This is a genomic window from Ruegeria sp. HKCCA5839 (assembly GCF_013035585.1).
Taxonomy (GTDB): domain Bacteria; phylum Pseudomonadota; class Alphaproteobacteria; order Rhodobacterales; family Rhodobacteraceae; genus Ruegeria.
Genome location: NZ_WQIE01000005.1, coordinates 223,791 through 279,648, shown reverse-complemented (window position 1 = coordinate 279,648; position 55,858 = coordinate 223,791). Strand labels below are relative to the sequence as shown.

The 55,858-nt window shown below is 57.8% G+C and carries 56 protein-coding genes and 1 riboswitch (2 of these 57 only partly in view); of the genes, 33 read left to right on the top strand and 23 right to left on the bottom strand.

Going from position 1 to position 55,858, the window contains the following annotated elements; genetic code table 11:
- From GOV38_RS15340 to GOV38_RS15310, 7 genes are all read left to right on the top strand, one after another.
- Nucleotides 1-207: the end of a class I SAM-dependent methyltransferase gene (locus GOV38_RS15340; protein ID WP_171131662.1), read on the top strand. It extends 291 nt beyond the left edge of the window; the window shows 207 of its 498 coding nt (coding positions 292-498); its start codon lies beyond the left edge, outside the window; it ends in the stop codon at nt 205-207.
- A gap of 75 nt (nt 208-282) precedes the next feature.
- Nucleotides 283-912: a glutathione S-transferase family protein gene (locus GOV38_RS15335; RefSeq protein ID WP_171209421.1), complete on the top strand. Its 630-nt coding sequence runs from the start codon at nt 283-285 to the stop codon at nt 910-912.
- A 107-nt stretch (nt 913-1,019) separates the two neighbouring features.
- Nucleotides 1,020-3,422 carry an FAD-dependent oxidoreductase gene (locus tag GOV38_RS15330; RefSeq protein ID WP_171209422.1) on the top strand — a complete coding sequence of 801 codons (2,403 nt, stop codon included), beginning with the start codon at nt 1,020-1,022 and terminating at the stop codon, nt 3,420-3,422.
- Nucleotides 3,422-4,975: a trimethylamine methyltransferase family protein gene (locus GOV38_RS15325; protein WP_171209423.1), complete on the top strand. Its 1,554-nt coding sequence runs from the start codon at nt 3,422-3,424 to the stop codon at nt 4,973-4,975. Before GOV38_RS15330 ends, GOV38_RS15325 begins: the two co-directional genes overlap by 1 nt.
- Nucleotides 4,976-5,650: a TetR/AcrR family transcriptional regulator gene (locus GOV38_RS15320; protein WP_171209424.1), complete on the top strand. Its 675-nt coding sequence runs from the start codon at nt 4,976-4,978 to the stop codon at nt 5,648-5,650.
- Entirely contained in the window at nt 5,647-6,951 is a 1,305-nt protein-coding gene (locus GOV38_RS15315; protein ID WP_171209425.1) for an FAD-binding oxidoreductase, read from the top strand. The genes GOV38_RS15320 and GOV38_RS15315 overlap by 4 nt, the downstream gene beginning before the upstream one ends.
- Nucleotides 6,952-7,003: 52 nt before the next feature.
- Nucleotides 7,004-7,735 carry a hypothetical protein gene (locus GOV38_RS15310; RefSeq protein WP_171209426.1) on the top strand — a complete coding sequence of 244 codons (732 nt, stop codon included), beginning with the start codon at nt 7,004-7,006 and terminating at the stop codon, nt 7,733-7,735.
- Here the strand turns inward: GOV38_RS15310 and GOV38_RS15305 are convergent.
- The gene (locus tag GOV38_RS15305; RefSeq protein WP_171209427.1) at nt 7,702-11,145 is read right to left on the bottom strand and encodes an indolepyruvate ferredoxin oxidoreductase family protein; all 3,444 of its coding nucleotides are present in this window, start codon (nt 11,143-11,145) and stop codon (nt 7,702-7,704) included. The two genes, GOV38_RS15310 and GOV38_RS15305, sit on opposite strands and share 34 nt — an antisense overlap.
- 140 nt (nt 11,146-11,285) lie before the next feature.
- On the opposite strand from GOV38_RS15305, the gene GOV38_RS15300 reads away from it, so the two are divergent.
- Nucleotides 11,286-11,747: an Lrp/AsnC family transcriptional regulator gene (locus GOV38_RS15300; protein ID WP_171209428.1), complete on the top strand. Its 462-nt coding sequence runs from the start codon at nt 11,286-11,288 to the stop codon at nt 11,745-11,747.
- Here the strand turns inward: GOV38_RS15300 and GOV38_RS15295 are convergent.
- Nucleotides 11,744-12,139 (bottom strand): DUF3307 domain-containing protein, encoded by a 396-nt coding sequence (locus tag GOV38_RS15295; RefSeq protein ID WP_171131648.1) that lies wholly within the window; start codon nt 12,137-12,139, stop codon nt 11,744-11,746. The genes GOV38_RS15300 and GOV38_RS15295 overlap by 4 nt on opposite strands.
- Before the next feature lie 213 nt (nt 12,140-12,352).
- Here GOV38_RS15295 and GOV38_RS15290 point away from each other — a divergent pair, with 213 nt between their 5' ends.
- Nucleotides 12,353-15,349 carry an ABC transporter transmembrane domain-containing protein gene (locus GOV38_RS15290; RefSeq protein ID WP_171209618.1) on the top strand — a complete coding sequence of 999 codons (2,997 nt, stop codon included), beginning with the start codon at nt 12,353-12,355 and terminating at the stop codon, nt 15,347-15,349.
- Nucleotides 15,350-15,355: 6 nt separating this feature from the next.
- On the opposite strand, the gene GOV38_RS15285 is transcribed toward GOV38_RS15290, so the two are convergent.
- The 9 genes from GOV38_RS15285 to GOV38_RS15245 form a co-directional block, all read right to left on the bottom strand.
- Nucleotides 15,356-15,643 (bottom strand): helix-turn-helix transcriptional regulator, encoded by a 288-nt coding sequence (locus tag GOV38_RS15285; protein ID WP_171100721.1) that lies wholly within the window; start codon nt 15,641-15,643, stop codon nt 15,356-15,358.
- A 106-nt stretch (nt 15,644-15,749) separates the two neighbouring features.
- Nucleotides 15,750-16,982: a mandelate racemase/muconate lactonizing enzyme family protein gene (locus tag GOV38_RS15280; RefSeq protein WP_171209429.1), complete on the bottom strand. Its 1,233-nt coding sequence runs from the start codon at nt 16,980-16,982 to the stop codon at nt 15,750-15,752.
- A 17-nt stretch (nt 16,983-16,999) separates the two neighbouring features.
- A complete protein-coding gene (locus GOV38_RS15275; RefSeq protein ID WP_171209430.1) occupies nt 17,000-18,094 on the bottom strand; it encodes a Zn-dependent alcohol dehydrogenase in 1,095 nt (364 codons plus the stop codon).
- Between the two features lie 81 nt (nt 18,095-18,175).
- Complete coding sequence (locus GOV38_RS15270; protein ID WP_171209431.1) at nt 18,176-19,375, bottom strand: TCR/Tet family MFS transporter; 1,200 nt, start codon at nt 19,373-19,375, stop codon at nt 18,176-18,178.
- A gap of 75 nt (nt 19,376-19,450) precedes the next feature.
- Nucleotides 19,451-20,164, bottom strand: coding sequence for an alpha/beta fold hydrolase (locus tag GOV38_RS15265; RefSeq protein WP_171209432.1), 714 nt, complete (start codon nt 20,162-20,164; stop codon nt 19,451-19,453).
- 12 nt (nt 20,165-20,176) lie between these two features.
- On the bottom strand, nt 20,177-20,965 hold the full coding sequence (pcaD, locus tag GOV38_RS15260) for a 3-oxoadipate enol-lactonase (RefSeq protein WP_171209433.1): 789 nt from the start codon (nt 20,963-20,965) through the stop codon (nt 20,177-20,179).
- A 70-nt stretch (nt 20,966-21,035) separates the two neighbouring features.
- Nucleotides 21,036-22,010, bottom strand: coding sequence for a threonine/serine dehydratase (locus GOV38_RS15255; RefSeq protein WP_171209434.1), 975 nt, complete (start codon nt 22,008-22,010; stop codon nt 21,036-21,038).
- A complete protein-coding gene (locus tag GOV38_RS15250) occupies nt 22,007-22,834 on the bottom strand; it encodes an alpha/beta fold hydrolase (protein ID WP_171209435.1) in 828 nt (275 codons plus the stop codon). Before GOV38_RS15250 ends, GOV38_RS15255 begins: the two co-directional genes overlap by 4 nt.
- Entirely contained in the window at nt 22,834-23,520 is a 687-nt protein-coding gene (locus GOV38_RS15245; protein WP_171209436.1) for a haloacid dehalogenase type II, read from the bottom strand. The genes GOV38_RS15250 and GOV38_RS15245 overlap by 1 nt, the downstream gene beginning before the upstream one ends.
- A gap of 122 nt (nt 23,521-23,642) precedes the next feature.
- Between GOV38_RS15245 and GOV38_RS15240 the strand changes: the two genes are divergently transcribed.
- Nucleotides 23,643-24,071, top strand: coding sequence for a peptidylprolyl isomerase (locus GOV38_RS15240; RefSeq protein WP_171209437.1), 429 nt, complete (start codon nt 23,643-23,645; stop codon nt 24,069-24,071).
- A gap of 10 nt (nt 24,072-24,081) precedes the next feature.
- On the opposite strand, the gene GOV38_RS15235 is transcribed toward GOV38_RS15240, so the two are convergent.
- From GOV38_RS15235 to fabA, 4 genes are read right to left on the bottom strand one after another with little or no spacing between them, the layout of a single operon-like run.
- Entirely contained in the window at nt 24,082-24,273 is a 192-nt protein-coding gene (locus GOV38_RS15235) for a hypothetical protein (RefSeq protein WP_171209438.1), read from the bottom strand.
- A gap of 59 nt (nt 24,274-24,332) precedes the next feature.
- A complete protein-coding gene (locus GOV38_RS15230) occupies nt 24,333-25,124 on the bottom strand; it encodes an enoyl-ACP reductase (RefSeq protein ID WP_171100570.1) in 792 nt (263 codons plus the stop codon).
- 5 nt (nt 25,125-25,129) lie between these two features.
- Nucleotides 25,130-26,359 carry a beta-ketoacyl-ACP synthase I gene (fabB, locus tag GOV38_RS15225; RefSeq protein WP_171100568.1) on the bottom strand — a complete coding sequence of 410 codons (1,230 nt, stop codon included), beginning with the start codon at nt 26,357-26,359 and terminating at the stop codon, nt 25,130-25,132.
- Between the two features lie 31 nt (nt 26,360-26,390).
- Nucleotides 26,391-26,900 carry a bifunctional 3-hydroxydecanoyl-ACP dehydratase/trans-2-decenoyl-ACP isomerase gene (gene fabA / locus GOV38_RS15220; RefSeq protein WP_171100566.1) on the bottom strand — a complete coding sequence of 170 codons (510 nt, stop codon included), beginning with the start codon at nt 26,898-26,900 and terminating at the stop codon, nt 26,391-26,393.
- A 191-nt stretch (nt 26,901-27,091) separates the two neighbouring features.
- On the opposite strand from fabA, the gene irrA reads away from it, so the two are divergent.
- Both irrA and GOV38_RS15210 read left to right on the top strand, forming a co-directional pair.
- Nucleotides 27,092-27,511, top strand: a complete 420-nt coding sequence (irrA, locus tag GOV38_RS15215) for an iron response transcriptional regulator IrrA (protein ID WP_171100564.1) — start codon at nt 27,092-27,094, stop codon at nt 27,509-27,511.
- Nucleotides 27,512-27,690: 179 nt separating this feature from the next.
- Complete coding sequence (locus GOV38_RS15210) at nt 27,691-28,488, top strand: phytanoyl-CoA dioxygenase family protein (RefSeq protein ID WP_171209439.1); 798 nt, start codon at nt 27,691-27,693, stop codon at nt 28,486-28,488.
- Nucleotides 28,489-28,504: 16 nt separating this feature from the next.
- Here the strand turns inward: GOV38_RS15210 and GOV38_RS15205 are convergent, their stop codons facing one another.
- Nucleotides 28,505-29,365, bottom strand: coding sequence for a glycosyltransferase family 2 protein (locus GOV38_RS15205; RefSeq protein ID WP_171209440.1), 861 nt, complete (start codon nt 29,363-29,365; stop codon nt 28,505-28,507).
- Between the two features lie 122 nt (nt 29,366-29,487).
- Between GOV38_RS15205 and miaB the strand changes: the two genes are divergently transcribed.
- The 19 genes from miaB (at nt 29,488) to GOV38_RS15110 (ending at nt 47,761) form a co-directional block, all read left to right on the top strand.
- On the top strand, nt 29,488-30,807 hold the full coding sequence (miaB, locus tag GOV38_RS15200) for a tRNA (N6-isopentenyl adenosine(37)-C2)-methylthiotransferase MiaB (RefSeq protein WP_171209441.1): 1,320 nt from the start codon (nt 29,488-29,490) through the stop codon (nt 30,805-30,807).
- A gap of 235 nt (nt 30,808-31,042) precedes the next feature.
- Nucleotides 31,043-31,732 (top strand): outer membrane protein, encoded by a 690-nt coding sequence (locus tag GOV38_RS15195; protein ID WP_171209442.1) that lies wholly within the window; start codon nt 31,043-31,045, stop codon nt 31,730-31,732.
- A 122-nt stretch (nt 31,733-31,854) separates the two neighbouring features.
- A complete protein-coding gene (locus tag GOV38_RS15190) occupies nt 31,855-32,877 on the top strand; it encodes a PhoH family protein (RefSeq protein WP_171131619.1) in 1,023 nt (340 codons plus the stop codon).
- Between the two features lie 33 nt (nt 32,878-32,910).
- The gene (ybeY, locus tag GOV38_RS15185; protein ID WP_171209443.1) at nt 32,911-33,405 is read left to right on the top strand and encodes an rRNA maturation RNase YbeY; all 495 of its coding nucleotides are present in this window, start codon (nt 32,911-32,913) and stop codon (nt 33,403-33,405) included.
- A 35-nt stretch (nt 33,406-33,440) separates the two neighbouring features.
- On the top strand, nt 33,441-34,316 hold the full coding sequence (locus tag GOV38_RS15180) for a hemolysin family protein (protein ID WP_171209444.1): 876 nt from the start codon (nt 33,441-33,443) through the stop codon (nt 34,314-34,316).
- Nucleotides 34,313-35,818, top strand: coding sequence for an apolipoprotein N-acyltransferase (gene lnt / locus GOV38_RS15175; protein WP_171209445.1), 1,506 nt, complete (start codon nt 34,313-34,315; stop codon nt 35,816-35,818). The genes GOV38_RS15180 and lnt overlap by 4 nt, the downstream gene beginning before the upstream one ends.
- A gap of 42 nt (nt 35,819-35,860) precedes the next feature.
- Nucleotides 35,861-35,909: riboswitch (SAM-SAH riboswitch) on the top strand.
- 5 nt (nt 35,910-35,914) lie between these two features.
- A complete protein-coding gene (gene metK / locus GOV38_RS15170; protein WP_171209446.1) occupies nt 35,915-37,096 on the top strand; it encodes a methionine adenosyltransferase in 1,182 nt (393 codons plus the stop codon).
- 141 nt (nt 37,097-37,237) lie between these two features.
- Entirely contained in the window at nt 37,238-37,948 is a 711-nt protein-coding gene (gene trmB, locus GOV38_RS15165) for a tRNA (guanosine(46)-N7)-methyltransferase TrmB (RefSeq protein ID WP_171100546.1), read from the top strand.
- A gap of 183 nt (nt 37,949-38,131) precedes the next feature.
- On the top strand, nt 38,132-39,106 hold the full coding sequence (locus GOV38_RS15160) for an amidohydrolase family protein (protein WP_171209447.1): 975 nt from the start codon (nt 38,132-38,134) through the stop codon (nt 39,104-39,106).
- Nucleotides 39,107-39,203: 97 nt separating this feature from the next.
- Nucleotides 39,204-40,562, top strand: a complete 1,359-nt coding sequence (gene aroA, locus GOV38_RS15155; protein WP_171209448.1) for a 3-phosphoshikimate 1-carboxyvinyltransferase — start codon at nt 39,204-39,206, stop codon at nt 40,560-40,562.
- Nucleotides 40,562-41,188, top strand: coding sequence for a (d)CMP kinase (cmk, locus tag GOV38_RS15150; RefSeq protein ID WP_171209449.1), 627 nt, complete (start codon nt 40,562-40,564; stop codon nt 41,186-41,188). Before aroA ends, cmk begins: the two co-directional genes overlap by 1 nt.
- Nucleotides 41,189-41,315: 127 nt before the next feature.
- Nucleotides 41,316-41,852, top strand: a complete 537-nt coding sequence (locus GOV38_RS15145) for a hypothetical protein (RefSeq protein ID WP_171209450.1) — start codon at nt 41,316-41,318, stop codon at nt 41,850-41,852.
- A 104-nt stretch (nt 41,853-41,956) separates the two neighbouring features.
- Complete coding sequence (locus GOV38_RS15140) at nt 41,957-42,283, top strand: DUF6525 family protein (protein ID WP_256368672.1); 327 nt, start codon at nt 41,957-41,959, stop codon at nt 42,281-42,283.
- Nucleotides 42,284-42,512: 229 nt separating this feature from the next.
- Nucleotides 42,513-44,189 (top strand): 30S ribosomal protein S1, encoded by a 1,677-nt coding sequence (gene rpsA, locus GOV38_RS15135; protein WP_171131594.1) that lies wholly within the window; start codon nt 42,513-42,515, stop codon nt 44,187-44,189.
- A gap of 269 nt (nt 44,190-44,458) precedes the next feature.
- Nucleotides 44,459-44,743 (top strand): integration host factor subunit beta, encoded by a 285-nt coding sequence (gene ihfB, locus GOV38_RS15130; RefSeq protein ID WP_050603110.1) that lies wholly within the window; start codon nt 44,459-44,461, stop codon nt 44,741-44,743.
- Between the two features lie 7 nt (nt 44,744-44,750).
- Nucleotides 44,751-45,101, top strand: a complete 351-nt coding sequence (locus tag GOV38_RS15125; protein WP_171100531.1) for a lipopolysaccharide assembly protein LapA domain-containing protein — start codon at nt 44,751-44,753, stop codon at nt 45,099-45,101.
- An 8-nt stretch (nt 45,102-45,109) separates the two neighbouring features.
- On the top strand, nt 45,110-45,754 hold the full coding sequence (locus GOV38_RS15120) for a phosphoribosylanthranilate isomerase (protein WP_171209452.1): 645 nt from the start codon (nt 45,110-45,112) through the stop codon (nt 45,752-45,754).
- Nucleotides 45,755-45,842: 88 nt separating this feature from the next.
- A complete protein-coding gene (gene trpB, locus GOV38_RS15115; protein WP_171100527.1) occupies nt 45,843-47,090 on the top strand; it encodes a tryptophan synthase subunit beta in 1,248 nt (415 codons plus the stop codon).
- Nucleotides 47,091-47,128: 38 nt separating this feature from the next.
- Complete coding sequence (locus GOV38_RS15110) at nt 47,129-47,761, top strand: class I SAM-dependent methyltransferase (RefSeq protein ID WP_254430587.1); 633 nt, start codon at nt 47,129-47,131, stop codon at nt 47,759-47,761.
- Nucleotides 47,762-47,767: 6 nt separating this feature from the next.
- On the opposite strand, the gene GOV38_RS15105 is transcribed toward GOV38_RS15110, so the two are convergent.
- The 7 genes from GOV38_RS15105 to GOV38_RS15075 form a co-directional block, all read right to left on the bottom strand.
- The gene (locus GOV38_RS15105; RefSeq protein ID WP_171209453.1) at nt 47,768-48,142 is read right to left on the bottom strand and encodes a DUF2237 family protein; all 375 of its coding nucleotides are present in this window, start codon (nt 48,140-48,142) and stop codon (nt 47,768-47,770) included.
- 9 nt (nt 48,143-48,151) lie between these two features.
- Nucleotides 48,152-49,315 (bottom strand): serine hydrolase, encoded by a 1,164-nt coding sequence (locus tag GOV38_RS15100; protein ID WP_171209454.1) that lies wholly within the window; start codon nt 49,313-49,315, stop codon nt 48,152-48,154.
- An 82-nt stretch (nt 49,316-49,397) separates the two neighbouring features.
- Nucleotides 49,398-50,081, bottom strand: coding sequence for an aminoacyl-tRNA hydrolase (gene pth / locus GOV38_RS15095; protein ID WP_171209455.1), 684 nt, complete (start codon nt 50,079-50,081; stop codon nt 49,398-49,400).
- A gap of 131 nt (nt 50,082-50,212) precedes the next feature.
- Nucleotides 50,213-50,860, bottom strand: a complete 648-nt coding sequence (locus tag GOV38_RS15090; RefSeq protein WP_171209456.1) for a 50S ribosomal protein L25/general stress protein Ctc — start codon at nt 50,858-50,860, stop codon at nt 50,213-50,215.
- A 242-nt stretch (nt 50,861-51,102) separates the two neighbouring features.
- On the bottom strand, nt 51,103-52,272 hold the full coding sequence (locus tag GOV38_RS15085) for an alpha-hydroxy acid oxidase (RefSeq protein ID WP_171209457.1): 1,170 nt from the start codon (nt 52,270-52,272) through the stop codon (nt 51,103-51,105).
- Nucleotides 52,273-52,444: 172 nt separating this feature from the next.
- Nucleotides 52,445-53,236 (bottom strand): tryptophan synthase subunit alpha, encoded by a 792-nt coding sequence (gene trpA / locus GOV38_RS15080; protein ID WP_171131582.1) that lies wholly within the window; start codon nt 53,234-53,236, stop codon nt 52,445-52,447.
- 78 nt (nt 53,237-53,314) lie between these two features.
- A complete protein-coding gene (locus tag GOV38_RS15075) occupies nt 53,315-53,800 on the bottom strand; it encodes an acyloxyacyl hydrolase (RefSeq protein WP_171131580.1) in 486 nt (161 codons plus the stop codon).
- A gap of 193 nt (nt 53,801-53,993) precedes the next feature.
- Here GOV38_RS15075 and ychF point away from each other — a divergent pair, with 193 nt between their 5' ends.
- Together ychF and GOV38_RS15065 are read left to right on the top strand one after the other, a co-directional pair.
- Nucleotides 53,994-55,091, top strand: a complete 1,098-nt coding sequence (ychF, locus tag GOV38_RS15070; protein WP_171209458.1) for a redox-regulated ATPase YchF — start codon at nt 53,994-53,996, stop codon at nt 55,089-55,091.
- A 368-nt stretch (nt 55,092-55,459) separates the two neighbouring features.
- On the top strand, nt 55,460-55,858 hold the 5' portion of the coding sequence (locus GOV38_RS15065) for an FkbM family methyltransferase (RefSeq protein ID WP_217352095.1). The gene runs 300 nt beyond the window's last position; only the first 399 of its 699 coding nucleotides appear in the window; it begins with the start codon at nt 55,460-55,462; its stop codon lies beyond the right edge, outside the window.

Sequence of the window (55,858 nt, the reverse complement as noted above, 5' to 3'; positions counted from 1 at the left end):
TCGGCAAGTTTGATCCATGCGGATCTGGGTGGGCACAACCGGGAAAAGAACGACAAGTTCGCGCGGTTTGTCTCACCCCTGATCGAGCCGTTGCTTGCGCCTGGTGGGATGATGGTGTCCAGCGACCGGATGTATTTCGATGGCCTGACCGAGCTGCCTCTGCCGCAAGGTGCGGTCGAAGGACGTTGCTTTGTCTATCAGCGTTGATCGTCAAAAGGGCTCGCCGTAGCACGCTGACGCGGTCTAACCTTTGAGCGATTCAAAGGACAAGAGATCGCGCAGATGCTGTTTTATGACTGTTCCACCGCCCCCAATCCGCGTCGGGCACGCATGTTTATCGCCGAGAAAGGGCTGCAAATCGAAACCCATGAGGTCTCGATCGCGAAGGGGGAGCAGCTGCAAGAGGATTTCCGCGCTGTGAACCCGCGCGCAACTCTGCCGGTACTTGTCACGGATGAAGGGACGGTCCTCACCGAAAACCTTGGCATCGCAGCTTATCTTGAAGCTCGCTTCCCCAAGCCGCCCTTGATGGGGCACAGCGCGGATGAGCAGGGTTTGGTATTGATGTGGAACGCGATCGCCGAGCAGCAGGGCGGCGCACCGATCGCAGATGTTTTGCGCAACACGCATCCGGCCTTCGAGAACCGTGCCATTCCCGGGCCCATCGACTATGCGCAGGTTCCCGAAATCGCCGAGCGCGGGCGCGCACGTGTTGCGGCTTTTTTTGATCTGCTGGAAACGCGTTTGCAGGAGTGCCCGTATCTGGCCGGTGATCGCTTTACGCTGGCCGATATCACGACATTTGTCTTTGTCGACTTTGCGCGGGTCATCAAGATGCGCCCGGAGGCGCGGCATGGGGCAACGTTGACGTGGCTCGACAAGATCAAGGCACGTCCAAGCGCCCAGCTCTAGGCTAAATTCACTTGAGTTGGTCTTGAGTGGTCAACTGTACAGAAATGTCTAGACAGAAGTGATCAGTGCTTTTAGCGTCCCCCGCAGGTCATTCAGCGGAGGTCGGAATGAAATCGCAGTATCGCGTTGTTGTCATCGGTGGCGGCGTTGTGGGCGCCTCGGTTCTGTATCACCTGGCCAAGTTCGGCTGGTCGGATGTGGTTATGCTGGAGCGTCGGCGTCTGGCCTCGGGATCGTCCTGGCACGCGGCGGGCGGCATCCACGCGCTGAACGCGGACCCCAACATGGCATCGCTTCAGGCCTATACAATCGACCTGCTGAGCGAGATCGAAAAGGAATCGGGTCAGAACATCGGCCTGCACATGACCGGTGGTCTGACACTGGCCGGCACGCCCGAACGGTGGGAATGGTTGCAGGCCAACTACCGTATCTTCCAATCCATCGGCATTGATGATTGCGAGTTACTGACCCCGGAAGAGGCGCAGAAACGTTGCCCGATTATGTCGACCGACGGCGTGTTAGGCGCGATGTGGGCGGATCGCGAAGGCTATATCGACACGACCGGAACGGTTCAGGCCTATGCCACCGCTGCCAAAAAGCGCGGCGCAGAATATTACGAAGAGACCAAGGTCGAAAGCCTGACGCAGACAGCAGAGGGCTGGCAAGTGGTGACCGACAAGGGCACAATCATCTGCGAGCATGTGGTCAACGCGGCGGGCCTCTGGGCCAAGCAAGTGGGCCGAATGGCGGGCGTTGAACTGCCGGTCTCGCCGCTCAAGCACCATTATCTGATCACTGACACTGTGCCCGAGGTTGCAGCTGCGGATTTTGAGATGCCGATGACCGTGGACCTCGAAGGTTTCACCTATATGCGGCAGGACCAAAAGGGCGTTTTGGTTGGCATCTATGAGGTCGATCACGAACACTGGGCGATGGACGGCGCACCGTGGAATTATGGCGAAGAGCTGTTTCAAGAGCAGCTGGATCGCATCGAGAATGAACTGACGCTTGGGTTCGAGCGTTATCCGTCGATTCAGAACGTGGGCATCAAGACATGGGTGAACGGGGCGTTCACCTTCTCGCCTGATGGCAATCCGTTGGTCGGGCCGGTTCCGGGCAAGCGCGGCTATTGGTCGGCCTGTGCCGTGATGGCCGGATTCCTGCAAGGCGGTGGCGTTGGCAAAACACTGGCCGAATGGATGATCCACGGCGAGCCCGAGGCTGACGCCTGGCCGATGGACGTGGCGCGTTACGGCGATTTCGCTCAGAACAAACGTTACATCCGCGAAACCACCGGCCAGTTCTATTCGCGCCGCTTCGTGATGACCTATCCGAACGAACAGCTGCCGGCGGGTCGCCCGCTGAAAATGGCTCCGGCCCATGACGCAATGACCGAAGCAGGGTGCAAATGGGGCGCGAGCTGGGATCTGGAAGTACCGCTCTATTTCGCGCCGAAAGGGTTTGAGGAAACACCCACGCTCAAACGCTCGAATGCCCATGACATCGTGGCCGAGGAATGCAAGGTGATCCGTGAAGGCGCGGGCCTGCTGGATATCACCGGCTTTTCCCGGTTCGAGGTCAGCGGTCCGAATGCCGAGGCCTGGCTGGACAAGGTGATGGCCTCAAAGCTGCCCGCGCCGGGCCGTGCCAAGCTGGCCCCGATGCTGGGCGAGAACGGGCGGCTCAAGGGTGATCTGACTGTTCTGAACTGGGGTGACGGCACGTGGTGGATCATGGGGAGCTATTACCTGCGCGCCTGGCATATGCGCTGGTTCGATGACCATATGATCGAAGGCGTCGCTGTCCGCGATCTGGGGGAGGAATATTGCGGCTTTGCTGTGGTTGGCCCGAAATCGCAGGCTGTGGTCGAAAAGCTGGCGGAACAGGACATTTCAGCCCTGAAATTCATGGGTTGCGGCGAATTCGATATCGGACTGGTCCGAGCGCGTGTAGCGCGCATGTCGGTGACCGGTGAGAAAGGTTATGAGATCAATTGTCGTTATGGCGACCATATTACCCTGCGCCGTATGTTGCTGGAGGCCGGTGCGGCCGAGGGCATCCGGGAGTGCGGGTTCAATGCGATGCTGTCGACCCGGCTAGAGAAAAGCTTTGGCATCTGGTCGGCTGAGTTCACGCAGCTTTACACGCCCGGTATGACCGGCATGGATCGCTGGATCGACTGGAACAAAGACTTTGTCGGTAAGGACGCTGCTCTTGCCGAACGGGATGGCAACGGTCCGGCGCAGGTGCAAGTGACGCTTGAGGTGGATGCTCTGGACGCAGACGCGAGCGGCTATGAGCCCATCTGGGCCGGGGAGGAGCGCGTGGGCTTCGTCACCTCCGGGGGCTATGGCCACTATACTGGTAAATCGCTTGCCATGGCGTTGGTCAACCGCGACATGGCCGAGCCCGGGACCGATTTGTCGGTGCATGTGGTGGGTGTTGAACGCCCGGCACGGGTTATTGCCCCATCGCCCTATGATCCACAAGGCAAGGCGATGAGGGGCTGATGGCTGAGGCTCAGACCGGGGGGCGCGGGCGTCGGCGTCGGGGCAGAGGAGCAGACAGTGCGCCCGCGCCCAGCCGCGATGTCAATTACCGCCAATTGCGCAACCCCTTCCCGCTGATGGAGGTGTTTCCGGCCGACCAGATCGCCGACATGCACGAAACAGCGCTGCGTCTATTGCAGGAGCTCGGCATCAAGGTTTTGCTGCCCGAGGCCCGCAAGATCTATGCCAAAGGCGGGGCCGGTGTGGATGAAGACAGCGAAATGGTCTTTATCGGGCGCGATATGGTCGAGGCTGCGGTGGCTTCGGCTCCGAAATCCATCGACTGTCGTGCAGGCGCACGGCGGCGGGATTTCACGCTTGAGCTGGGGTCATTGGTCTTTCAGCCCGGCGCAGGGGCGCCCAACGCCACCGATCTGGAACGCGGCCGACGACCTGCAACAGGGCAGGATTATCTGGAGTTTCTAAAGCTTACACATCACTTTGATGTCTTCCAGATGATCTCACCCCAGGTCGAGCCGCAGGATGTGCCAACAAATGTCCGGCACTATTTCACCACGCAGGCGCAGATGGAACTGACGGACAAGTTCCCCTTCTTCTTCTCGCGCGGAACGCCGCAGGTGATGGACTGTTTCGAGATATTGTCCATTGCACGCGGACTGGATGACGACGAATTCAAAGCAGCGCCCCACTGCTATACGATCATCAACACCAACAGCCCGCGAACCTTGGATATCCCCATGGCCCAAGGTTTGATCGATTTCGCGCGCCATGGGCAAATGTCGATCATTACGCCCTTTACGCTGATGGGGGCGATGGCGCCGATCACCGTGGCCGGGGCGATTACACTGTCCCATGCCGAGGCACTGGCCGCATTGACTCTGACTCAGTTGACCAAGCCCGGGGCGCCGGTCTGCTATGGAACCTTCACCAGCAATGTGGACATGAAATCGGGCGCGCCTGCGTTTGGGACGCCCTCACACTTTCAGGCCTCACTGGCTGCGGGCCAGCTGGCGCGTCATGTCGGACTGCCCTGGCGCTCGGCGGCGGGCTCGGCGGCGAATACCAATGATGTTCAGGCGGCCAACGAAAACCAGTTTGGCCTTTGGGGGTGCCTCATGGCCGGGGCGACGGTGATCATTCACTCGGCAGGCTGGCTTGAGGGCGGGCTGACCGTGTCTTTCGAAAAGATGATTTGTGACGCCGAGGTGCTGAACATGGTGGCCGAGCTGTGTGCCGGTGCGCAGGCCGGACCTGCCGAGATCGGATTTGACACCGCGCTGAAGGAAGTTGACCCCAGCGGGCATTTCTTTGCCACCAGCCAGACGATGGAGCGGTATAACACTGCATTCTACGAGCCGCATCTGCATGACTATGCCAATTTCGGAACCTGGGCCGAGCGGGGTGCAGTCGATGCCAATGCACGTGCCACCGGTGTCTGGAAGGATATCCTGACCAATTTCAAAGCCCCGCCATCCGATCTGGACCGTATTGGCGCGCTGAAAGACTTTATCGCGCGTCGCAAAGAACAGGGCGGCGCACCGCCGGAGAGTTAAATGAACACCAAACCCATCCTCCACCGTGACGACCCAATGGCGGAACCCCTGATCGGCAACATCAAGGTCACGCGCGACGATTGGCTGAATGTGGCCATGGATGTGCTGATCTCGGACGGGGTTGATCAGATCAAGGTAATGAATCTGGCCGAGCGGATGGCGGTCTCGCGCTCGTCTTTCTATTGGTATTTCAAATCCAAGCAGGAGCTTTTTGATGCGCTTTTGGCCAAATGGCAGGCGCTCAATACCGCTGGGCTGATTGCGCAGGCCGAGCTTGCGGCCCCAACGATCACGGCGGCGGTGTGCAATGTGCACCGCTGTGTGGTGAACGCCGAGCTTTTTGATACCGCATTGGATTTTGCCGTGCGCGACTGGGCGCGCAAATCGGGCAAGGTGCGGCGTATGCTGGATCAATCCGACGCGCGTCGCCTTGCGGCCCTACGTGCGATGTTTGCCCGCTATGGCTATGACGAGACCGAGGCCGAGACCCGCGCGCGCGTGCTCTACTACATGCAGATCGGATACGATTTGGCACAGCTGAACGAGCCGCTGGCCGCACGTCTGTCGATGGTGCCGCATTATCTTTTTGTCTTCACCGGTGTTGAGCCCCGCGAGGAAGAGATCGAGGAATTCAGCGCCTATGCAAAACACTATTGGGAAGGAGCAGGGTCATGAGCCAGCCTGACGCAATCATTATCGGCACCGGCGTGATCGGCGCGGCCATCGCGTTCGAGATGTCAAAGGCCGGATGGAAGACCCTGTCGCTGGATCGCAACGCTCAGGTGGGGCATGGATCGACCGCCGGGTCCTGCGCGATCATTCGGATGCATTATTCAACGCTCGATGGCACGGCCTTCGCCTGGGAGGGCTATCACTATTGGCGCGATTGGGCCGGGTATCTTGGCTTGCCCGACGGCGCAGATCTGGCCCAGTTCAAAGAGACCGGGTGTCTGGTGATGAAGACCGAGGCGAATGGTCATTTGGACAAGCACATGACCTATAGCGCCGAACTGGATTGCCCGTTCGAGGAATGGACACCCCAGCAGATCATGGATCGTTTGCCGATCTACAATCTGGACAGTTTCGCCCCGGCGCGCCGGATGGATGATCCGGGGTTCGGGCAGCCCAACGGTGCGCAGCTGCAGGGCGCTGTGTTCTGGCCCAAGGCGGGATATGTCACGGATCCGGCCTTGTCGGCGCAAAACCTGATGGCAGCGGCCAAGCAGCGCGGGGCCGAGGTGAGAACCGGTGCCGAGGTGGTCGAGATCCTGCAAAGTGGTGGCCGTGTCACGGGGGTCAAACTGGCTTCGGGCGAAGAAATTCATGCCAGTGTGGTGGTGAACGTTGCGGGCCCGGGCTCGGCCAATATCAACGGGATGGCCGGTGTGCTGGAGGATATGACGATCGAAACCCGGCCCTTACGGCAAGAGGTGGTGCATGTTCCCGCACCCGAGGGCTTTGATTTCGAGACGCAGGGCACAATCGTGTCGGACAGTGACATTGCGCTCTATTGCAGGCCCGAACATGGCAACCATATTCTGATCGGGTCAGAAGACCCGGATTGCGATCCGCATCAATGGTGCGCCGATGACACCTCGTACGATCACGACTTCACCGATCAATGGACCACGCAAGCCATGCGTTATGCGCAACGGGTGCCCAGCCTTGGCATTCCGTCAAAAACGCGCGGGGTGGTGGATTTGTACGACGCGTCGACCGATTGGATTCCGATCTACGACAAATCCAACCTACCGGGGTTCTACATGGCCTGTGGCACCAGCGGGAACCAATACAAGAACGCGCCCATTGCCGGAAAGATGATGGCCGCCTTGATAGACTATGTCGAAGGCGGGGCCGATCATGACACACAGCCCTTGCATTTCAAGCTGCCCTATATCGGGCGCAGCATCGATGTGGGCTTCTATTCCCGCAAGCGACCGATCAATACAGACAGCAGTTTTTCCGTTCTGGGCTAGACGCAACGGTGTTTCGGCCTAACTTGGGGTCTGAGAACCTGAGGGGTGCGCCATGGCTGATAATCGACCAAACGTTCTGATCCTTGGCAGTGCCCCATCCGCGATTGCGGCGCGCGACTGGTCTCGGCAGGGCTTTAGCCATATCGTTGCGATCAACAACGCTTGGCGTATTCGGTCGGATTGGGACTATCTGATCCATCCTGAGGATTTTCCGGTTGAGAACCGTCCGACAGATTTGCGACCCGGCCAGCGTATCATCACCGCTGAGGATTACGTGCCGTTACAAAACCAATTTGGCGGCTTTGTCTATGCGGGTGGCACCATGGCCTTTACGGCAGGTTATTGGGCGCTGGCCGCCTTGCGACCCGCAGTCATCGCCTTTTTCGGTTGCGATATGGTCTACGCCAATAAAGGCCAAACGCATTTCTACGGAAAAGGCAAGGCAGACCCTTTGCGCCGCGATGTCACCCTGCGTTCGCTCGAGGCCAAGTCAGCCCGGCTGGCGCTGTTTGGGGCCGAGCAGAACTGTCGCGTTGTGCGGCTGTCTGCCGGGGAAAGCCGATTGGTTTTGCCCAGCGTTCCAGTGGAAGATCTTTCCAGCGCCGCCATGCCCTGCACGAATGCGATGCATCTACCGTTGGCGCGTGAGGCCGAGTGCGGGTATTTCGAACCATCAGGTCGGTATTGGGAGGTTGAACACAAATTTGACCCCGCCCGGATAGATGCCATCGACAGGTTGTGGCTGGACGCTTACGACCGCTCGGGCATGGCCCGCGTGGCCTGATCCGGGGTTCGGATCTTTGCAACCGACAACTTGGCGGCGTCAAACGCATCCGCGCGTACCGGGCCATAGCCTCGGATCTCGTCCGCGCAAGAGAGTGCCTTGAACCATGTTTCCGCATTTGCATCGCTGTAGTCCTGGACCAATTGGTCCAGCAGAACGCGGTACCAATCGAGGATGCTATGGTGCAGCCGGGCCTCGCTGTGATAGCCGAACGGGTTCAATTTGCTTCCACGCAGGTTTTTCATGCGCGATAGCACGCCTAAAACGGGTTGCATCCAGGGTCCAAACGACTGTTTGCGCGGGCGGCCTTTGTCGTCGTTGCTCCAGCTGAAAACAGGCGGTGCCATATGGTAGGATATGGTTGGGTTCCCTTCGAATTGATCTTCCAATTCACGCGCGAAATCTGCGTGCGTCATAAGACGGGCCACTTCAAATTCGTCCTTGTAGGCCATGAAACGAAACAGATTTCGGGCGACAGATCTTAGCAGAGCATCGCTTGCATTCGAGAGCGCGCGCCGTATTTGCTCCAGCCGACCCGTATAAACCTGCGCATAATCCGCGTTCTGGTAGTCGGTCAGAAACGCCGCGCGGCGATCAATCATCTGTTGCAACGTTTCTTCTGAAGGCACCGGCGCGGTGAATTGCGTCACCCGGTCTGGCGCTGCGGCCATCGCGCGACCGATCGCAAAGGCCAGACGGTTCTTTTCGATGGCAACACCATTCAGCTCAATCGCTTGTGCCAGGGCCACGTCCGAGACTGGAACCAACCCTTTTTGCCAGGCCGTACCCAACAGGATGACATTGGCAAATACCGTATCCCCAAGCACCTGTTCGGCCACCGCGTTGGCATCATAGCCCCAAAGGTTTTCTGTGCCCACAACGGAACGGATCGCCTGTTCGCAGTCATCGCAATGCAATTGCGCGTCGCGTCGCAAAACCAGATCCCCGGTTGGCATTTCGGCGCGGTTCAGAACAACTTGTGTCCCTACGCGATAATGAGCGGATGCTTTCGGGGCCGAGCTGACCACGATATCGCACCCGATCACCGCGTCAGCGGCGCTTTGGTCTATGCGCACTTGATTCAGCGCCTCGGGCGATGCGCCCAGCCGGATATAGCTGAGAACCGTGCCGAATTTTTGCGCGAAACCGGTGAAATCCAGAACGGATGCGCCTTTGCCTTCCAGATGCGCGGCCATGGTGATCAGCGCGCCAACGGTGACAACGCCCGTACCGCCAACACCTGTGACCAGCAGGTCAAATGGCGTCTCAAGAGTAGCCAGATCAGGGTGCGGCAGGTCAGCCTCAAGCTGTTCCACGTCAAGATCAATACCCCGCTTTTTTCGGGTTGCACCTTTTACGGTGACAAAGCTGGGACAGAAGCCGTTCAGACAGGAAAAATCTTTGTTGCAAGAGCTCAGATTGATCTTGCGCTTGCGGCCCAGCGGAGTGTCCTTGGGCTCGACGCTCAGGCAGTTCGACGCAACCGAACAATCGCCGCAGCCTTCGCAGACCAGATCGTTGATCCAGACAAAACGATCCGGGTCCTCCATCGTGCCGCGCTTGCGACGACGACGCTTTTCCGTGGCGCAGGTCTGTTCATAGATCAGGACAGTCACTCCGGGGATGTCCCGAAGCTCGCGTTGCAGACTGTCCAGATCCGCGCGGTCGTGAAAGCTGGTTCGTGCCGGAAAGTCCGCGCTCTGGAATTTAGAGATGTCGTCAGACACCAACGCGATGCGTTCGACCCCTTCTGCCCGGCAGGTTTGCGCAATCCCGGCGACGCTGACCGGGCCATCGACCGGCTGCCCACCGGTCATGGCGACCGCATCGTTGTAGAGGATCTTGTAGGTGATATTTGTCCCCGCAGCGACAGCTTGCCGGATCGCAAGTGACCCGGAATGGTACCATGTGCCTTCGCCCAGATTCTGGAAAATATGCTTGCCACCGTTGAATTGCGAGGCGACCACATGCGGTACCCCTTCGCCACCCATCTGTGCATACCCCACGGTTTGACGATCCATCCAGGACGCCATGACATGGCAGCCAATTCCACTGGCGGCTGTCGAGCCTTCGGGCACTTTGGTCGAGCTGTTATGCGGGCAACCCGAGCAGAAATAGGGCGTCCGCGTTGCACCCGGAACGGAAATCAGCCGCGGTGGTGCGTCCGTCAGGGCCCTGGCCTTGGCGGGCAGGTTTTCCTCGGGGAAAAACGCGTTCAACCGCGCCGCCACTATGGGGGCCAGCATCAGAGGGCTCAGTTCACCTGTCCAGGGGATGAGTGGCTCACCATGGCTGTCATATTTGCCGACCATCTTGTGCGGCTTGTCGCCGGGCCAGTCGTAGAAATATTCCTTGAACTGACTTTCAATGATCCCGCGTTTTTCTTCGACAACCAACACCTCGGCCTTGCCCTTCACAAAGCGCAGCGCATTGCGCCGGGCCAGGGGCCAGACCATGCCGACCTTGTAGATATCGATGCCCAGACGACGACAGGCAGCCTCATCCAACCCCAGCAGACGCAGCGCCTCCATCAGGTCCAGATGGCCCTTGCCTGTGGTGACAAAGCCGAACTTGGCCTGTTCGATGTTATAGATCCGACGGTCGATCGGGTTGGCTTCGGCAAAGGCGCGCACCGCGCGCAGCTTGTGCTGAATGCGTGTCTCAATCTCGACCGAAGGCAGATCGGCACTGCGGACATGCAGACCGTTAGGGGGCAATTCAATCTGTGGCAGGGTAAAACGACGATCCGGCTGCAGCTCGACCGAGCGTGCGCTTTCGACGGTTTCCGAGATCGCCTTGAACCCGACCCAGGTGCCCGAGAAACGGGACAGCGCAAACCCGTATTCGCCGAAGGCGAGGTATTCATCGACCGAGGCCGGGTTGAGCGTTGGCATGAACCAGGACATGAACGCCACATCCGACTGATGCGGCATCGACGAGCTGACACAGCCATGATCGTCACCCGCAACCACGAGCACGCCGCCTTTCAGGGCCGAGCCGTAAGCGTTGCCATGTTTGAGAGCGTCTCCAGACCGATCTACGCCCGGGCCTTTCCCGTACCACATCGAGAATATGCCCTCGACCTCACAGTGCGGGTCCAGTGTTGCTTGCTGCGCCCCCAGCACTGCGGTGGCGCCCAGGTCTTCGTTGACGGCGGGCATAAAGGTGATGCGATCTGCGCGCAGCCGGTCTTTGGCACGCCACAGTTCCAGATCCAATCCGCCCAAGGGTGAGCCACGATAGCCAGATACAAATCCCGCTGTATTCAAGCCTGCCTGCCTGTCACGTCGAGCCTGATCCATCATGATGCGCGCCAGCGCTTGTGTGCCGGTCAGAAACACGCGCCCTTTGGTCAGATCATAACGATCCTGCAATTGGTATTTGCGGTGGTTCGGGCCATGAAAGCTCATGCGATTCACTCATTGGCTGCAACTGGGTGCGTAAGTCTAACGCCTGTCGCGCGAAGAGATTTGCCAAAATCACCAAGATTTTCTAAAATGCGCGGACAGATTATTCGAAATATATCCCTTGAAAGGGTAATTTTACCCAAATGCTGGATTTACGTGACAAAGACCGCCGTATCATCGACCTCTTGCAGCGCGACAGTCGCATGTCGAATGCAGACCTTGCCGAAGCTGTCGGAATGTCCGCATCGGCGCTGTGGAGGCGTGTGAAGGCGTTGGAAGACGCAGGTATCGTCGAACGCTATGGTGCCGTCGTCGACCCAGCCGCAATGGGCCTGAGTTTCGAAGCGATTGTGCATGTGCACCTGACACGGCATGACCCGGAACGGATCAAGGATTTCATGCGCTCGATCGACATCAGCCCAGAGGTGCAGGAATGCTATGCCACAACGGGGCAGGCCGACTATCATCTGCGTGTGCTGTGCAGGGATTTGGCGGCTTACAATGATTTTCTGGAAGACTTTCTGTTCCGACTACCTGCGGTTGCCAGCGCCCAGACAAATGTTGTCTTGCGCACCATCAAGCGAAATCGCCCAATTGTGCCTTAGGGGTGCACCACAAAGGTCACCCAGGCCCAGGCCATCGCGATATATGTCAGGTTGTGCATGCATTGATCCAATCCCGCAGCGCGCCAAAACGCGGCCTGATTGGGTTGAAGCTGTTTTTTGTCCGAATAACTGGCTTTGAAAAAATCGATATGGAAATGAACAACCCATTCAAGCGCCGCGATGACAACGATGAACTCGATCGGTGCGCGCATGATGGCAAAAACAATAACAGAGCCCACAACGTGCACAGCCGCATGTTGCGCTCGCCCGATATGGAAATATACACCGCGCCCTGAAAGCATCTTGGGCGTCTGCAAATAGTAGTCGGCGAACATGTGTTTTACGTGCAGAAGAGCCAGCAGTAAAAGCACGGTGCCAAATGTGGCAGGCAAACGGATCCTCCCAATGTCATCCCGAATCGAAGACTAGGGCGGAATGAACAGATGCGCAAATGAACTTGTTCACACGGGCAAAAATGGACTTGTTATGCGTTTTTATTTGCGTCGCGCGATACGATTACGATAGATTCGAACTGTTGTATTCGCGTCGAAATCAGTGAGTTATACGACGAAGCAATTGCAGGGGCCGGCGCCATAGAACGCACGATCTTTCGGTTCATCTGGAAATACTCGAAGCGCGACCAGCTTATTCTTCTGGCCGTTACGTCGACGCTGTTTCCTTTGCTTTACCTGACGCTTGAGCTGCCCAAGCGGATCATCAACGACGCCATCGGTGCGTCCAGTTCGATCGTCAACGTTTGGGGCTATAGCCTGCCACAGACCACCTTTCTGGTGATCCTTTGCTTTGCCTTTCTGCTGGCTGTTCTTGCCCACGGCATCATGAAGATGCGCATCAACACCATGAAAGGGGTGTTGAGCGAACGTATGCTGCGCCGGTTTCGGTATCAGTTGACCAGCCGCGCCTTGCGATTTCCGCAGCCTTATTTTGAACGGGTCAGCCAGGGCGAAATGGTGTCGATGATCACCGCCGAAAGTGAACCGATGGGCGGGTTGATGGGCGACGCGATCAGCCAGCCGGTGCTGCAAGCTGGGCAGATGATCACGATCCTGTCATTTCTGTTCTTGCAAAGCTTCTGGTTCGGATTGGCTGCGGTTGCGCTGATCCCGCTGCAAGCCTGGCTGATCCCCAAGCTTCAACGACAGATCAATCTGCTCAACAAGAAGCGCATTCAGGAAGTGCGTGTTCTGGCCGCGCAGATCGGTGAGAACGCCGCAGGCGCCGCGACCTTGCGGGCCAATGGCGGTTGGCGTTATCGCCGCGCCATGATCTCGGATCAGCTGGGGCGTCTGTTCGCCATCCGGTTCGAGATCTACCAGAAAAAGTTCTTTATGAAGTTCATCAACAACTTCATCTCGCAACTGACACCTTTCATGTTTTATCTGGTTGGCGGTCTGCTGGTGCTGCAGGGCTCGGTCTCGCTGGGTGCGCTTGTGGCTGCGCTGGCGGCCTACAAGGATCTCAGCTCACCGTGGAAAGAGCTGTTGGCCTATTACAACCAGACACAGGATATGGCGCTGCGCTGGGACGTGGTGATTGAGCGGTTTGCGCCCCCTGGTATGCAGGACGAAGCGTTGTTCGAAGGTGAGCCCGAAAACCGACCGCATTTGCGGGGGGACATTCATCTCAACAATGTCTCGGTGCGGGACATGGATGGCAATCAGGTTCTGGACGATCTGAACCTGACCTTCCCGGGTGGCAAGACAATAGGTATCGCCGCGCCCAGCGAGGAAGATCGCCGCGCGGTTGCCGAGCTGCTGACCCGCGAGATTCTGCCGGGGTCTGGCAGCGTAACGATCGGTGATGTGAACCTGTCTGGCTTGCATCAGGCTGTGGTTGCAGCCCGCATCGGCTATGCGACGTCCCGACCGGTGATGTTTCAGGGTTCGTTGGGTGACAATGTCATGATGCCGATGCGGTTTCGACCGCAAGACAACACATCGAATAATCCGGACTTTGCCGAAACTCTGCGTGCAGGCAATAGCAGTGATCCGTTTGAAGCCGAATGGCTGGATCCGTCGCTGGCCCATGTCGAATCAGAAAAAGAGCTGCGGGATTGGTGGTTGCAGCTGATTGATGGCATGGGGTCGGGGGCGGCCCTGTTTCAACGCGGTGCCGAACAGATGTTCGACGCCGAAGCGCGCCCCGCATTGGCCCAAAAACTGGTCGAGTTGCGGCCAAAGGTGCAGAGCGCGGTACGTGAAGCAGGTTTGGAACAGCAGGCGTTGGTCTTTGACCAGAACACCTATAACTCTGCTTTGCCCGTGGCCGAGAACCTTCTGTTTGCCACACCTCGCGTTCCGGTCACGCAAGAGATGTTGGCCAAACAAACTGTCTTTTTGGGCCAATTGCGCGAGTTGGGTCTGGATGAAACCCTGATTGATCTGACCCGCGACGTAATCGAGATGCTGCGTCAGATCTTCGGGTTGGACGGTACAGATCACCCCTTGTTCCGAAAGTTGGGGCTTGAGGCGCAGACATATGAAACTGCCGTGGACCTGATTGACCGTACGCGCAACGAAGGTGCTGCGGGTCTCGACAATGAGCAACTGGCGAACCTGTTGGCCGTACCATTTGCGATTTCGGCGGAACAGATTGGCCCCGCCTTTACGGATGAGTTGAAGACGCGAATTCTTGAATTGCGCGCAAGCCACTCGGAAGAGCTGTTGCAACCGTTGCTGGATGTCTTTGTACCGCTCGACCCGGAAAAGTCCGCGCCCGGCTTGACCGTGATGGAAAACGCGCTGTTCGGTAAAATCAGTCAAATCGGCGGCTCACGCTCGGACGAGGTGCGCAAATTGATTGTGGATGTGTTGTCGGAAAATGGCGCGCGCCCGCTTGTGATCGAGTTGATCTTTGATGTGCCGGTTGCTTTGGGTGGTCAGAACCTGCCAGCCTTGTTCGCTGAGCCGCTGGCCTTTACCCGTGCGACGATCAAGAAACCCGATATTCTGATCCTCGACAACGCACTGGCCAGCTATGACATGCAGACACAGGTCGCTGTCTACAAGAACTTGCGCGCTTTGTTGCCCGAAACAACTGTCATATACTTGAACGATCAATTCCAGAATCCTCAGGCATTCGACATGTTTGTCGAAATCCGACAGGGTCGTGTTGTGACGGATGAGGGGCCAGGCGACGTGGAGGAAGACAGCGCATCAGCAGCCGATTTGGCGCGTAAGCTACGCGCGTTGGAGCAAACGCCTCTGTTTTCGAGCCTTGATCGCAGGCAGCTGCGGCTACTTGCCTTTGGCGCGCAATGGTTCAACGCCAAGGCCGGAGAGGTGGTGTTTCTTAAGGATGATCAACCCACCGACGGTGCTTATGTCGTTCTGGAAGGCGAAGCAGGGCTATACCTGCCGCAACCGGACGGGCCGGATCAGTTGATCATGACAGCGGATGCCGGGTCTTTGGTCGGTGAATTGGGCCTTATCCGCAAAGAGCCGCGCGCGCTGAGCATGATCGCCGAAACCGATTTGTCCTGCCTGCGGATCGGGGAAGAGGAATTCATGGCCGTGGTCGAAAACGACTCAGCGACAGCGTTCAAACTGCTGCAGGTCATCGCGGGCTATGTTTCGAATTGAACTAGCTCAGGCGTCTGGCGCACAAAACAGATCATAAAGAACTCCGATGACCTTTTTGGTCTTTTCGTCGCTCAGAGTGTAGTAGATCGTCTTGCCTTCACGCCGGGTCGATACAAGTTGTTCTTCGCGAAGACGCGCAAGCATCTGGCTCACAGCTGCCTGCCGCATTTGCAACAAATCTTCAAGCTGGCCAACCGAACGTTCGCCGGTGATGAGATGGCACAAGATCATCAGCCGCCCTTCATGGGCCAAAGCCTTTAAATAGGCAGAGGCCTTCTGAGCGTTTTCCTTCATGTCCACGGCAGTGGCTGACGCTTGAGGGTTCAGGTCCAATGAGGCCACGTGTTTTCCGGCTGGTTGTTCATATTTGGGGCAATATGCCTCAATTCAAAGGGCAATGTCACCCCTCTGTCGCAGGAGCACCGCCTTGGAACGCGTTGCCGTCGACGTAATTGCAAGGCTCTTCCTGCATCTCAAGATGCAGCCCACTGCCGGAATAGGGGTGGGCGCGGGCAAGCTCTTCGTCCAAGTCGATCCCGAGACCAGGCGCCGTTGGCGGGGTAACAAAGCCGTTTTCCACTCGGATTGACCCCTTGATCAACCGGTCGTGGAACGGTGTTTCGATTGTCTCAAGCAGCAGCAGATTGGGGATCGAGGCCGCAAGATGGATGTTGGCCGCCCATTCGACGGGACCGGCATAAAGATGCGGTGCCATTTGCGCGTTGAACATTTCGGCCATGGCTGCGACCTTCTTCATCTCCCAGATCCCACCTGCGCGACCCAGGGCTGGCTGCAGGATCTCTGCCGCGCCAGCCCGAAGAACAGCGCCAAATTCGGCTTTGGTGGTCATGCGCTCACCAGTGGCAACTGGGATGCGAACATTGCGCGCCACGCGGGCCATGTCTTCGATCATGTCGGGTGGGGTCGGCTCTTCGAACCAAAGGGGCGAAAAGGGTTCCAGTGCCTGCCCCAAACGGATGGCGCCCGCGGTGTTGAACTGCCCATGGGTGCCAAAGAGCAGATCGGCCTTGTCACCTACGGCTTCGCGAATGGCTTTGCAGAAGGCCACCGACATCGAAATATCGCTCATCGCAGGCATGTGCCCGCCACGGATGGTATAGGGGCCAGCCGGGTCGAACTTGACGGCGGTATAGCCGCGCTGAACCGCGTCGGCGGCGGCCTCACCAGCTTGATCCGGTGACGTCCAGAAATCGGTCAGGTTATGCTGTGGTAGGGGGTAGAGATAAGTGTAGGCGCGGATACGGTCGTTCACGCGCCCGCCCAACAGTGCATAAACCGGTCTGTCGCGATCCTTGCCCAGAATGTCCCAACAGGCGATCTCGAGCCCTGAAAAAGCGCCCATCACGGTCAGATCAGGACGCTGGGTAAACCCGCTGGAATAGGCGCGGCGGAACATCAGTTCGATGTTTTCGGGGTTCTCTCCGGCCATGTGGCGTTGAAACACGTCATGGATCACATGGGTCATCGCCTCGGGCCCGACCGATGAGGCGTAGCACTCGCCCCATCCCGTGATCCCAGTGTCGGTGGTCACCTTGACCAATATCCAATAGCGCCCGCCCCAGCCAGGGGCCGGAGGAGCGGTGACGATAACGTCGAGATCCTGCAGTTTCATCGCGTCTCCTTTCGGGTTCAGCTTTTGTCGAAGAGGATGACGTTCCGCTTGGCCGAGCCGGATTTGGTGTCTTCGATCGCGTCGTTGATCTGATCCAGCCGCCACCGACCCGAGATCAGCTCATCCAGCTTCAATCGCCCCTGTTCATACAGATCGATCATCCATGGGATATCGCGCTGAATGACCACGTCACCCATTTTCGAACCGATCAGGCCCTGGCCAACAGCCGCAAGGATGACCGGCTCGTAAGAGGCTTCGGCCCCGGTATGTGGCATCCCGATCATGATCGCCCGGCCTCCGCGCCCAAGATATCGGGGGGCCTGTTCATATGCGGGGATGGCACCGACGGTGATCAGCACCGCATCGGCTCCGCGCCCGCCAAGCGCCTTGTAGGCCGCTTTCCAAGGGGCCTCCAAGGTTGCTAAAACACCATGTGTTGCACCGAACTCCTTGGCGATCTCCAGCTTGTCTTCGGTCATGTCCACAGCCACGATCCGGCGGGCCCCGGCAAGATGCGCGCCCTGAATGGCGTTGAGGCCAACGCCGCCTGTTCCAATGACAACCACATCCTGCCCGGGACGCACCTGTGCTGCGTTCACCGCAGCACCGACACCGGTGATGACCCCGCAAGACAAGAGACTGGCGACATCCTTGGGCATGGAAGCTGGGATCTTGACGATCTGGCGGTGGCTGACCACGACTTTTTCAGCAAAGGCTCCGCAGGCCATCGCCTGTTCCAGCGGATCGCCCTTTGCCGTGCGCAAAGGCCCTTTGACGGTGTTGTAAGGCGTTTCGCAGATCGTCGGTTTGCCACCCGCACAAGAGGGGCATGATCCACAGGCGCGGATCAGTGTGACAACCACGCTGTCACCGAGTGCAAATTCCGAGACACCATCGCCAACGGCAGTCACCACACCAGCGGCCTCGTGGCCATAGACGGCGGGCAAGAATCCTCCCCAGGCCCCGCTCGCATACGAGATGTCAGAGTGGCAAATCGCCACTGCGTCCAACGTCACCTCGACCTCGCCCATGCCCGGTGGGGCCAGTTGGACGTCTTCGATCACCAATGGCGCGTCAAACGCATGGCATACTGCTGCTTTGATTGTTTGCATGAGCCTCCCCGCTTTGCTTTCAGCCACGGTGGACTGGCATGTGTCGGCCTGCAAGTCCGTTTCCGTCAGGAAAAGGTCGCTTTACGTGCGGGCATGCGCCGGTCGCATGAACAGCGCCAGACCCAGACCCATCAACACCAGCGCCAACAAGAAGGGTGCGCCGGGCAGATAGAAAGGCGTATCAGGACCAATGAAGTAAGCAAATACACCGGTCATGACCAATGGCGAGACGATCATGGACAAGGCATGAAGCGCAGCCAAAACGCCCTGCAGTTCGCCTTGTTGAGAATCAGGTGTTGCGCGCGACATCATCGCTTGCAGCGCCGGGGTCACCACCGCACCAAGCGCCGTTATGGGGATCAAAAGCAAGACGATCAGACCGTTGGTCAGAAAGGCCAATAGCACATAGCTGAAGATCTCGAACGCCATACCGACGATGATCGTAACCCGTTCGCCCAGAATACGTGTCGCGGGCCGGATCAAACCGCCTTGTACCGCCGCCATGGCAAGCCCGTACACACCAAGTGACAGGCCGATCATCTGTGGCGACCACCCGAACCGCTCAAGCGTGAAATAGGCCCAGATGGCAGGGTAGACATAGATTGACACGGAATAGAGGAAATAGACCCACAGCAAGGGGCGAATACCGGGTAGTTCCGCTATGGCCTGCAAAGCGCGGGCCGGGTGTGCGCGGCGCCACCGAAAGGGTCTGCGGTTTTCGTCTTTGACGGTTTCGGGCATGACCAGAAAACCCAACAGGCAGCCCAAGGCTGAAAGCCCCGCTGCCGCCCAAAACGGTGCGCGGGTTCCGAATTCGGCGAGTATGCCACCCAGAATGGGGCCCAGCACAAACCCCAAGCCAAACGCCGCACCAAGCAGGCCGAAATTTGCGGCCTTTTCATGGGGTTTCGACACATCGGCCATGAAAGCCGCAGCGGTTGAATGGGTGGCTGCGGTGATGCCGCCCACAAGCCGCCCGATCAGCAACAGCCAGATACTGCCTGCGACCGCCATGACTATATAGTCCAGCGCCATCACAAACAGCGACACCAGCATCACCCGCCTGCGCCCATACGCGTCCGAGAGGTTGCCCAGAATCGGGCCAAACAGGAATTGCATCGCAGCAAAAGCGGTGCTGAGTACGCCGCCCCAGATCGCGGCATTTGCCAAAGATCCGCCCTGAACCTCGACGATCAGTTGCGGCATGATCGGCAGAACCAGACCGATGCCCATCGCGTCGATCATCACGGTTCCGAGGATGAACACAAAAGGCAGGCGCATTCGTTTCCAGCGTTTAAGGGTTGGCGAACCCTAACTGATCAGACGCATAGCGCAATCCGGCATCTGCCTAAGCCATCACAATTCCTTGGCGATATCGTCGATGAGACCGGCAAGCTGCGCGGGGTGGGAAAAGAAGGGGGAATGCCCGCTGTCGATTGTCTTGCGCAGTTCGGGCGGCGCGCAATGGCTCATGGTTTCCTGATATTCGGTCGGAACCGTGCGGTCATCCGTGGTGCGGATATAGGCCTTGGGCACGCGATCAAAACTTTCGTCCAAAGTCAGTGGAGTATCCTGAGGCCGGATCGCCTGGGGGCAGAGGCGCCCGAGCGCATAGGCGAGGATTTCGTCCGGGCAATCATGGTAAAACAGGCCTTTTACCCGATCCGGTTTCACGTAATAGGACAGCCCGTCTGCGGATTTCATGACCGCATCGCCGATCAATTGGCGTGGTGCGCGTTTGCGCATTTCGATCATCGAAAGACCCGATTGCGGGACATAGGCGCAGAGATAAACCAATCCGCGCATCGCATTTGGTGCGGCCTGGGCGGCGGCGCTGGTCGGGTAGCCACCCCAGGAATGGCCAATCACGATCGTATCGGGGCGGCAGGCCGCCAGTACCGCGTCACGGCAGCCCTCCAATGTAACGTCGGACACGGGGGTCGGGTCAGAGCCGTGGCTGGGCATGTCGATTGCGCTTGCCCTATGTCCCAGCCCGGTCAGTTTGGGAATAAGATCGCGCCAGCACCATGCCCCGTGGCACGAACCGTGGACCAACAAGAAATTTGCCATCGCTTTACTCCCTTAGATGTGGCCGATTTCCTTGAGAAATCCGGTCAGTAGGGTTGCGTATTCTTCAGGGCGTTCGACGCAGGGCAGATGACCAGCGCGGCGCATCAGTTCGAAACGCGATCCGGGGATCAGATCAATGGTTTCGCGCACCAGATCCGGTGGGGTCGATCCATCCTCTGAACCGGCGATTCCCAATGTCGGCAGCCGCAAGCCACTGGTTGGGGTATAAAAATCTGTGCCCGAAATCGCAGCGCAGCATCCCAGATACCCCTCGAGCGGCTGTCGGATCATCATGTTTCGCCAAAGCTCCAACTGTGGCGTACTGCGAAACTCTTTGGTGAACCAACGCTCCATTGTGCCATCCGCCAAGGCTTCGATCCCGCCTTCGCGGGCAGCGTCAATGCGGGTTTGCCAAATCGCCGGAGTGGCGATCTTCGCCGCAGTATTCGAAAGCACCATCGCGCGTATCAGGTCCAACCGCTTGACGGCCAGGCCCTGTGCAATCATCCCGCCTATGGACAGCCCGACAAAGACGCAATCCTTGACGTCGAGCAAATCCAAAAGCCGTTCGGTATCTCGTACCAACGCACCCATTGCATAGGGGCCTTTGGGTAGGCTGGACAATCCGTGCCCGCGCTTGTCGAACCGAATGAGGCGCAGGTTGTCGGGAAGGTAAGGCAGGATCGGGTCCCATAGCCGCAGATCCGTGCCCAAAGAGTTGGCAAAGACGACGGTTGGTCCGTCCGAAGGGCCGTCCACCCGATAATGGAGACTGACGTCTCCGAGAGCAGCGAGTTGCATTGGAAAATCTCCTACTCAAATGAGTCATTGTAACCTGCACAGGTCTTTCCCGCCATAGGCTCGGCGGGGATCAGGAAAGGTAGGTCAACGCCTTGGCGAAAACGGCCGGGTCTACATTTCCACCCGATGCGACGACTATCACAGCATCGCCTTCGATCTCATCCTTGCGAAACAGCGCCGACGCCAACGATACCGCTCCCCCGGGTTCAAGCACGATCTTGAGCCGCAGAAAGGCCAAGGCCATGGCGCGCAGGGCCTCGTCTTCGCCGACCGAAAGCCCGGGACCGCAGAGGCGGTTGATGATTGGAAAGGTGATCTCGCCGGGTTGCGGCGTCAGGATCGCGTCGCAGATATTGCCGGATGTGGCGGCGTTGCGTTGAACCTGCCCCGAGGCCAGCGAGCGTTTCACGTCGTCAAACCCCTCAGGCTCGCAAGTGCGTGGCCGCAATCCGGGCGCATGACCCTCCAATGCCAAAGCTATACCCGCGCTGAGGCCACCTCCGCCGCAGCAGATCAGAACATCTGCCTGTGTCACACCCAGGGTTTGTGCCTGCCGGGCAATCTCAAGCCCCGTTGTGCCTTGCCCGGCAATCACGAGCGGTTCGTCATAAGGACGGATCAGCGTCAACCCGCGCTTTTGTGCCAGCGCCTCGCCGATGTCCTCTCGGCTTTCCGAGGCCCGATCATAGAGCACTACTTCGGCCCCCAGAGACCGGGTATTATCGATCTTGAGTTGCGGTGCGTCCGAGGGCATCACGATCACCGACGCAATCCCGTGCTGAGATGCAGCATAGGCCACACCTTGCGCGTGATTTCCAGAAGAATAGGCAATCACCCCGTTCATGCGCACCTGCGGATCCAGCGCGGAAATCGCCGACCACGCGCCCCGAAACTTGAAGCTGCCGGTATGCTGCAGGCATTCCGGCTTGACCAGCACACGACGACCGGCGATTTCATCGAGAAACGGAGAGGTCAGGATCGGGGTTTCGCGCACATGGCCTTCAAGTCGCTCTGCGGCGGCTTCGATCATTTCAAGCGTGCTCATGACGTCTCCAAAATGGCGTGAATCAGGTCGACTGCCTGCGGTTCGTCCAGAAACGGCACATGGCCGCGATCTGGTATCTCGACCGACCGCAGGCCGGGATGTCTTTGGTGCATTTCGACCAGAGTGTCTGGGCTCAGCAGGTCTGAGTTCTGCCCCCGTATCAGCCCGGTGGGGACGTCGCGCAGCGCCGCGAACAGCGGCCACAGATCCGGGGCCGGGCCAGCGGCAGATTGATCAATCAGCGCATCACGCAGTTTGGGATCATATCGCAATTGCAGCCCGTCTGGCGTTTCCAGATACTGATTTTCGGCCTGCGTGCGCCAGCGCTCAAGTGACACGCCGGGAAACCGCGCCTCCATCACCGATTGCAGGCCCGCAGCCGCCTCGTCATAGGTTTTTGCGGCAGGGCGTTTGCCCACATAGGTCATGATCAGGGCAAGGCCATTCGGATCAATCACCGGGCCGACATCGTTCAGGATGACGCGCGACAGGCGGGCAGGGTGGCTGGCCGCCAGCGCCATCGCGATCAATCCGCCGCGCGAGGTGCCGAGGATATTCACCTGTTCCAGTCCCAGATGATCCAGCAGCTCGATGACGTCCTGAGATTCACGCAGAATGTTGTAGTTCGAATAATCCGTATCGAAATCCGATTGACCCCGCCCGCGATAATCCATCGCGATCATCCGGTATTGGGCCAGATGCGGCGCGACAAAATCGAAATCGCGTACCGTGCGGGTCAGCCCAGCAAGACACAGAACCGGCAGGCCTGTGCCCGCGTCCTCAAAATAAATCCGCATATTGTCGGATGTGGTGAAGTGCGGCATCAGAGGCCTGCAAGCTGGGGGATCGTCGTGAGATCCGACAAAACATGTGCAGGCTTCCAGGGCAAGCGGTCCATCGGCTCGCCGGAGCGATTGACCCAGGCAGTTACAAACCCATAGCCACTGGCACCTGCGGCGTCCCAGCCGTTTGAGCTGACAAACAGCACCTCATCCCGGTTGCATTCGAACCGTTCCTGAACAAGGTCATAGACCCGCACATGTGGTTTGAAGACACCAACAGTTTCCACCGACAGCACATCATCAAGCACTTCGCCGATCCCCGCCGATTGCACAGCGCCCTCCAACATCGGAGGTGAGCCATTGGACAGGATCGCCGTATTCAGACCGCCCGCTTTCAGGGCTGATAGCATAGTGGGCACTTCAGGATAGGCCTGAAGCTCCCAATAGAGATCCAGAAGGCGTTGGCGCAGGGCATCGTCGCCCTCTAGCCCGGTCGCCTCAAGCGCCCAGTCCAGACCATCCTGCGTGACGTCCCAGAAGTCGGCATGGGCGTCGGCAACCGCCCGCAACCATGTGTATTGCAACTGTTTCAGGCGCCAATGGTTGGCCAGCGTGGGCCAGGTGTCGCTCAGCGCCTCGTTCCCCGGCTCGGCCGCAGCTTGCCGGGCTGCAGCGGCCACATCGAAGAGCGTGCCGTAGGCGTCGAATACACATGTGGTGATTGCCATCTGATCCTCCTGTGGTCGCGGGAAAGTAAGCACAATGGTTCCGGGGGTTAAAGCCCAAAGGGTTTACATTGTGTTCGGGGCCACTAGGGTCAGCGTTCCATTTTCTTCAGCCCGAGGCTTTCATGACCACAATCAAAAAAGGCGATACTGTTCGCATCCACTACACCGGCACATTGCTGGACGGAAAAGTGTTCGACAGTTCGGAAGGCCGCGATCCGCTGGAATTTGCAGTCGGTTCAGGGCAGATCATTCCCGGTCTGGACACAGCGCTGCCCGGGATGGAAATTGGAGAGAAAAAGCGCGTCGAAGTACCCTGTGCCGAAGCCTATGGCCCAATCAACCCGGCCATGCGCCAGCAAATCCCGCGCGAAGGCATTCCTGATGATATTCCGCTGGAACCAGGTACGCAGCTGCAGATGCAAACGCCGGACGGACAGGCCTTGCCTGTAACGGTGATGGAAGCGGATGAAGCCACGGTCACGCTCGATGCCAATCACGCGCTGGCCGGACAAGACCTGATCTTTGATATCGAGATCGTGTCCATCAACTGATAGGTCCGGGTCAGAGCCCTGGTATCTGACCCAACGCCGGCTCGGCTAATGACCGCATATGCGGATCAGTCATCAGAATGAACACGGCCAGCAATAGGACCAGCGAAAGCAACACGATACGCGCCCGACCCCCGCGAATTCCGGGTTTGGACTTCGCTGATACGCGCGTATTGTTTGCAAGGATTTGTTCAACTTTGCTCATATCCCATTCTCTGCCCGTCAATGATGGTCAAATCTGGGCAGAGGCGGGGAAAGTTGAGGTCACATGAAGTCGGGCTGTGGCATTCCAAGGACGTGGAACCCGCCATCCACGCGGATGATTTCGCCCGAGGTGCAGGCGCCCGCATCTGAGGCAAGGTAGACGGCTGTACCACCCACGGCTTCCAGTGTGGCATTCGAACGCATCGGAGCGTTTTGGTCGCAGAACTTGTAGGTTTTGCGCGCGCCCCCAATCGCTGCTCCGGCCAGTGTTTTCATCGGGCCGGGCGAGATCGCGTTCACGCGAATGCCGTCGGGGCCCAGATCATTGGCCAGATAACGGGTTGCCGATTCCAGAGCTGCCTTGGCCACGCCCATCACATTGTAATTCGGCACAACCTTGTTCGAACCCTGATAGGTCAGGGTCAGCAGCGTACCGCCATTTTCCTGCATCATCGGATAGGCGCGACGCGCAACTTCGATGAAGGAATAGGCCGAGACATCCAGTGAATGTTTGAAATTCGCCCGCGTCGTGTTCAGAAACCGCCCGGTCAGTTCGGATTTGTCTGAGAACGCGATGGCGTGAACCACAAAATCAATGGTTGGCCAGCGTGCGGAAAGTTCGCCAAACGCGCGATCCAGTGACGCATCATCAGTGACATCTGCATCCACCATGAAATCGCTGCCCAGGCTTTGGGCCAGAGGTTCCAGCCGCTTGCCAAAAGCTTCACCCTGATAGGTGAAGGCCAGCTCTGCACCTGCCTCGTGCATGGCTTTGGCGATGCCCCAGGCGATCGAGCGGTCATTGGCCACGCCCATGATGAGGCCGCGTTTACCCTTTAGAAGATCCGACATCACATTCACCCGTTATATTTCGAAAGGATCATGGATCCGTTGGTTCCGCCAAAGCCAAAGCTGTTGGTCATTACACTGTCCAGTCCCGCGTTTTCTTTTAGTTCCGTCGCCACTTCGCCCGGCAGGATACCTTCTGCGAGCGTTTCGACATTGATCGACGGCGTAATAAAGTCATTGTCCAGCATCAGCAGGCAGAAGATGGCTTCAAGAGCCCCTGCCGCGCCCTGTGCATGGCCCGTCATCGACTTGGTTGATGAGATCGGGGGTACGTTGCCTTCACCGAAGATCCGGCGCACGGCTTCCACCTCGCCAACATCGCCCACAGGGGTCGAGGTGCCATGGGCGTTGATATAACCAACCTTGCGCCCTTCCGGCAGGGTGGACATGGCCAGCCGCATCGCGCGTTCGCCGCCTTCGCCCGATGGGGCCACCATGTCGTGCCCGTCCGAAGTTGCAGCATAGCCGGTTACTTCTGCATAAATCTTGGCCCCACGGGCCAGCGCGTGTTCAAGGTCTTCCAGAACAACAATGCCACCACCGCCCGAGATGACGAATCCGTCGCGGTTCTGGTCGAACGCCCGCGAGGCTTTTTCGGGTGTGTCATTGTATTTCGATGACATCGCACCCATAGCGTCAAACAGGCAGGACAGGGTCCAGTCCAGCTCTTCGCCGCCGCCCGCGAACATAACGTCTTGCTTGCCCAACATGATCTGTTCTGCCGCGTTGCCGATGCAATGCAGCGAGGTCGAGCAGGCTGATGTGATAGAGTAGTTGATACCCTTGATCTTGAACGCTGTCGCAAGGTTGGCGGAAATGGTCGAACACATGCATTTCGGAACCGCAAAAGGCCCTATCCGCTTTGTCGCCCCGTTCTTGAGCACGGTCTGATGTGCAGTGAGCATAGCACTTGTCGACGGCCCGCCAGATCCGGCCACAAGACCGGTACGCGGGTTCACGACCTGATCCTCGGTCAGGCCCGCATCTGCTATCGCCTGAGACATCGCGATATAGGCATAAGCTGCACCTGGGCCCATGAAGCGCAAAGTGCGCTTGTCTATGTGTTCGGTGACGTCGATCTTCAGCGATCCGGCAATCCGGCTGCGAAAGCCATGCTCGATCATCTGTTCATTGGCCTCAATGCCAGATTTCCCGGCTTTGAGGGAGGCCAGCACCTCATCGGCATTGTTCCCGATAGCGGACACAACACCCAAACCGGTGACAACTACTCGACGCATATGCGTGCTCCTTATTTCAGGCCGGTCCGCCTCAGGCGTCGGACAGAACGACTCTCATGTCTTTGACGTCATAAATCATTTCACCGTCGGCTTCGACAATACCATCCGCCACGCCCATCGTCAGGCGGCGAGTCTGTATCGCTTTTTTGAAATCAATTTTATACGTCAGCATCTTGCGATCCGGGCGAACCATGCCGGTCAGCTTGACCTCACCCACGCCAACCGCCATGCCGCGCCCCTGCCAGCCGCGCCAGCCCAGGTTGAAACCGGTCAGCTGCCACAAACCGTCCAGGCCAAGGCAGCCGGGCATGATCGGGTTGCCGGGGAAATGGCAGTCAAAGAACCAAAGATCCGGAGTGATGTCGAATTCGGCCAGAACATGGCCTTTGCCATGCGCGCCACCATCATCGGAAATCTCGGTGATACGGTCCATCATCAGCATGGGCGGGGCGGGCAACTGCGCATTGCCGGGGCCAAAAAGCTCGCCGCGGGCGCATTTCAGCAGATCATCCTTGTCAAAGCTGCTCGGGAATTGAGCCATTCTTGCTGCCTCTCCTGCCAGGGGTCCGTTTGTTTTATCTCGCCTCGTCTAGCACCCGTATGCAAGGTCCTGCAAGAGCAGCAACGCCATTACATGCGACGCTAAGTGCATTCCCTGAGAATGATTTTCATTTGAAATCACCAAGGGAAGGTCTCTATATATAGAGTTAGCAAGAAACGGGTATCGGAACTATGACACCTCAAAGCCGTGAGATAGCGACAAATTGGCTGACAGGCGCCGGTCTGCGTCCGACGCGACAGCGTGTGGCCTTGGCCGAGCTTTTGGTCGGCGACGGGTTGCACCGGCATGTCACAGCAGAAAGCCTGTTTGAATCGGCCAAGGAAAATGGCGATGCGGTGTCACTGGCTACGGTCTATAACACTTTGCGTGCGTTCTGTGATGCGGGTGTTTTGCAGGAAATCACGGTGGATGGATCGAAAAGCTATTTCGACACCAACACGCACGATCACCCGCATTTCTTCTGGGAAGATGATGGACGGCTCAGCGATGCGCCATCGGATGAGTTGGTGATCCAAAGCCTGCCCGAAGCCCCACAAGGGCTTGAGATCGCGTCCGTCGATGTCGTGATCCGTCTGCGCAAAAAGAAGTAATCCAGTTTTTTGGTGTTGCTCCCACGTGTTGGCTATGGGTTAGCAGTGGCGAAATAGGCTGCATTCCAAAACGCGTGCGCTGAACGCAGTTCCGGCAATGTGCGCCAGATCAAAAATAAGATTTGATCAGTTGGTATCTTCCCGTGCAGAAGAGGGCAAATTGCTTCGGAGACTCTGCCATGCCTCACCCCTTGGTCACGCAAGACATGATCGAAAGCTACCAGTCTGACGGTGTGGTGCTGGTCAAGGGCCTGTTTGCGGATCATGTCGAGACATTGCGTAATGGGGTCGCGGCCAACATGGCCGCGCCGGGCCCTTATGCATCGGACAACAAGAAGAAGGGCGAGACAGGCCTGTTTTTCGACGACTATTGCAACTGGTCGCGTATTCCTGAATTCCGTCAGGTCGTTGAAAACTCTGCCGCTGCCGAGGTTGCTGCCCAGTTGATGCAATCGCGCAGTGTGCAGATGTTCCATGATCACGTGCTGGTCAAAGAGCCCGGCACCTCTATGGCAACACCATGGCATCAGGACGGGCCCTATTACTTCGTCGAAGGTCGACAGACGATCAGTTTCTGGTCTCCACTGGACCCGGTCAAGCAGGCCACGTTGCGCTGCGTTGCAGGGTCTCACCTTTGGGACAAAGAAGTGCTTCCGACCCGCTGGGTTTCCGAGGAAGGGTTCTTTGCTGACGAAGGTCAGTACATTCCGGTTCCCGACCCGGATGCCGAGGGAATGCGCGTGGTCGAGTTCGAGATGGAGCCCGGTGATGCTGTTGCTTTCAACTATCGCACGCTGCACGGGGCACGCGGCAACCAATCTGAAAGCCGCCGCCGCGCCTTTTCCCTGCGCTTGGTCGGGGATGATGCACGCTATGTCGAGCGCCCGGGCCGCACCTCACCGCCGTTTCCAGGGCATGACATGATCCCCGGCCAACGCCTGCGCGAAGACTGGTTTCCGATTCTCTTCCAGCGCTAAGGGGAGCGCTCGCTGTTCAAAACCACTGACCGGGTTCCATCAGTCCCAGATCCAGCAACTGATCTGACCGCCATTCAAACGGGATCGAGTTGCTCCAGAGAAAGCTTGGGATGTCGAAGGTCGACCCGGCATTCGACTTGAGCGCTTTGGCCGCTCGGAATGAACAGATCGCAGCTGTCATATTGTGATGCCACGGGCAGGCGTAGGTGTTGTATTCCGGCTCATTAAACGTGTGGTCGGGCAGGATCTTGAGGCCTTTTCGGGCTTTGAAGAGACCGATCCGATCGATTCGCCGCCGCTCATACGGGATGTGGTCTTCAAACCGCCACCGTAGGCCGCCTGACATGTCCAATTGACGCTCGAGCGGTTGACCAGTGCCGTCGTGGCGGGTGTGGGCATAATAGCCGGTCTTGTCCATCATCGCCTGATCCGTGGCGACACCGTTGGGATGGGCCTGCAAGTCGCCAGCGTACAGGTCGACCACATGGGTCACCATCGCGTTGCGGCGCTCTTCGGTATGAAAGGCCAGCATTTCCCCGATGCTGCGAGACTCGCAATACGGGTAGAACAGGTATTCGGCGTTGTAGGCGTAATGTATCCACTGCCCCAAGGCCGCAGGGATGATCTGATTTATCGTGTCGAAAACGACGGTGCGCGGCGTGCAGGTCAGGGTGACCCGGTGAACCTGAGCGTTCAGATCTTCGGCCAGATCGAAGGCATCAGGCATAAAGACGGTAATGGATTTGAACCCCAGCTTGAGATAGTGGCGCAGGGTGCTGTCGAGTTCGACAGTGTCTTCGGCAAAAATCAGGGCCAAGGGGCCTTTTGCCAGCGCCTGACCTGACCTGAGATAATCCGCGAGCGTTGGGTACTGCATTGCCTATTTTTGATTTCGTCTTGCTGGAAGTTTCCGCCAAATTCGGGTATCCGCGCCAGCATTGCAAGCGGCGTTCGTTGCGTATAGACGACGCCGGTCGCGCGAACGCAAAGGCTGGTCCCATGTCCGAACCCAAAAAGCTGTTTATCAAGACCTATGGCTGTCAGATGAATGTCTATGACAGCGAACGCATGGCCGAAGCGCTGGGCGGGCAGGGATATGTTGAGACCAAGTCACCTGACGATGCGGATATGATCCTGCTCAACACTTGTCATATCCGCGAAAAAGCTGCGGAAAAGGTGTATTCCGAACTGGGCCGCTTCAAAGGCCTGAAGGCCGAGAAACCGGATCTGAAGATCGGGGTTGCGGGCTGTGTGGCTCAGGCCGAAGGGCAAGAGATCATGCGGCGCCAGCCACTGGTGGATCTGGTGGTCGGGCCACAAAGCTATCACCGTCTGCCCGAAATGGAGGCCAAGACCCGCGCCGGTGAAAAGGCGTTGGACACGGATTTTCCCGAAGAAGACAAGTTCGAAAAGCTCAAGCACCGCCCCAAGGCCAAGCGCGGCCCGACGGCGTTTCTGACCGTGCAGGAAGGTTGCGACAAGTTTTGTGCCTTCTGCGTTGTGCCTTATACTCGCGGGGCCGAGGTCAGCCGCCCGGCCGATCGCATCATTCGCGAAGCGCAGGATCTGGTGGAACGCGGAGTGCGCGAGATCACTCTGCTCGGGCAGAACGTGAACGCATATCACGGGGCCGGACCGAATGGGGACATGACGCTGGCTGGCTTGATTTGGGAGCTCAACAAGGTCGACGGGCTTGAACGGATCCGGTTCACCACGTCGCATCCCAATGACATGACCGATGACCTGATCGAGGCGCACGGAACCTGTGACAAGCTGATGCCCTATCTGCATCTGCCGGTGCAATCTGGTTCGGACCATATTCTCAAGCGTATGAACCGCAGCCATACCGCAGAAAGCTATCTGCGTCTGATTGAACGCATTCGCGCAGCGCGGCCCGATATCTTGATGTCCGGGGACTTCATCGTTGGTTTCCCAGAAGAAAGCGACGCGGATTTTCAGGCAACCTTGGATCTGGTCGATGAGGTGCAGTACGGCTATGCATACTCGTTCAAATACTCGACCCGCCCAGGCACACCTGCGGCAGAACGGCCACAGGTCGATCCGCAAGTGGCGGATGAACGCCTGCAACGCTTGCAAGCCCTGATCACCCGCGATCAGCGCAAGATCCAGGACAGTATGGTGGGTCGAAACGTGCATGTTCTGTTTGAAAAACCCGGGCGCCAACAGGGGCAAATGGTTGGAAAATCGGAATATCTGCACGCGGTTCATGTGGCGGATGCCGATGTGGCCGTTGGCGCTTTGTGTGAGGTTCGGATCACGTCATCGGGTGCAAACTCGCTTGCGGGCGAGTTGGTTTGAAACCCTATGATCCGTTGGGTCAGGCAAACTACATAATAAATTAATCCTTGATTTAGGACTTGGATTTATGGTCCGAGGTGGGCCAGCTTTTGAAAAGGCCGGTCTGTTATGAGCCTTTAATGAATAAAGCGGCGATCATCTGGTGGTGTCGACGCGGTGGAGGGTACGAGTAGTGGCACAGGTGGGGTCAACTGTTTCGAGATATCTATTCGGTGGCGCAATCACGCTTTGCGCCATGCCCGCAGCCGCCAGCGACCTGACCGGCAATATCGCCGAACCCGAAGTCGTCGAGCCACCGCGTATCGTTCGCGATACGAGCGCGTTCTATGTGGGCGCCAGTGGCGGATATGCTTTTGGCGAGTCTGATCGTTTCGGCCTGCGCACTCCGACGGCATTGTTTCCAGCCGGTGACAACGAGCCCAGCGGTGGATTTGGAGGCGTACGGGCCGGTTGGCGCGGCGTTTTGCCGACCTCTTGGGGCAGTGACTATATCTACGGGCTAGAACTGGGTTATGACTTCGGCACTTTCGATGATTCCTCGGAAACGGCTGTGGGCCTGACAGGTGTGCAATCTGGCAGTCAGATTTCTGATGTCTTCTCGGTTCGTCTTCGCGGTGGCCTCACAAACCGTTCGGGTCGCGTGCTGTATTTTGCATCGATCGGATATGTCGAGGCGGACATCACCACCACAGCCGTCCTGACGCCCCTTTTCGGCCCGGAGCAGGATTTCGGTGTCACCGATTCTCGTTCGGGATACTCGGCAAGTGTTGGTGCAGAATACCAAATCAGCCGCCACCTTTCGCTGACCGGCGAGTTTGAGTTCGTGCAATTCGACTCGAAAACGGTGAACTTTGATCCCAACTTCTCAACACGTTCAACCCCCGAATTTACCGCCATCCGCATCGGGTTGAACTACGCGTTCTGAGGCCGGCTGCGCATCAGATTTCGGCGGAATTGTGAAACTTCGAAAAAATCGACATTGGCCGCTTGCGTCCACCAACTCTTGTTGTCTACGCTTAACCTGTAACGCCAAGACAGGAGAACGGATTGGCCATCGGTGCCCTGACCCCACCGCAAGATGACGCACCCCAGCATGAGGTGCTTGTTGAATTTCCCGACAACCGGCTATTGATCGACCTTTGCGGCGAATACGACCGCAATCTGGCCGAGATCGAGCGACAGCTTTCGGTTCAAATTGTCCGCCGTGGCAACCAATTGGTGGTCATGGGCGAGGAGGATGCGCAAAAACAGGCAGTCGAAGTGCTGCAAGCGCTCTATACCCGCTTGGAAGGCGGGCGCGACGTTGCTGCAGCCGATGTGGATCGCGAATTGCGCATGGGCAATTCCGAGGCCGAGACTGGCAGCCGCGATGGTGATCAGCTTGAGATGTTCAAGGGCGGAACCGTCGAAATTAAAACACGCAAGAAACTGGTCGAGCCGCGCACTGATGCTCAAAAGGCCTATGTGCAGTCCTTGTTCAACAATGAACTTGCCTTTGGCATCGGACCGGCGGGCACCGGCAAGACTTATCTTGCTGTGGCCGTGGGGGTTTCGATGTTCATCGGTGGGCATGTGGATCGGATCATCCTCAGCCGACCTGCGGTCGAAGCGGGCGAGAAGCTGGGCTATTTGCCGGGTGACATGAAGGACAAGGTCGATCCCTACATGCAGCCGCTCTATGACGCGCTGAACGATTTTCTGCCTGGCAAACAACTGGCCAAGCTGATCGAAGAAAAGCGTATCGAGATCGCCCCCTTGGCCTTTATGCGTGGGCGCACGCTGGCCAATGCCTTTGTGGTATTGGACGAGGCTCAGAATGCCACGACCATGCAAATGAAGATGTTTCTGACCCGTCTGGGCGAAGGCAGCCGCATGGTGATCACCGGCGACCGGTCGCAGGTGGACTTGCCACGTGGGGTGCAGTCGGGTCTGGCAGATGCTGAGCGGCTGTTGAAGACGATCCCGAATATCAGCTTCAATTACTTCACATCGAAAGACGTGGTACGACATCCGCTTGTGGCCGCCATCATCGAAGCGTATGAGGCGGATTCAGGCCGGGAAACAGGGTAGTCACCGGCGCAACGCGTGTTTGGAAGCCGGTCTATGAACCTTGAAATCATTGTAGACGACCCACGATGGGATGGGTTGGACAGTCTTGCACAAAAGGCTGTTGCGGCCGCTCTGGATCACATTGGGTTGGATGCCGGGCTGTGCGAGGTCAGCCTTTTGGGCTGTAGTGACGCGCGGATTGCGGCGCTGAACGCTGAGTTTCGCGAAAAACCGACTCCGACCAACGTACTCAGTTGGCCTGCCCAAGATTTGGCATCGCAACAAGCCGGTGGTATCCCATCTTTGCCCCAACCCGATTTCACCGGTGAAATCGCGCTGGGGGATATCGCGATATCCTACGACACCTGCGCACGCGAGGCGGCGGATAGTGGCAAACCTTTCGATCATCATGTCGCGCATTTGCTTGTTCACGGTGTTCTGCATTTGCTGGGCTATGATCACATCCGTGACCCTGACGCTACTTTGATGGAGCGTGTTGAGGCCGAGATACTTGGCAAGATGGGTATTGATGACCCATATAATGGGTGACAAGGGTTTCTGACCCGATCATTTGGAATAGGACAATGGGCGATACAGACGGCAGTTCTAGGGCGGCGCAAGGCGCGCACCCTTCGGACAGCAAAGACAGTCAAAGCAACTTTTTCTCTCGACTTTTTGGGGGGCTTGCGACGCAGGCCGAAGTTGCTGAACCGACAAACGGAAAAGAGACAGCGGTGGCGCAGCCACGCGGCATGATCAACCTGCGACGTATGCGTGTTGAAGATGTGGCAATCCCGACCGCCGAAATCGTCTCTGTCCCCGTGACAATTTCCAAAGAGGAACTGGCAGACCTTTTTCGTGACAGTGGCTTGTCGCGTATTCCCGTCTATGACGGCACGCTTGATACTCCGCTTGGGTTTGTACACCTGAAGGATTTCGCTCTGACCCACGGGTTCAATGGCGGTTCTGCCGAGTTTGAGCTGCAATCCATGTTGCGAACATTGTTGTTCGTACCGCCTTCGATGCCGATCGGCGTGTTGCTGACCAAAATGCAGACCGAGCGGCGACACATGGCTTTGGTGATTGACGAATATGGCGGCGTTGATGGGCTTCTGACCATCGAAGATCTTATCGAACAGGTCGTGGGAGAAATCGCAGACGAACATGATACTGACGAAGGTCAGCTGTGGTTCGAGGAAAAACCGGGCTGCTACGTGGTTCAGGCGCGGGTTCCTCTGGAAGAGTTCGAGGCCGAGATTGGCAGGTCGCTGACAAGCCATGAGGATGTGGACGAGGAAGAGATCGACACATTGGGCGGGCTTGTGTTCATGCTGTCTGGCCGCGTTCCTGCACGGGGCGAGGTAGTGCAGCACCCCGAAGGGCCCGAATTCGAAGTTCTGGACGCCGACCCCCGGCGGATCAAACGGTTGCGGGTCATGTTGCCGAAAGCTGATGTATGACCAAGCTGGAGGGCTGGCCGATCTGGCTTAGGCTCGTGCTTGCGGCTGGTTTGGGGGTCATTGCGGCCCTGGGCTTGGCACCGCTTGGGTATTGGTGGGCCTCGTTCATTGCCATGATCGGGATTGCACCGCTCCTTATAGCCAGTGAATCCCCTCGGAGCGCTGCCTGGTTGGGTTGGTTTTTTGCTACAGGCTATTTTGCCCACGCGCTCAGCTGGATCGTCGAACCATTTCTGGTTGATATAGCCCGCCATGGATGGATGGCCCCGTTTGCGGTGGTGCTGTTATCGGGTGGTTTGGCACTATTCTGGGCCTTGGCTTTCTGGATTGCCCACCGTGCTGGTGGCAAGCCGATTCAAGCAGCTCTTGTCTTGGCATTGGTGCTGTCTCTGGTCGAGATGGCGCGCGGCTATGTGTTGACCGGGTTTCCATGGGCGGGTCTGGCGCAGGTCTGGCTGGACACACCGGTGGCGCAGCTTCTGTCGTTGTTTGGCCCTTATGGGGTGGGGGCGATAACCTTGCTTGCAACCTTGCCTTTGGGGGCTGCCCTTTTCGCAACGCCGTCATTGCGCAATGCGGCGACTCCCGCGGCGCTAACCCTGGCACTGGTTGGCTTGGTCGTCGTCTACAGCAGCACCAGACCCGAGCCGAAATCGACCGGACACACTGTCCGCCTGATCCAACCCAACGCGCCGCAGCACCAGAAATGGGACCCTGAATTTGCACCACTGTTTTTCGCACGGCAGGTCGAGTTCACGGCTGCCGCACCGCGCCCAGATCTGATTGTATGGCCGGAAACCTCGGTCCCTGTCTGGTTGCAAAACGCGGACCGTCATTTCCAAGCCATCGCGGACGCCGCGCAGGGTACACCTGTTCTGCTTGGTATTCAGCGGGCAGAGGGTTTGCGGTATTACAATTCGATGGTCTTGCTGGATGAAAACGGGCAGCAGGCAGGGCTTTATGACAAGCATCATCTGGCCCCTTTTGGGGAATACGTTCCGTTTGGCGGGCTGCTGGCGCGCTTTGGGATTTCAGGACTGGCGGCTCAGACTGGCAACGGGTTTTCCGCGGGCCCGGGCGCCCAGGTGTTGGACATCGGCGCGCTGGGCAAAGCGCTGCCGCTGATCTGTTATGAGGCGGTCTTTACTCAGGACGTTTTGTCTGCTCCTGAACGCCCGGATTTTCTGGTTCAGATCACCAATGACGCCTGGTTTGGCACGCGCTCTGGTCCCTACCAACATCTTGCGCAGGCCCGGATGCGTGCTATCGAACAAGGCCTGCCGATGATGCGCGCGGCAAATACCGGCGTTTCGGCAATGATCGACCCGTTGGGTGGGATCACAGGCTCGCTGGATTTGGGGCAGGCGGGCTTTGTCGACGCGGTCTTACCAGCCCCGCTCTCACCGACACCTTATTCAAGAATTGGCGACGGTCCGGTTTTTTTTGCACTATTGTTGCTGTTTTTGTGGGCTCGCCGCACCGCTGGCCGGGCAGACGGGTAAATTCAGATTGACCCGGTCGGGCAGGGCGCGTATCCCGGCTATCGCCCGTCACAACGGCTTCCTGGCGTGATGGGGAAATCTTAATGGAGCACTTTCATGTCCCGACAGAACTATATTTTTACCTCGGAGTCCGTGTCCGAAGGGCACCCCGACAAAGTCTGCGATCGCATTTCCGACGCGGTTCTTGATGCCTTTCTGGCAGAAGAGCCCGAAGCGCGAGTTGCCTGTGAAACCTTTGCCACAACCAATCGGGTCGTGATTGGCGGCGAGGTTGGCTTGTCGGATCAGGACAAACTGCACGACTACATGGGGCGCATTGATCAGATCGCCCGCGCGTGCATCAAAGATATTGGCTATGAACAAGACAAATTCCACCACGAAACCGTTGAAGTGACAAACCTTCTGCATGAGCAATCCGCTCATATTGCACAGGGTGTGGATGCGGCGGATAACAAGGATGAAGGCGCCGGTGACCAGGGCATCATGTTTGGCTATGCCACAACCGAAACGCCTGCGCTTATGCCCGCACCGATCCAGTATTCGCACGCGATCCTGCGCCGCCTGGCCGAGGTGCGCAAGAATGGCACCGAACCTGCGCTGGGTCCCGACGCCAAGTCGCAGCTGTCGGTTGTCTACCAGAACGGCAAACCGGTTGGCGTGAGCTCGGTTGTTCTGTCGACACAGCATTTGGATGAAGCGCTGACATCGGACGATATCCGCGCCATTGTCGAGCCCTATATTCGCGAGACGCTGCCCGACGGGTGGCTAAGCGCAGACACCGAATGGCACGTGAACCCGACCGGCAAGTTCGTGATCGGCGGGCCTGATGGCGATGCCGGTCTGACCGGGCGTAAGATCATCGTCGACACCTATGGCGGTGCTGCACCCCATGGTGGCGGTGCATTCTCGGGGAAAGATCCGACCAAGGTCGATCGCTCGGCAGCCTATGCCGCGCGCTACCTGGCCAAGAACGTGGTGGCTGCGGGCATGGCCGAACGCTGCACCATTCAGCTGAGCTATGCTATCGGGGTGTCCAAACCGCTGTCGATCTATGCCGAAACCTATGGCACCGGTCAGGTCTCGGACGCTGAGATCGAAAAGGCCGTGGGCGAGGTGATGGACCTGACGCCGCGCGGCATCCGCCAGCATCTGCAAATGAACAAGCCGATCTATCAGCGAACCGCTGCGTACGGCCATTTCGGGCGCGCGCCCGATGCCGATGGCGGGTTCAGCTGGGAACGCACCGATCTGGTCGACGCGCTGAAATCAGCGGTCTGATCACATGATCCAAAGGTGCGCCCTCACGGGCGCGCTCTTCTTCTGTTTAAAAATACCTCGGGGGTGTCGGGGGCTGGCCCCCGACCTCTGCCGCAAGACAGCCTCTTGCAACGCTTTGGGTGGCGCAGTATGGGCTCGGCCATGAGCACCCAGTCACCAGAACGCCCGCGCAGAAACTTTTATGGCCGGTTCAAGGGGAAAACCCTGAAACCCAGCCAGAAAACCTATCTGAACGAAGATCTGGCGGCCTTGTCGCCTGGTGCGGTCGATTGGGACAGCAATCCGAACCGAGATCCGCTCGATTTGCAAACCCTGTTCAACGGCAAGCCGGTGTGGCTTGAAATCGGCTTTGGCGGCGGTGAGCATCTGGTGCATCAGGCGCAAAGCAACCCCGATATCGGGATTATTGGAGCGGAACCTTACATCAATGGCGTTGCTATGTTGCTGGGCAAGATCCGCAAAGCCGGTGTCACCAACCTTGCGGTCCATCCCGGGGACGCGCGCGACCTTTTTGACGTTCTGCCCAAGGCGAGCATTTCGCGCGCCTTTCTGCTCTACCCCGACCCGTGGCCCAAGAAGCGCCATCATCGGCGTCGTTTTGTGACACCCGAACATCTTGAGCCCTTGGCCAAGGTGCTCAAGCCGGGTGCGATCTTTCGCGTGGCCACGGACATTCCCGATTACGTCCGCCAAACCCTGGAAGAGGTGCCCGGTGCAGGTTTCGAATGGCTTGCCGAACGCCCCAAAGATTGGCGCACGCCTTGGGACGATTGGATCTCGACCCGTTACGAGCAAAAAGCGCTGCGCGAAGGCCGTACGCCGCATTATCTGACCTTCCGGCGTTTGGGATAATTTTCCTGCAAGGGCGGACCAAACCCTGAAGGCTGTGCTATGATAGGCTACAGTTTAGACTCTTGTATTTCTTCAGGTCCCCTCATGTCAGACATTCGCATAACAAATTGTCACGCCCACCTTTTTACCGGTCGGCACGTGCCAGAGGATTACCCGTATCCTGTGCTCAAACCGTTTCGGAAAATGCCCGGCCTGACCAAGCTGGTGGCTGCGGGTGCGCGGCTGATCGGACAGCATCCGGTGGCGGAAAAGCTGGAGCGGCTCTATCGGTTTCAAAAAGAAACGTCCGAGGAAAGCCAGCGCGATATTCTGGATAACCTGCGGCGTCACTATCCGGGCAACACGCGCTTTGTCGTGCTGCCGATGGAACTGTCTGCTTTTGGTTATGGCGCACCGGAAATGCCGCTGAGCGCGCAGCATGATGAACTGGCGGCACTGGCGCGTGACCCGGAGGTCGGCAAAAGCGTGATCCCCTTTGCCACCATCGACCCGCGCGCGGATCCGCAAGCGACCGAGCTTTGGCGCGCCATCGATAAGTTGGGCTTTCGCGGCGTGAAGCTCTATCCGCGTCTGGGCTTTGCCCCGGATGATCCGGTGTTGATGGCCGATGTTTATCCGAGGCTCGAAAAAATGGGACTTCCTGTAATGTCCCATTGCTCGCGCGGCGGTGTGCAGGGGCGATACCTGTCTGATCACTGGGCCGACCGCTATACTGAACCCGAGGCGTTCATACCCGTCTTGCGCGCCTTTCCCAAGCTGCGCGTCTGCCTGGCCCATTTCGGCGGGCAACGGGATTGGGAGGCCTATGCGAACCCCGATCAGTATGATCCGCTGGATGATGCCTATGACCGGAACTGGCAGGTCTCGATCCGTCGCATGATCGGCAGCGGAGACTTTCCGGGCCTGTGGACTGATATTTCGTACACACTGTTTCAGTTCGAAGACTACGCGCCATTCCTGCGGATGTTTTTGAAGGGTGATGATCTTGAAAGCAAACGGTTGCGGTCACGCGTGCTGTTCGGGTCGGATTATTATATGACCCGGCAAGAGAAGTTGTCGGAAAAGGCGGTATGCATCCGGTTGCGTAACGCTTTGGGTGAACCACTGTTTCGACAAATCGCCGATGAAAACCCGACAATCTGGTTGGGCGAGGCCTGACAGGCGCGATTACGGAGCATTCCTTTGGCTTTGCGGCTGGACCCTGCGGCTGCAATTCGCTAATCGGCCTTGAACTGATAGCGCAAAAGGAGCCCTCATGTCCGGACACGGCACGCCCATCCCGATGACTTCGCATCCCTGCGGCCCGTTGACCGGTACGGCAGAGGTGCCGGGCGACAAGTCGATCTCGCATCGGTCCTTGATCCTGGGTGCAATGGCTGTGGGTGAAACCCGGATCAGCGGGTTGCTGGAAGGCGAAGATGTGCTGGACACTGCCAAAGCGATGCGCGCTTTTGGGGCCGAGGTGACTGATCATGGCGGTGGTGATTGGTCGGTGCATGGTGTCGGTGTGGGCGGTTTTGCCGAACCGGATCAGGTGATTGATTGCGGCAACTCAGGCACCGGTGTGCGCCTGATCATGGGCGCAATGGCAACGTCTCCGATCACAGCAACCTTTACGGGCGACGCCAGCCTGAACAAACGTCCCATGGCGCGTGTGACAGATCCGTTGGCGTTGTTTGGCACGCAAGCGGTGGGCCGTGACGGCGGGCGCCTGCCTATGACCATCGTGGGTGCGGCTGATCCGACGCCCGTGCGCTATGAAGTGCCGGTGCCCTCGGCTCAGGTGAAATCGGCTGTGTTGCTGGCGGGCCTGAACGCACCGGGTAAGACCGTCGTGATCGAGAAAGAAGCGACGCGCGATCATTCCGAACGGATGCTGGCAGGCTTTGGGGCTGAAATCACTGTTGAGGATACCGATGAGGGGCGGGTGATCACCCTGACCGGTCGCCCCGAACTGAAACCACAAGTCATCGCAGTGCCGCGTGATCCGTCCAGTGCGGCTTTCCCGGTATGCGCCGCGCTGATCACGCCCGGCTCGGGTGTTCTGGTTCCGGGCATCGGCCTGAACCCGACCCGCGCCGGCCTGTTCACCACACTGCGCGAGATGGGGGCGGATCTGACCTATGAAAACGAACGCGAAGAGGGCGGTGAGCCGGTTGCCGATCTGCGGGCGAAATACTCGCCGGATATGAAAGGCATTTCGGTCCCACCTGAACGCGCGGCCTCGATGATCGATGAGTATCCCGTTTTGTCTGTGGTTGCTGCCAACGCGACGGGCACGACCATGATGGGCGGTGTCAAAGAGCTGCGGGTCAAGGAAAGCGACCGGATCGACGCAATGGCCAAAGGCCTGCGCTCGAATGGAGTGACTGTGGATGAGGGTGAAGACTGGTGGTCGGTCGATGGTTTGGGCATTGGCAACGTGCCTGGTGGCGGCACTTGCGCAAGCTTTCTGGATCACCGCATCGCGATGTCGTTCATGGTGATGGGCATGGGCGCGCAAAAGCCCGTGACTGTGGATGATGGTGGCCCGATCGCGACCTCGTTTCCGATCTTCGAGCCGCTGATGACCAGGCTCGGCGCAAAGCTGATGCGCAACAATCGGTCGGTTTGATGGACACTCACAGCTTTACCGTTGCGATTGATGGGCCTGCCGCTTCGGGCAAGGGCACGATCTCCAAGGCTGTGGCGGCCCATTTCGGGTTTGCACATCTTGATACGGGGCTGTTGTATCGCGCCGTCGGGCGGCGGGTGCTAGAGGGCGTTGATCCTTTAGAAGCTGCCCAAGCCCTGACTGCCGAAGAACTTGCGCAAGGCGATCTGCGGACAGGCGAGATCGCGCAGGCGGCCTCGAAAGTGGCGGTGATCCCCGAGGTTCGCGCCGCGTTGGTCGACTTCCAGCGCGCCTTTGCGCGCCGGGCAGGTGGCGCCGTTCTGGACGGGCGTGATATTGGCACCGTGATCTGCCCGCGCGCCGAGGTTAAGCTGTTTGTGACAGCCAGTGCCGAAGTGCGCGCCGAACGCCGGTATCTGGAACTGAGCAGCAAGGGTGCGGATGTCACGCGTGATCAAGTGTTGGCCGATGTGCGCGAACGTGATGCGCGAGACGCGGGGCGCAGTGCCGCTCCGATGAAACCTGCCGAAGATGCCGTCATGGTTGATACAACAGACCTTTCGATTGATGCGGCGTTGGACCTGGCCAAGTCGATCATCAACAGAAAGCTTGCGGCACAAAACTAACCCTGGCTTTCGCGGCGTGACATTGCTCTGCCGTACTGGGTCAGATTGTTATCCTGTTCACTAAGCTTTGTTTGGTCAGGTGTAATGCCACCTCCTATGGTCAGACTGTTCCTGCAGGAGTGACGCCATGATCCGACTAGCCTTTTTCCTATTTTTTGTTGCCACAAGCCTGAGCGCTCAGGACGCGCAGCCTGACGCGCCAGTGGTCGAGCCTCCGATGACCTATGAGCGTTTGGGCAATATTCTGTTCGCGCTCGACCCGGATGCACAGCCTCAGGGGCCGGGCTTTGCGCTGACGGTTGCCGAGGTGCCGATCTTTGTGGTGACCGATGTCAATGCTGATCGGATGCGCGCCATGGTAGCGATCCGCAGTGCTGATGATCTGTCGCCTGAGGATATGCGCCGCATGATGCAGGCCAATTTCGACAGCACTCTGGACGCGCGCTATGCGATTGCCAATGGAACGCTTTGGGCCGCCTATATTCACCCTCTGTCGACCCTGGAGAAAGATCAATTGATCTCGGGGCTGGGGCAAACGATCAATATCGCTAAGACCTATGGTTCGCTCTATTCGGGCGGCGGGCACGAGTTTGGTGGTGGCGACAGTCAGAACCTGCAACGTCAGTTGATTGATGAACTGCTCAAGCAGGGCGAAGAAATCTGAACTCAAAAACAGCTGGAAATGTTGATTTTCGGGTTGTGATCCGGGGTTGTGTGACATATTGAACGGTTCGTTATAAGATAACATCACATGACGACCGCGCACTCTTGTTCTTTCACTCTGTCTCATCACTTAAAGACGCAAGCCAAGTTCGCCTGAATCAGCCGCGCAATCTGCGGTCAGGATTGCGCCCGCGCAAGCGGCAAGGTTGTCCGATGCAAGCCTATGATGCGCTTCCATCCGAATTACGGGAATGGCTGGCCAATGCGTGTCTGCCGTGGAGCCCAAGTTCGGCGCTGAAAATCTGGAAGAATGAAGGCGGCGCGCAGAACCCCCAGGCCGCGATGGAAAAGCTGAGCGCGGTTGAACAGGCGATGTTGGCGCGTGACCAGAGCGTCTGGCAAATAGGCCCTACGCGAGGAAGCGCCAATTGAATAAGGGCTTTGCTCTTGCGTCTGTCGGGATTTCCGCTTATACGCGCGCTGTCTGAACACGGGCGGTCAACGTCCGGGCGACGTATCTGAGCAGGGCCGGGTCACCTCGGCCCTTTGTGTTTGTTTGCTCAGGGGCGTTCCGGGTCACGTCATCAGACATCATGAAACAAGACCGGCGGAGACAACCGTTCGGCCAGCTAAAACGTTATGCAAAGGAAATAAACGCCACATGGCTAACGCATCCATGGAGGAATTCGAAGCCCTCCTGAACGAAAGCTTCGAAATGGACACACCCGAAGAGGGTTCTGTTGTCAAAGGCAAGGTTCTGGCTGTTGAAGCCGGCCAAGCCATCATCGACGTCGGATATAAAATGGAAGGCCGCGTTGATCTGAAAGAATTCGCAAATCCCGGCGAAGCCCCTGAAATCGCTGTTGGTGACGAGGTCGAAGTCTATCTGCGCGCCGCAGAAAACGCCAAAGGCGAGGCCGTCATCTCGCGCGAGATGGCCCGCCGCGAAGAGGCATGGGATCGTCTGGAAAAAGCCTATGCCGACGACCAACGCGTCGAAGGTGCAATCTTTGGTCGCGTCAAAGGTGGCTTCACCGTCGATCTGGGTGGCGCTGTTGCGTTCCTGCCCGGTTCCCAGGTTGACGTCCGTCCCGTGCGTGACGCTGGCCCGCTGATGGGTCTGAAGCAGCCGTTCCAGATTCTGAAAATGGACCGCCGCCGTGGCAACATCGTTGTCTCGCGTCGTGCAATCCTTGAAGAATCGCGTGCCGAACAGCGCGCCGAAGTGATCGGCAACCTGTCCGAAGGTCAGACCGTCGAAGGTGTTGTCAAGAACATCACCGAATACGGTGCGTTTGTTGACCTGGGCGGTGTTGACGGCTTGCTGCACGTCACCGACATGGCATGGCGTCGCGTGAACCACCCGTCCGAGATCCTGACGATCGGCGAAACCATCAAGGTTCAGGTCATCAAGATCAACAAAGAGACCCATCGCATCAGCCTGGGCATGAAGCAGCTGCAGGAAGATCCGTGGGATCTGGTTGCTGCCAAGTACCCGCTGGGATCGGTCCATCAGGGTCGCGTCACCAACATCACCGACTACGGCGCGTTCGTCGAACTGGAAGCCGGTGTCGAAGGTCTGGTGCACGTCTCCGAGATGTCCTGGACCAAGAAAAACGTCCACCCCGGCAAGATCGTTTCGACCAGCCAGGAAGTCGACGTCATGGTTCTGGAAATCGACGGCGCCAAGCGTCGCGTTTCTCTGGGCCTGAAGCAGACTCAGCGCAACCCATGGGAAGTGTTTGCAGAAACACACCCCGAGGGCACCGAGGTCGAAGGCGAAGTCAAGAACATCACCGAATTCGGTTTGTTCATTGGCCTCGAAGGCGACATCGACGGCATGGTCCACCTGTCGGACCTGAGCTGGGACGAGCGTGGCGAGGATGCGATCCAGAACTACCGCAAAGGCGACATGGTTTCGGCCGTTGTCTCGGAAGTGGACGTGGAAAAAGAGCGTATCTCGCTGTCGATCAAAGCCCTGGGCGGTGACAAGTTCGCCGAAGCCGTGGGCGGCGTGAAGCGTGGCTCTGTCATCACCGTCGAAGTCACCGCAATCGAAGATGGCGGTATCGAGGTCGAGTACGAAGGCATGAAGTCGTTCATCCGTCGTTCGGACCTGAGCCGTGACCGTGCCGAACAGCGCCCCGAGCGTTTCTCGGTCGGTGACAAGGTCGACGTGCGCGTCACCAACGTCGACAGCAAGACCCGCCGTCTGGGCCTGTCGATCAAGGCACGCGAGATCGCCGAAGAGAAAGAGGCCGTGGAACAGTACGGTTCTTCCGACTCGGGCGCATCGCTGGGCGATATCCTGGGTGCAGCGCTGAAATCGGGCGACTAAGCCTGGGCGCACCTCAAACAAGAATTACGGCCTCGCACGATCGTGCGGGGCCGTTTTTGTTGCGAATCAATGTCTTCGGGATTCACCCTAACGATCACGGCACGGCCATGATTCCGGCGTGAATTTCAGCAGGCCGGACCAAATTCGCCTGAGTCCGCCATTATTTAGCCGTTCAACGCACAGAGTAATCGTTCCCAGCCACCGGGTTTTTTCCTATACTGGTGCGAATACGATTCAAAAGAAAACGGCCGCCTGGGAGGGTAATGCGCATGATCCGTTCAGAATTGATTCAGAAAATCGCCGATGAAAATCCTCATCTGTATCAACGCGACGTCGAGCGGATCGTAAACACCGTTTTTGAAGAAGTCACCGACGCCATGGCTCGTGGTGACCGCGTTGAGCTGCGCGGGTTTGGTGCGTTTTCGGTCAAGAAACGTGACGCGCGCGTCGGCCGCAACCCCCGCACCGGCGAGACGGTGCAGGTTGAAGAAAAATGTGTTCCGTTTTTCAAGACTGGCAAGTTGCTAAGGGATCGTTTGAACGGTAAAGCCTGACGCCATGATGCGCTATCTTCGATATGGTTTTCTTGCGGTCCTGGGGATCGTTTTGGTTTCGATCTCACTGGCGAACCGCGAGATGGTCGAATTGAAACTGATGCCGGACGCCCTGGCAGAACTGCTGGGCTTTAACATGTCGACATCACTGCCGCTATTTATCGTGGTGCTGGGCGGGGTTGTCGCCGGTCTTGTCATCGGGTTCCTGTGGGAATGGCTGCGCGAGCACAAGCACCGCCGGGATGCGACGGCCAAGACCAGCGAAGTGCGCAAGCTTGAGCGTGAGGTCAAGAAGCTCAAGAAAAAGCAGAATGAAGGCAAGGACGAGGTTCTGGCCCTTCTGGATGAGGCCAGCTGAGGCCGCCCATGCCCGGTGACATCAATGTCAAGATTTGTGGTCTGACCACACCCGATCACGTACGCGTCGCGGCGGACGCAGGTGCGCGCTATCTCGGGTTCAATTTCTTTCCCAAGTCACCGCGATATGTCTCACCGCAGCAGGCGGCGGTTCTTACGGCACAGGTGCCGGTGGGCGTGGCCAAAGTGGCTTTGGTGGTCAACGCCTCGGACGAGGAACTCGATGCGATCACCGGGGCTGCTCCATTTGATATGTTGCAATTGCACGGGTCCGAGAGCGTCGTGCGGGTGCAAGCGATCAAAGAGCGTTATGGTTTGCCTGTCATAAAGGTCATCGGCGTGGCGGATGCAGATGATTTGCCCGCCATCGATACCTATAGCGACGTCGCCGATCAGTTGTTGATTGATGCCAAACCGCCGAAGAACGCGGTTCTGCCCGGGGGCAATGGTCTGGCCTTTGACTGGCGCTTGCTGGCGGGGCGAAAATATTGGCGCAAACCCTGGATGCTGGCCGGTGGGCTGACCCCGGAAAACGTGGCCGAGGCGATCCGAATGACCGGGGCGCGTCAGGTCGATGTCGCCTCCGGTGTCGAAAGCGCGCCAGGGGTCAAGGACCCAGAGCTGATCCGCGCTTTTATCACGGCAGCGGGTTAGTTTGAGGCCCGGGCCCAGGGCGACGTTTTGCCATGGCAAATCCCGCCGCTACCTCCTATGAACAACGGGTATGACGAGGGAGACACCCATGGCCAACGATCTTTTCAATTCCTTCATGTCCGGCCCCGATGAGCAGGGGCGTTTCGGCATTTTCGGCGGACGTTTTGTCAGCGAAACTCTGATGCCGCTGATCCTGTCGCTGGAAGAGGAATATGACAAAGCCAAGGATGATCCGACCTTCTGGGCCGAGATGGATGATCTGTGGGCCAACTATGTCGGCCGCCCGTCGCCGCTCTATTTTGCAGAACGCCTGACCGAGCATCTGGGTGGCGCTAAGATCTATCTTAAGCGCGATGAGCTGAACCACACCGGCGCGCATAAGATCAACAATGTGCTGGGCCAGATCATTCTGGCGCGGCGCATGGGCAAGACACGGATCATCGCCGAGACAGGGGCAGGGCAGCATGGTGTCGCCACCGCAACCGTCTGCGCCAAGTTCGGCTTGAAATGTATCGTCTATATGGGCGCGCATGATGTGCAGCGTCAGGCGCCCAACGTGTTCCGCATGCGCCTGCTGGGGGCCGAGGTGATTCCGGTGACCTCAGGTCGCGGCACGCTGAAAGACGCCATGAACGACGCGCTGCGCGATTGGGTCACCAATGTGCGCGACACGTTCTACTGCATCGGCACCGTCGCCGGGCCGCATCCCTATCCGGCCATGGTGCGCGATTTCCAGTCGATCATCGGTAAGGAAGCCAAAGAGCAGATGATGAAGGCCGAAGGCCGTCTGCCCGATACGATCATTGCTGCCATCGGTGGCGGGTCAAACGCGATGGGCCTGTTCTATCCGTTCCTCGACGATAAGGACGTCAACATCATCGGTGTTGAGGCGGGCGGTAAAGGTGTAAACGAAAAGATGGAGCATTGCGCCTCGCTGACCGGCGGGCGCCCCGGAGTGCTGCATGGCAACCGCACCTACCTGCTGCAGGATGATGATGGGCAGATCCTCGAAGGGTATTCGATCTCGGCCGGTCTGGATTACCCAGGCATTGGCCCCGAGCATTCCTGGCTGCACGATATCGGCCGCGCCAACTATGTCTCGATCACCGACAAGGAAGCACTGGACGCGTTCCAACTTTGCTGCGCCACCGAAGGCATTATCCCGGCGTTGGAACCTTGCCACGCGCTGGCCCATGTCATGAAGATCGCGCCCGATCTGCCCTCAGATCACCTGATCTGCATGAACATGTGCGGACGCGGTGACAAGGACGTGCAGACCGTTGCTAAATATCTGAACTTCGACATGTCAGATACCGAAGGACGCACCGCAGACTGAGCTTTGCTATTGTTTTGAAACGTGGCAGGTTGCGCGACATGCGCAGCCCGTCATCATCCCAATCCCCGGCACAGCTTGACCGCAAATACGACGCGGCTGCGGCAGGCTGGAGCGACAAGATGCGGTTGTTGGGGTATTTCGATGCCTATCTTGGGTTTCTCTCTTCTGACCCTTCGGCGCCTTTAGGCCAAAACGCGCTCGACATCGGATGCGGAACCGGGGCTTTTGCCGAGGCCCGTGCCGTCATTCACTCTTCGGGTAGAATCTCGTTGCTTGAACCTTCGGCGGCGATGTTGACACAGGCTCAAAAGTCGCTGTCGGCGCGCGGCGCAAGTGCAGAAGCCATCCCCGAACGCCTTGAAGATTATCGGCCTACGTCCCTGCATGACTGTCTGTTGGCGGCTCATGTTCTGGAACATTGCGCCGATCCTGTTTCGGCTTTGCAGCATATGCGTGCTCTGGTCGTTCCGGGCGCGCCGCTGTGGTTGGTTGTCAGCAAACCGCATTGGTGCAACGCAATCATCTGGTTGCAGTGGCGTCACAAATCCTATCGCCCAGAAGCGGTTGAGCAAATGCTGAACGCTGCAGGCTGGGACCTAAAAGCGCAGCACAGCTTTCCCACCGGTCCACCTTCAAGGACATCTCGCGGATACCGTGCAATAGCTGTTTGACCCGGATTACTCATCTAGGCTGTTGGCTTTGAGTATTTTCAGCGGAACAATATCCAGAGCGCGTTGATGTGTGGCCTCCAGATGCACTTTGGGTGCGCAGCCCTCATCATGGGCCTGCAGAAAACGACCCGCACACAGGCACCAGCTGTCGCCGGGCTTGAGACCGGGAAAGTCAAACTCTGGCCGCGGCGTGCTCAGGTCATTGCCGACATATTTCGAATAGGCCAGAAATTCGGCTGTCATCACGGCGCAGACCGTATGGCTGCCCTGATCCTCGGCACAGGTATTGCACGCGCCATCCCGAAAGAACCCGGTCAGCGGTTTCCGAGAGCATGGGGCAAGAACACCCCCCAAAACGTTTATGCTGTCTTGTTTCTGCATGATGCCAGCTTACAGGTTTTCTGCGATCTTGCGGAACATTTCGATATTCTCTTCATTGACCCCGTTTTCGCGAAACCGGCGATCCGCTCCAGTTGACACGATCACAACGCCCCGAGCCTGATCAAAGTAGATGTATTGGCCATAAACGCCACGCGCCAAGAATTCGCCTTCATGCGCGCCAATAGGGATCCACCACTGATATCCGTACCCGATCTTGCCAGCCGCTGTTGGCGCACTTGGCCACGTGGCCTCGGCAATCCAGTCTGCGGGTATCATCTGCTGGCCGTCGCGTACTCCGTTCTGCAGGATCACCTGAGCGAAACGCGCATAGTCCCGCGTGGTGAAGTTCAAACCACCCAGAACAAAAGCGACTCCGGCACCGTCGGTGATGTAGTACCCGTCACGCTCCAACCCAAGCGGCGCGATGATGCGTTCAGCCAATAGATCAGCGATGCTGCGGCCTGTGGCACCACGGATAACCATCCCGATCACGTGGGTATCTATGGATACATATTGCCATGTTTCCCCGGGATTTGTGAAACGGTTCTGAAGTGCTGCGGTAAAGTCGTCCAGTTCTCCGCCCAGGGCCACCACACGGCCCATCCTGTTGATGTCCGAGTTATAATCCAGATAGTCCTCGTCAAAGGTGACGCCGCTGGCCATATTCAACACGTTGCGGATCGTAGCCCCGTCATAGGCACCACCACTCAGTTCTGGTGCGTATTTGACCACTGGATCGTCCAGCGACCCGATGGCCCCTTCGGCCAGCAAGATACCCAGCAAAGACGACAGATAACTTTTCGCAACGGACCAAGAGATGCGGCGGTCGTCGGAGCCGGTGCCCAGATAGTATTCCTCGAACCGGATTTCGCCGTCATGCAGCACCAAAAGCGAGGTCACGGAACGATCCTCAATCCATTTGGCCGCACCGTCTGGCAGATCAAAGTCCGGACCGTAGGGCAGTTCCCACGTGGGGCCATCGCCGCGGGGCACCGTTACGGTCAGGAAAGCGTCATCCATATTCGAGAAGTTTTGGACGATCTTCTCTTCTGAAAACAGCGAGTTGACGGCCATCAGGCGCATCAATTCTTCGCGCTTCCACAGCCCAACCACGACCGCAGCCAGAGCCAGAGCCAACACGATACGCAGCAGCCATTTTAGCAATGATCTCATCGCCCCCCTCCCTTGTTTACCCAACATAGGAGCGCGGCTTTCGACGTTAAGCAATCAGAACGTCGCGGCAGGACATCTCAGGTTATTTGAACTTGTCCAGTAGTTTCTGCATGGCTGAACGCGTGTCGGCTTCGGGCAGAGCTTCGGGCTTGGGGTTAGCCTTCTCTCGTGGCTTTTCTGCCGATTTCGATGAACGCGGTGGTGCAGTTCTTTGCGCAACAGCGTTCATGAACTTCCCACTATCTCCATCGGCGAGGTAGACCGCACCATCGGCTACGCCGCGTAGAACATCCTCAAGCCATTCCCCATCGGCCTTGGCAAAATCCCCCAGCACATACGGGGACACCATCTCTTTCCGTCCGGGGTGGCCGATGCCCAGGCGCACGCGGTCATAGGCCGGGCTGATATGTTCATGGATCGATCGCAACCCGTTATGCCCTGCATGGCCACCGCCTGCTTTGACACGAACTTTTCCCGGGGCCAGGTCCAATTCGTCGTGAAAGACTGTTACATCGGTGGAGTCGAGCTTGTAGAACCGCATGGCTTCGCCAACCGACTGACCAGAGCGGTTCATGAACGTCTGTGGCTTGACCAACAGAACTTTTTCGCGGCCCAAACGACCCTCGGATACCTCTGCCTGAAACTTCGACTTCCAAGGCCCAAAGCCGTGATCCTCGGCGATCCGGTCCAGCGCCATGAAGCCGATATTGTGCCGGTTGCGCGCATATTTTGACCCTGGATTGCCCAGACCCACAAACAATTTCATAACACGTGCCCCTGTATTTCTTGCCGCGATGTGATGGCATGGAACATGCCACGATTTCCAGTCTTAGGCTCAAACAAAAAACGGGGCTCTGTGCGAGCCCCGTTCTTGCGTTCTATAGCCTGAGTTCAGACTTATTCTTCGGCTGCCTCAGCGACCTCTTCTGTAATGGCTTCGTCTTCGCCACCTTCGTCTTCGTCGTCAGTCGACAAGCCTGTCGGGGCCGAGATGTTTGCAATCACAAAGTCACGGTCGATGGTCGGCTTGGTGCCCGCTGGCAGTTCAACAGACGAGATCGTGACAACGTCGTTGATGTTCAGACCGGTCAGATCGATGGTGATCTTTTCGGGGATTTCTCCGGCGGTGCAGACCAGTTCGATTTCCGGGCGAATAACGGTCAGAACGCCGCCTTTCTTGATCCCGGGGGCTTCTTCCTCGTTGATGAACTCAACCGGGATGAACAGCGCGATCTTGGTGGTCCGGCGCAGGCGCATCAGGTCCAGGTGGGTCGGCAGATCTTTGACCACGTCCCGCTGAACGTCACGGCAGATGACGCGCACGTCTTCGTGGCCGTCTACCTTCAGGTTCCACAGGGTCGACTTGAACCGACCCGCTTTCAGGCGCTTGAACAACTCGTTGAACGGGATCTGAATCGGCAGCGGATCTTTGTCGCCACCAAATACAATGCCCGGAACCATGCCGTCGCGGCGTGCCTGACGAGCGGCGCCCTTGCCTGTCCCCGTCCGTTCCAGAGCTACGAGATCAGGAATCTCTCCAGCCATGATAAATTCTCCAAAGTTAGGGCGGGCATCCTCCAAGGCTGTATGCCCGCGTGAAGCCGCGTCCTTAGCTTGATTCACCGAGTTTGGAAAGGGCTTTTTGGCAGGTTTTCATTTTGCCAGGCTCTGCCTCGCGCTCCGGGATATTTATCGCCAGATGAAGAACGGATCCCCTGCTTCATCTGACCGCAAATATCCGGGAGAGTCGCAGCTTGCCGCGTCGGGGGCAGCGCCCGCTTTTGCTGTTATTTCTCTTGCCATCGTCCACCGAAATCCTCGGGGATCAGCAGGTTGTGTCGGCCAAGTGCGCTTACATTACGCTCACCGCAGAGTGCCATGGTCGTATCCAGCTCCTTACGTATGACCTCTAGCGCCGTGGTGACACCTTTCTGCCCCATCGCGCCCAGCCCATAGATGAAGGCGCGTCCGATAAAGGTGCCTTTGGCGCCAAGGGCCAGAGCTTTCAGCACGTCCTGACCAGACCGGATGCCGCTGTCGAGATGAACCTCGATATCGGATCCCACCGCATCCATGATTTCAGGCAACACACGGATCGAGCTGAGCGCCCCGTCCAACTGCCGCCCACCATGGTTTGACACAACAATGGCATCCGCGCCCAGCTTGGCGGCCATTTTAGCGTCTTCGGCGTCCAGGATACCTTTGAGGATTACTTTGCCGCCCCACTTTTCCATAAGCTTCTCGACCTTGCCCCAATCCAGGCTCGGGTCAAACTGTTCTGCCGTCCAGGTGCCCAAAGAGGTGGTATCCGTGATGGTATCCACATGCCCCACGATATTGCCGAACTCGCGTCGTTTGGCGCCCAGCATTTCAATGCCCCAGGCCCATTTTGTCATCAGGTTCGCGATGGTTCTGGGCGTTAATTTGGGCGGAGCGGACAGGCCGTTTTTCAGATCCTTGTGGCGCTGCCCCAGGATCTGCAGGTCAAGCGTAATTACAAGTGCTGAACAGTTCGCGTCTTTGGCGCGCTGGATCAGGCGATTGACATAATCCTCGTCTTTCATGGTGTAGAGTTGGAACCAGAAAGGTTTGCTTGTCGCTTCCGCCACATCCTCGATCGAGTTGATGGACATCGTCGACAATGTGAAGGGCACGCCGAAATCTTCTGCCGCCTTGGCTGCCTTGATCTCACCATCCGCGTGCTGCATGCCGGTCAGGCCAACAGGAGCCAAAGCGACGGGCATGGCCACGTCTTCGCCGATCATTTGCGTTGCTGTTGTGCGGCCAGTCATGTCAACGGCCACGCGCTGGCGCAGACGGATGTCTTCAAAGTCGGAACTGTTCTCGCGGAAGGTTTGCTCGGTCCAACTGCCGCTTTCTGCATAGTCGAAAAACATGCGTGGGACGCGGCGTTCGTAGATCCGCTTGAGGTCGTCGATATTTGTAATGACAGGCATGAAGAGGGCTCTTTCGATTGGTTAAATAACTTTACCAATTTACCAAGAGTGCTGCAACTGCCAAGCGGTGTTCAATTGGGGCCTGAAACGAAAAGCCGCAGCTGACCTGTGTCAACTGCGGCGCAATGGTGCTGAATTCCAGTGTCGAACGGCCAGTTTCAGGCGGCAGACGTTAGGCGGAATGTGCCCCATCGGATAGGGTTTTCACAAAGCTCAAGACATCCTGAACAGGTTTACCTGCTGCGATTTGGCTGACAATCGCCGAGCCAACAACCGCGCCGTCAGACACGCTGGCGATATTGCGTGATCGTTCCGGAGTGTTGATGCCGAACCCGACGATCACGGGAAGCTCGGTTGCTGCCTTGATCCGGGCAACTTCGGGCCCAACATCGGTGGCCTGCGCCTCGGCGGAACCTGTAATCCCGGTGATCGACACATAATAGACGAAGCCTGATGTGTTTTGCAGAACGCGCGGCAGGCGAGCGTCATCGGTGGTAGGAGTAGCCAATCGTATAAAGTTCAACCCGGCGGCTTGCGCCGGCAAACACAGCTCGGCGTCTTCCTCTGGCGGCAGATCCACGACAATGAGGCCATCTATGCCCGCGGCTTTTGCCTCGGCCAGAAAGGTATCGACCCCGCGGCTGTAGATCGGGTTGTAATATCCCATCAGGACGATGGGCGTGGTGTCATCTGTCTCGCGGAACTGTCGGGCCAGATCCAGCGTGCGTTGCAAGGTCATCCCCTGATCCAGGGCACGCTGACCTGCCGCTTGAATGGTAGGGCCATCCGCCATCGGGTCCGTGAACGGCAAGCCCAACTCGATCACGTCGACACCGGCACCGGGCAACCCTTTGACGATTTCCAATGAAGTGTCAAAGTCAGGGTCCCCGGCCATCACATAGGCAACAAACGCCTTTTTTCCATCGGCCTTCAAAGCGGCGAATTTTGCGTCGATACGGGTCATCTGCTGTCCTTGTCTTCAGGTTCAAGCATGATGTGCAGAAACTTTGGCCGGAAATCAATCCCACCGGTACGGTTCAGCCTAAAACCCGATATGATACCTCAGGAACACGGCGTTCACACCCGGGTTGAAGCTATCTGTGCTGGCATTTGAAAAATGTGTCACAGCCAGTGAGATTGCGTTGCCATTGTCCAGAGAGTAGCCGACACCCAACAGACTTCGGATCTGGAAGTTACCGCCCAGATCATTGTCGTTGTCCGAGGCGTTGAAATAGCCCGGCATTACACTCAGCTCCGCGAACCAGCGGTCCGAGAACGAATAGATACCGACCAAGCCAGCCGCGATATGCGTATCACCCGCTGTATCGAACGTCAGGGATGCTCCCAAGCCGGCGCTAAATCGCGTAGCTTCGTGGAAAGGTCGGTGCTGGTATTCTAGGGAAAAAGTCGCCTGATCGTCGCCATTGCTGTTAGAGAAATCTTTGTAGCCCGCACCCAAAATAATGGATTCTGCTTGTACCGCAGTCGCTGCCAAAGTCAGCGCAATAAGTGTGAGTGTCGTTTTCATGGGGATGTCTTTGTTAAAATTGAACAGTGATTGGAAACTTGGGGAAGGTTCACCGGTAAGTTCAACTCACGCTAAAACAAAAGGCGTAACACGTCCGTGAAGGTGCTTCCCGCTTCTTTCAATCCCATCCCTTGGGTTGCGCATTTTCACAGAGCTGCCTAGAAGACGCAGTCGTATGCTTCAGGAGGCCGCAATGGGCTTTAAAATGGGAATCGTGGGTCTGCCCAATGTGGGCAAGTCGACCTTGTTTAATGCGTTGACCAAGACCGCCGCTGCGCAGGCAGCGAATTTCCCGTTTTGCACCATTGAACCAAATGTCGGCGATGTGGCGGTGCCTGATGATCGATTGGACAAACTGGCCGAGATTGCCTCTTCGAAACAGATCATTCCAACGCGGATGACCTTTGTGGACATTGCCGGTCTGGTCAAAGGCGCCTCAAAGGGTGAAGGGCTGGGCAACCAGTTCCTGGCCAATATCCGTGAGACCGATGCCATCGCCCATGTGCTCCGCTGTTTCGAAGATGGCGACGTGACCCATGTGGATGGCCGCGTCGATCCGGTGGCCGATGCCGACACGATTGAGACCGAGCTGATGCTGGCCGATCTGGAAAGTATCGAAAAGCGTCGCGCCAATCTGGTGCGCAAGCTCAAGGGCAATGACAAAGAGGCTCAGCAGCAGGACCGCCTGCTGGCCGAGGCGCAAGCAATGCTGGAAAGCGGCAAACCCGCACGTCTGGTCGAGGTTGCGGACGAGGACGCCAAAGCCTGGAAGATGTTGCAACTGCTGACCACCAAACCGGTACTCTATGTCTGCAACGTGTCCGAAGAAGAAGCCGCCGAGGGCAACGCTTATTCCGCCAAAGTGGCCGAGATGGCCGCGGCTCAGGGCAACTCACACGTCATCATCAGCGCCAAGATCGAAGAAGAGATCAGCCTGCTGGAAGACGATGAAGCCCAGATGTTCCTTGAAGAAATGGGTCTGGAAGAACCCGGTCTCGATCGGCTGATCCGCGCAGGCTATGACCTGCTGAAACTAGAGACCTATTTCACCGTCGGCCCGAAAGAGGCCCGCGCCTGGACCATCCGCACCGGCACCGCAGCGCCGAAAGCCGCTGGTGTGATCCATGGCGACTTTGAAAAAGGTTTCATTCGTGCCGAGACCATCGCTTATGACGATTATGTCGCCGCCAATGGTGAGCAGGGTGCCAAAGAGGCAGGCAAGATGCGAGCCGAAGGCAAGAGCTATATCGTCAAGGACGGCGACGTGATGCATTTTCTGTTCAATACCTGAGAATGGTCCTTGCGATCTGAATGCGCTGATCATCAAGATGGGTATGTGGGATTAGAGGCGGTTTTTCCGGTCGTGCGCGCGCGCTTCGCAGAAGCATTTGCCGGTCACAGAAATGCGTTGCGCTGGAACCTTTGGCGGGTGTATCGGCCTACGGCGCCGAGAGCAAAGTTAGACTTTAATCTGTATTCAGCTTTTCGTATTCCGATTATGGGTGCGGAAGCATCTGAAAAACGCGTCACACCAGACATAGCTTAGCATCATATCGAGGGAACAACGTGGTTTCAGAAAACAGAACACCGCTGAGCACGGTTGAATGTAGCCTTGACAGCGCGAGGGCGGTCGAGAAAATCTTTGGCGTGGCTCGGGACATGGGCGATGAGCTGCCAGCATTCCAGGATTTTCTATGTTTTGCGTTGCCTTTGGTGGGACTTTCTAAGTCTCAACACATTCAGGATCTATGGGCCGCTTGGGTAAATCGCGGCGTCCAAAACCCCTATTTTGTCGAGTTCGGGGCGGCCAACGGTATTTCGCTCAGCAATACTTATATGCTTGAAAAAGAATTCGGCTGGTCTGGCGTGGTCGCCGAACCCAACCCAAGATTTGCTGCCGAGTTGGTCGAAAACCGAAATTGTGCGACATCCACGAAATGCGTTTACTCGGTGACAGGTGAAACGATTGAGTTTCTGGCGCCCAAACGTGCTTTGCTTGGCCGTATTGCTCATATCGAACCAGATGACCGACAAGAGAGGGAAGGGAAGCGCTTGGTC

What these genes read in the sequence shown, in the direction of transcription:
- GOV38_RS15230 (WP_171100570.1), bottom strand. Translation starts at nt 25,124, where the DNA reads ATGTCGGATCTTCTAAAGGGTAAACGCGGCCTCATCATGGGCGTGGCC.
- cmk (WP_171209449.1), top strand. Translation starts at nt 40,562, where the DNA reads ATGGACACTCACAGCTTTACCGTTGCGATTGATGGGCCTGCCGCTTCG.
- GOV38_RS15250 (WP_171209435.1), bottom strand. Translation starts at nt 22,834, where the DNA reads ATGCCGCACTTCACCACATCCGACAATATGCGGATTTATTTTGAGGAC.
- GOV38_RS15205 (WP_171209440.1), bottom strand. Translation starts at nt 29,365, where the DNA reads ATGCAGTACCCAACGCTCGCGGATTATCTCAGGTCAGGTCAGGCGCTG.
- rpsA (WP_171131594.1), top strand. Translation starts at nt 42,513, where the DNA reads ATGGCTAACGCATCCATGGAGGAATTCGAAGCCCTCCTGAACGAAAGC.
- GOV38_RS15280 (WP_171209429.1), bottom strand. Translation starts at nt 16,982, where the DNA reads ATGAAACTGCAGGATCTCGACGTTATCGTCACCGCTCCTCCGGCCCCT.
- trpA (WP_171131582.1), bottom strand. Translation starts at nt 53,236, where the DNA reads ATGACCCGTATCGACGCAAAATTCGCCGCTTTGAAGGCCGATGGAAAA.
- GOV38_RS15195 (WP_171209442.1), top strand. Translation starts at nt 31,043, where the DNA reads ATGCCCGCAGCCGCCAGCGACCTGACCGGCAATATCGCCGAACCCGAA.
- GOV38_RS15255 (WP_171209434.1), bottom strand. Translation starts at nt 22,010, where the DNA reads ATGAGCACGCTTGAAATGATCGAAGCCGCCGCAGAGCGACTTGAAGGC.
- GOV38_RS15240 (WP_171209437.1), top strand. Translation starts at nt 23,643, where the DNA reads ATGACCACAATCAAAAAAGGCGATACTGTTCGCATCCACTACACCGGC.
- GOV38_RS15090 (WP_171209456.1), bottom strand. Translation starts at nt 50,860, where the DNA reads ATGGCTGGAGAGATTCCTGATCTCGTAGCTCTGGAACGGACGGGGACA.
- GOV38_RS15180 (WP_171209444.1), top strand. Translation starts at nt 33,441, where the DNA reads ATGGGCGATACAGACGGCAGTTCTAGGGCGGCGCAAGGCGCGCACCCT.
- GOV38_RS15120 (WP_171209452.1), top strand. Translation starts at nt 45,110, where the DNA reads ATGCCCGGTGACATCAATGTCAAGATTTGTGGTCTGACCACACCCGAT.
- pcaD (WP_171209433.1), bottom strand. Translation starts at nt 20,965, where the DNA reads ATGCAACTCGCTGCTCTCGGAGACGTCAGTCTCCATTATCGGGTGGAC.
- GOV38_RS15245 (WP_171209436.1), bottom strand. Translation starts at nt 23,520, where the DNA reads ATGGCAATCACCACATGTGTATTCGACGCCTACGGCACGCTCTTCGAT.
- irrA (WP_171100564.1), top strand. Translation starts at nt 27,092, where the DNA reads ATGACACCTCAAAGCCGTGAGATAGCGACAAATTGGCTGACAGGCGCC.
- lnt (WP_171209445.1), top strand. Translation starts at nt 34,313, where the DNA reads ATGACCAAGCTGGAGGGCTGGCCGATCTGGCTTAGGCTCGTGCTTGCG.
- GOV38_RS15100 (WP_171209454.1), bottom strand. Translation starts at nt 49,315, where the DNA reads ATGAGATCATTGCTAAAATGGCTGCTGCGTATCGTGTTGGCTCTGGCT.
- ychF (WP_171209458.1), top strand. Translation starts at nt 53,994, where the DNA reads ATGGGCTTTAAAATGGGAATCGTGGGTCTGCCCAATGTGGGCAAGTCG.
- fabA (WP_171100566.1), bottom strand. Translation starts at nt 26,900, where the DNA reads ATGGCTCAATTCCCGAGCAGCTTTGACAAGGATGATCTGCTGAAATGC.
- trpB (WP_171100527.1), top strand. Translation starts at nt 45,843, where the DNA reads ATGGCCAACGATCTTTTCAATTCCTTCATGTCCGGCCCCGATGAGCAG.
- trmB (WP_171100546.1), top strand. Translation starts at nt 37,238, where the DNA reads ATGAGCACCCAGTCACCAGAACGCCCGCGCAGAAACTTTTATGGCCGG.
- GOV38_RS15300 (WP_171209428.1), top strand. Translation starts at nt 11,286, where the DNA reads ATGCTGGATTTACGTGACAAAGACCGCCGTATCATCGACCTCTTGCAG.
- GOV38_RS15315 (WP_171209425.1), top strand. Translation starts at nt 5,647, where the DNA reads ATGAGCCAGCCTGACGCAATCATTATCGGCACCGGCGTGATCGGCGCG.
- GOV38_RS15085 (WP_171209457.1), bottom strand. Translation starts at nt 52,272, where the DNA reads ATGCCTGTCATTACAAATATCGACGACCTCAAGCGGATCTACGAACGC.
- GOV38_RS15075 (WP_171131580.1), bottom strand. Translation starts at nt 53,800, where the DNA reads ATGAAAACGACACTCACACTTATTGCGCTGACTTTGGCAGCGACTGCG.
- ihfB (WP_050603110.1), top strand. Translation starts at nt 44,459, where the DNA reads ATGATCCGTTCAGAATTGATTCAGAAAATCGCCGATGAAAATCCTCAT.
- GOV38_RS15160 (WP_171209447.1), top strand. Translation starts at nt 38,132, where the DNA reads ATGCCCGGCCTGACCAAGCTGGTGGCTGCGGGTGCGCGGCTGATCGGA.
- GOV38_RS15320 (WP_171209424.1), top strand. Translation starts at nt 4,976, where the DNA reads ATGAACACCAAACCCATCCTCCACCGTGACGACCCAATGGCGGAACCC.
- GOV38_RS15310 (WP_171209426.1), top strand. Translation starts at nt 7,004, where the DNA reads ATGGCTGATAATCGACCAAACGTTCTGATCCTTGGCAGTGCCCCATCC.
- GOV38_RS15235 (WP_171209438.1), bottom strand. Translation starts at nt 24,273, where the DNA reads ATGAGCAAAGTTGAACAAATCCTTGCAAACAATACGCGCGTATCAGCG.
- metK (WP_171209446.1), top strand. Translation starts at nt 35,915, where the DNA reads ATGTCCCGACAGAACTATATTTTTACCTCGGAGTCCGTGTCCGAAGGG.
- GOV38_RS15110 (WP_254430587.1), top strand. Translation starts at nt 47,129, where the DNA reads ATGCGCAGCCCGTCATCATCCCAATCCCCGGCACAGCTTGACCGCAAA.
- GOV38_RS15275 (WP_171209430.1), bottom strand. Translation starts at nt 18,094, where the DNA reads ATGCAAACAATCAAAGCAGCAGTATGCCATGCGTTTGACGCGCCATTG.
- aroA (WP_171209448.1), top strand. Translation starts at nt 39,204, where the DNA reads ATGTCCGGACACGGCACGCCCATCCCGATGACTTCGCATCCCTGCGGC.
- pth (WP_171209455.1), bottom strand. Translation starts at nt 50,081, where the DNA reads ATGAAATTGTTTGTGGGTCTGGGCAATCCAGGGTCAAAATATGCGCGC.
- GOV38_RS15105 (WP_171209453.1), bottom strand. Translation starts at nt 48,142, where the DNA reads ATGCAGAAACAAGACAGCATAAACGTTTTGGGGGGTGTTCTTGCCCCA.
- GOV38_RS15125 (WP_171100531.1), top strand. Translation starts at nt 44,751, where the DNA reads ATGCGCTATCTTCGATATGGTTTTCTTGCGGTCCTGGGGATCGTTTTG.
- ybeY (WP_171209443.1), top strand. Translation starts at nt 32,911, where the DNA reads ATGAACCTTGAAATCATTGTAGACGACCCACGATGGGATGGGTTGGAC.
- GOV38_RS15210 (WP_171209439.1), top strand. Translation starts at nt 27,691, where the DNA reads ATGCCTCACCCCTTGGTCACGCAAGACATGATCGAAAGCTACCAGTCT.
- GOV38_RS15305 (WP_171209427.1), bottom strand. Translation starts at nt 11,145, where the DNA reads ATGAGCTTTCATGGCCCGAACCACCGCAAATACCAATTGCAGGATCGT.
- GOV38_RS15325 (WP_171209423.1), top strand. Translation starts at nt 3,422, where the DNA reads ATGGCTGAGGCTCAGACCGGGGGGCGCGGGCGTCGGCGTCGGGGCAGA.
- GOV38_RS15335 (WP_171209421.1), top strand. Translation starts at nt 283, where the DNA reads ATGCTGTTTTATGACTGTTCCACCGCCCCCAATCCGCGTCGGGCACGC.
- GOV38_RS15265 (WP_171209432.1), bottom strand. Translation starts at nt 20,164, where the DNA reads ATGGCAAATTTCTTGTTGGTCCACGGTTCGTGCCACGGGGCATGGTGC.
- GOV38_RS15330 (WP_171209422.1), top strand. Translation starts at nt 1,020, where the DNA reads ATGAAATCGCAGTATCGCGTTGTTGTCATCGGTGGCGGCGTTGTGGGC.
- GOV38_RS15285 (WP_171100721.1), bottom strand. Translation starts at nt 15,643, where the DNA reads ATGAAGGAAAACGCTCAGAAGGCCTCTGCCTATTTAAAGGCTTTGGCC.
- GOV38_RS15270 (WP_171209431.1), bottom strand. Translation starts at nt 19,375, where the DNA reads ATGCGCCTGCCTTTTGTGTTCATCCTCGGAACCGTGATGATCGACGCG.
- fabB (WP_171100568.1), bottom strand. Translation starts at nt 26,359, where the DNA reads ATGCGTCGAGTAGTTGTCACCGGTTTGGGTGTTGTGTCCGCTATCGGG.
- GOV38_RS15145 (WP_171209450.1), top strand. Translation starts at nt 41,316, where the DNA reads ATGATCCGACTAGCCTTTTTCCTATTTTTTGTTGCCACAAGCCTGAGC.
- miaB (WP_171209441.1), top strand. Translation starts at nt 29,488, where the DNA reads ATGTCCGAACCCAAAAAGCTGTTTATCAAGACCTATGGCTGTCAGATG.